Origin of the sequence: Microcoleus sp. bin48.metabat.b7b8b9.023 (assembly GCF_013299185.1) — a bacterium.
Lineage (GTDB): Bacteria > Cyanobacteriota > Cyanobacteriia > Cyanobacteriales > Microcoleaceae > Microcoleus.
The window spans coordinates 1-57,273 of the sequence record NZ_JAAFKG010000011.1 but is presented as its reverse complement, the minus strand read 5'-3'; the positions used below and the strand labels follow the sequence as shown (position 1 = coordinate 57,273).

At 45.3% G+C, this 57,273-nt stretch carries 52 protein-coding genes and 1 pseudogene; 25 read left to right on the top strand and 28 right to left on the bottom strand.

Annotated features, from left to right (window positions below):
• Window positions 1-312: 312 nt before the first annotated feature.
• From fraC to QZW82_RS09030, 6 genes are all read left to right on the top strand, one after another.
• Window positions 313-831, top strand: a complete 519-nt coding sequence (fraC, locus tag QZW82_RS09055) for a filament integrity protein FraC (protein ID WP_293147226.1) — start codon at window positions 313-315, stop codon at window positions 829-831.
• A gap of 5 nt (window positions 832-836) precedes the next feature.
• Window positions 837-1,835 carry a DUF5357 family protein gene (locus tag QZW82_RS09050; protein WP_293147223.1) on the top strand — a complete coding sequence of 333 codons (999 nt, stop codon included), beginning with the start codon at window positions 837-839 and terminating at the stop codon, window positions 1,833-1,835.
• A gap of 336 nt (window positions 1,836-2,171) precedes the next feature.
• Window positions 2,172-2,945, top strand: coding sequence for an ABC transporter permease (locus QZW82_RS09045; RefSeq protein ID WP_293147221.1), 774 nt, complete (start codon window positions 2,172-2,174; stop codon window positions 2,943-2,945).
• A gap of 159 nt (window positions 2,946-3,104) precedes the next feature.
• On the top strand, window positions 3,105-4,052 hold the full coding sequence (locus tag QZW82_RS09040; protein ID WP_363318895.1) for a Uma2 family endonuclease: 948 nt from the start codon (window positions 3,105-3,107) through the stop codon (window positions 4,050-4,052).
• 301 nt (window positions 4,053-4,353) lie between these two features.
• Window positions 4,354-5,181 (top strand): ATP-dependent sacrificial sulfur transferase LarE, encoded by an 828-nt coding sequence (larE, locus tag QZW82_RS09035; RefSeq protein ID WP_293147219.1) that lies wholly within the window; start codon window positions 4,354-4,356, stop codon window positions 5,179-5,181.
• Between the two features lie 290 nt (window positions 5,182-5,471).
• Complete coding sequence (locus QZW82_RS09030) at window positions 5,472-6,167, top strand: SGNH/GDSL hydrolase family protein (protein ID WP_293147217.1); 696 nt, start codon at window positions 5,472-5,474, stop codon at window positions 6,165-6,167.
• 327 nt (window positions 6,168-6,494) lie between these two features.
• Here QZW82_RS09030 and QZW82_RS09025 read toward each other — a convergent pair whose 3' ends face one another.
• Window positions 6,495-8,366, bottom strand: a complete 1,872-nt coding sequence (locus tag QZW82_RS09025; RefSeq protein ID WP_293147215.1) for a polysaccharide biosynthesis/export family protein — start codon at window positions 8,364-8,366, stop codon at window positions 6,495-6,497.
• Between the two features lie 300 nt (window positions 8,367-8,666).
• On the opposite strand from QZW82_RS09025, the gene QZW82_RS09020 reads away from it, so the two are divergent.
• The gene (locus QZW82_RS09020; protein ID WP_293147213.1) at window positions 8,667-9,356 is read left to right on the top strand and encodes a class I SAM-dependent methyltransferase; all 690 of its coding nucleotides are present in this window, start codon (window positions 8,667-8,669) and stop codon (window positions 9,354-9,356) included.
• Between the two features lie 358 nt (window positions 9,357-9,714).
• Here QZW82_RS09020 and QZW82_RS09015 read toward each other — a convergent pair whose 3' ends face one another.
• The 3 genes from QZW82_RS09015 to QZW82_RS09005 form a co-directional block, all read right to left on the bottom strand.
• Window positions 9,715-9,876 (bottom strand): hypothetical protein, encoded by a 162-nt coding sequence (locus QZW82_RS09015; RefSeq protein ID WP_293147211.1) that lies wholly within the window; start codon window positions 9,874-9,876, stop codon window positions 9,715-9,717.
• Entirely contained in the window at window positions 9,873-10,127 is a 255-nt protein-coding gene (locus tag QZW82_RS09010; protein ID WP_293147210.1) for a hypothetical protein, read from the bottom strand. The genes QZW82_RS09015 and QZW82_RS09010 overlap by 4 nt, the downstream gene beginning before the upstream one ends.
• Before the next feature lie 68 nt (window positions 10,128-10,195).
• A complete protein-coding gene (locus QZW82_RS09005) occupies window positions 10,196-10,501 on the bottom strand; it encodes a hypothetical protein (RefSeq protein ID WP_293147208.1) in 306 nt (101 codons plus the stop codon).
• Window positions 10,502-10,609: 108 nt separating this feature from the next.
• Here QZW82_RS09005 and QZW82_RS09000 point away from each other — a divergent pair, with 108 nt between their 5' ends.
• From QZW82_RS09000 to QZW82_RS08990, 3 genes are all read left to right on the top strand, one after another.
• Window positions 10,610-11,740: an endonuclease NucS domain-containing protein gene (locus QZW82_RS09000; RefSeq protein WP_293147206.1), complete on the top strand. Its 1,131-nt coding sequence runs from the start codon at window positions 10,610-10,612 to the stop codon at window positions 11,738-11,740.
• Window positions 11,741-11,912: 172 nt separating this feature from the next.
• The gene (locus QZW82_RS08995; protein WP_293147204.1) at window positions 11,913-12,551 is read left to right on the top strand and encodes a histidine phosphatase family protein; all 639 of its coding nucleotides are present in this window, start codon (window positions 11,913-11,915) and stop codon (window positions 12,549-12,551) included.
• A gap of 148 nt (window positions 12,552-12,699) precedes the next feature.
• A complete protein-coding gene (locus tag QZW82_RS08990) occupies window positions 12,700-13,467 on the top strand; it encodes a YebC/PmpR family DNA-binding transcriptional regulator (protein ID WP_293147368.1) in 768 nt (255 codons plus the stop codon).
• A gap of 212 nt (window positions 13,468-13,679) precedes the next feature.
• Here QZW82_RS08990 and QZW82_RS08985 read toward each other — a convergent pair whose 3' ends face one another.
• From QZW82_RS08985 to QZW82_RS08975, 3 genes are read right to left on the bottom strand one after another with little or no spacing between them, the layout of a single operon-like run.
• Window positions 13,680-13,901, bottom strand: a complete 222-nt coding sequence (locus tag QZW82_RS08985; protein ID WP_293147202.1) for a type II toxin-antitoxin system HicB family antitoxin — start codon at window positions 13,899-13,901, stop codon at window positions 13,680-13,682.
• 12 nt (window positions 13,902-13,913) lie between these two features.
• On the bottom strand, window positions 13,914-14,234 hold the full coding sequence (locus QZW82_RS08980; RefSeq protein WP_293147200.1) for a helix-turn-helix domain-containing protein: 321 nt from the start codon (window positions 14,232-14,234) through the stop codon (window positions 13,914-13,916).
• A 19-nt stretch (window positions 14,235-14,253) separates the two neighbouring features.
• Window positions 14,254-14,538 carry a type II toxin-antitoxin system HicB family antitoxin gene (locus QZW82_RS08975; RefSeq protein ID WP_293147198.1) on the bottom strand — a complete coding sequence of 95 codons (285 nt, stop codon included), beginning with the start codon at window positions 14,536-14,538 and terminating at the stop codon, window positions 14,254-14,256.
• 146 nt (window positions 14,539-14,684) lie between these two features.
• Between QZW82_RS08975 and QZW82_RS08970 the strand changes: the two genes are divergently transcribed.
• The gene (locus QZW82_RS08970; protein WP_293147196.1) at window positions 14,685-15,878 is read left to right on the top strand and encodes a DNA cytosine methyltransferase; all 1,194 of its coding nucleotides are present in this window, start codon (window positions 14,685-14,687) and stop codon (window positions 15,876-15,878) included.
• Here QZW82_RS08970 and QZW82_RS08965 read toward each other — a convergent pair.
• Window positions 15,835-16,572: a restriction endonuclease gene (locus tag QZW82_RS08965; RefSeq protein ID WP_293147194.1), complete on the bottom strand. Its 738-nt coding sequence runs from the start codon at window positions 16,570-16,572 to the stop codon at window positions 15,835-15,837. The two genes, QZW82_RS08970 and QZW82_RS08965, sit on opposite strands and share 44 nt — an antisense overlap.
• Entirely contained in the window at window positions 16,569-16,817 is a 249-nt protein-coding gene (locus QZW82_RS08960; RefSeq protein ID WP_293147192.1) for a helix-turn-helix transcriptional regulator, read from the bottom strand. The genes QZW82_RS08965 and QZW82_RS08960 overlap by 4 nt, the downstream gene beginning before the upstream one ends.
• A 222-nt stretch (window positions 16,818-17,039) precedes the next feature.
• Here QZW82_RS08960 and QZW82_RS08955 point away from each other — a divergent pair, with 222 nt between their 5' ends.
• Entirely contained in the window at window positions 17,040-17,288 is a 249-nt protein-coding gene (locus tag QZW82_RS08955; protein WP_293147190.1) for a DUF2281 domain-containing protein, read from the top strand.
• A gap of 5 nt (window positions 17,289-17,293) precedes the next feature.
• Here QZW82_RS08955 and QZW82_RS08950 read toward each other — a convergent pair whose 3' ends face one another.
• On the bottom strand, window positions 17,294-17,524 hold the full coding sequence (locus QZW82_RS08950; RefSeq protein ID WP_293147188.1) for a type II toxin-antitoxin system HicB family antitoxin: 231 nt from the start codon (window positions 17,522-17,524) through the stop codon (window positions 17,294-17,296).
• Complete coding sequence (locus tag QZW82_RS08945; protein ID WP_293147186.1) at window positions 17,521-17,727, bottom strand: type II toxin-antitoxin system HicA family toxin; 207 nt, start codon at window positions 17,725-17,727, stop codon at window positions 17,521-17,523. Before QZW82_RS08945 ends, QZW82_RS08950 begins: the two co-directional genes overlap by 4 nt.
• Window positions 17,728-17,956: 229 nt before the next feature.
• On the opposite strand from QZW82_RS08945, the gene purB reads away from it, so the two are divergent.
• Complete coding sequence (gene purB / locus QZW82_RS08940; protein WP_293147184.1) at window positions 17,957-19,252, top strand: adenylosuccinate lyase; 1,296 nt, start codon at window positions 17,957-17,959, stop codon at window positions 19,250-19,252.
• 19 nt (window positions 19,253-19,271) lie between these two features.
• On the opposite strand, the gene QZW82_RS08935 is transcribed toward purB, so the two are convergent.
• The 3 genes from QZW82_RS08935 to QZW82_RS08925 are packed head-to-tail and all read right to left on the bottom strand — an operon-like array spanning window position 19,272 to window position 19,857.
• Window positions 19,272-19,463, bottom strand: a complete 192-nt coding sequence (locus tag QZW82_RS08935; RefSeq protein WP_293147182.1) for a type II toxin-antitoxin system PemK/MazF family toxin — start codon at window positions 19,461-19,463, stop codon at window positions 19,272-19,274.
• A 23-nt stretch (window positions 19,464-19,486) separates the two neighbouring features.
• Complete coding sequence (locus tag QZW82_RS08930; RefSeq protein WP_293147180.1) at window positions 19,487-19,621, bottom strand: type II toxin-antitoxin system PemK/MazF family toxin; 135 nt, start codon at window positions 19,619-19,621, stop codon at window positions 19,487-19,489.
• A complete protein-coding gene (locus QZW82_RS08925; protein ID WP_293147178.1) occupies window positions 19,621-19,857 on the bottom strand; it encodes a hypothetical protein in 237 nt (78 codons plus the stop codon). The genes QZW82_RS08930 and QZW82_RS08925 overlap by 1 nt, the downstream gene beginning before the upstream one ends.
• Window positions 19,858-19,951: 94 nt before the next feature.
• Here QZW82_RS08925 and QZW82_RS08920 point away from each other — a divergent pair, with 94 nt between their 5' ends.
• Window positions 19,952-20,677 carry a M15 family metallopeptidase gene (locus QZW82_RS08920; RefSeq protein ID WP_293147176.1) on the top strand — a complete coding sequence of 242 codons (726 nt, stop codon included), beginning with the start codon at window positions 19,952-19,954 and terminating at the stop codon, window positions 20,675-20,677.
• 501 nt (window positions 20,678-21,178) lie between these two features.
• Here the strand turns inward: QZW82_RS08920 and QZW82_RS08915 are convergent.
• Window positions 21,179-22,024 (bottom strand): SH3 domain-containing protein, encoded by an 846-nt coding sequence (locus tag QZW82_RS08915; protein ID WP_293147174.1) that lies wholly within the window; start codon window positions 22,022-22,024, stop codon window positions 21,179-21,181.
• A gap of 327 nt (window positions 22,025-22,351) precedes the next feature.
• Here QZW82_RS08915 and QZW82_RS08910 point away from each other — a divergent pair, with 327 nt between their 5' ends.
• Entirely contained in the window at window positions 22,352-23,719 is a 1,368-nt protein-coding gene (locus QZW82_RS08910) for an NACHT domain-containing protein (RefSeq protein WP_293147172.1), read from the top strand.
• A 681-nt stretch (window positions 23,720-24,400) separates the two neighbouring features.
• On the opposite strand, the gene QZW82_RS08905 is transcribed toward QZW82_RS08910, so the two are convergent.
• Window positions 24,401-25,036, bottom strand: a complete 636-nt coding sequence (locus QZW82_RS08905; RefSeq protein ID WP_293147170.1) for a Uma2 family endonuclease — start codon at window positions 25,034-25,036, stop codon at window positions 24,401-24,403.
• A 378-nt stretch (window positions 25,037-25,414) separates the two neighbouring features.
• Between QZW82_RS08905 and QZW82_RS08900 the strand changes: the two genes are divergently transcribed.
• The 4 genes from QZW82_RS08900 to QZW82_RS08885 all read left to right on the top strand — a co-directional run bounded on the left by QZW82_RS08900 (window position 25,415) and on the right by QZW82_RS08885 (window position 29,752).
• Window positions 25,415-26,398: an alpha-ketoacid dehydrogenase subunit beta gene (locus QZW82_RS08900; RefSeq protein WP_293147168.1), complete on the top strand. Its 984-nt coding sequence runs from the start codon at window positions 25,415-25,417 to the stop codon at window positions 26,396-26,398.
• Window positions 26,399-26,698: 300 nt separating this feature from the next.
• On the top strand, window positions 26,699-28,102 hold the full coding sequence (gene secD / locus QZW82_RS08895; protein ID WP_293147166.1) for a protein translocase subunit SecD: 1,404 nt from the start codon (window positions 26,699-26,701) through the stop codon (window positions 28,100-28,102).
• 145 nt (window positions 28,103-28,247) lie between these two features.
• The gene (gene secF / locus QZW82_RS08890; protein WP_293147164.1) at window positions 28,248-29,216 is read left to right on the top strand and encodes a protein translocase subunit SecF; all 969 of its coding nucleotides are present in this window, start codon (window positions 28,248-28,250) and stop codon (window positions 29,214-29,216) included.
• A gap of 161 nt (window positions 29,217-29,377) precedes the next feature.
• Entirely contained in the window at window positions 29,378-29,752 is a 375-nt protein-coding gene (locus QZW82_RS08885) for a hypothetical protein (protein ID WP_293147162.1), read from the top strand.
• Between the two features lie 164 nt (window positions 29,753-29,916).
• On the opposite strand, the gene QZW82_RS08880 is transcribed toward QZW82_RS08885, so the two are convergent.
• Window positions 29,917-31,464 carry an ATP-binding protein gene (locus QZW82_RS08880; RefSeq protein WP_293147160.1) on the bottom strand — a complete coding sequence of 516 codons (1,548 nt, stop codon included), beginning with the start codon at window positions 31,462-31,464 and terminating at the stop codon, window positions 29,917-29,919.
• 404 nt (window positions 31,465-31,868) lie between these two features.
• Window positions 31,869-34,685, bottom strand: coding sequence for an AAA-like domain-containing protein (locus QZW82_RS08875; RefSeq protein WP_293147158.1), 2,817 nt, complete (start codon window positions 34,683-34,685; stop codon window positions 31,869-31,871).
• A 677-nt stretch (window positions 34,686-35,362) separates the two neighbouring features.
• On the opposite strand from QZW82_RS08875, the gene QZW82_RS08870 reads away from it, so the two are divergent.
• A complete protein-coding gene (locus tag QZW82_RS08870; protein WP_293147156.1) occupies window positions 35,363-35,761 on the top strand; it encodes a DUF4342 domain-containing protein in 399 nt (132 codons plus the stop codon).
• Between the two features lie 208 nt (window positions 35,762-35,969).
• Here the strand turns inward: QZW82_RS08870 and QZW82_RS08865 are convergent, their stop codons facing one another.
• Window positions 35,970-37,355, bottom strand: coding sequence for a hypothetical protein (locus tag QZW82_RS08865; RefSeq protein ID WP_293147154.1), 1,386 nt, complete (start codon window positions 37,353-37,355; stop codon window positions 35,970-35,972).
• Between the two features lie 335 nt (window positions 37,356-37,690).
• On the opposite strand from QZW82_RS08865, the gene QZW82_RS08860 reads away from it, so the two are divergent.
• The 3 genes from QZW82_RS08860 (at window position 37,691) to QZW82_RS08850 (ending at window position 40,720) form a co-directional block, all read left to right on the top strand.
• Window positions 37,691-37,927 (top strand): hypothetical protein, encoded by a 237-nt coding sequence (locus QZW82_RS08860; RefSeq protein WP_293147152.1) that lies wholly within the window; start codon window positions 37,691-37,693, stop codon window positions 37,925-37,927.
• A gap of 74 nt (window positions 37,928-38,001) precedes the next feature.
• Window positions 38,002-39,558, top strand: a complete 1,557-nt coding sequence (locus tag QZW82_RS08855) for a metallophosphoesterase (RefSeq protein ID WP_366664988.1) — start codon at window positions 38,002-38,004, stop codon at window positions 39,556-39,558.
• Window positions 39,559-39,751: 193 nt separating this feature from the next.
• Complete coding sequence (locus tag QZW82_RS08850; RefSeq protein ID WP_293147149.1) at window positions 39,752-40,720, top strand: YegS/Rv2252/BmrU family lipid kinase; 969 nt, start codon at window positions 39,752-39,754, stop codon at window positions 40,718-40,720.
• Window positions 40,721-40,926: 206 nt separating this feature from the next.
• On the opposite strand, the gene QZW82_RS08845 is transcribed toward QZW82_RS08850, so the two are convergent.
• Window positions 40,927-41,283: a hypothetical protein gene (locus QZW82_RS08845; RefSeq protein ID WP_293147148.1), complete on the bottom strand. Its 357-nt coding sequence runs from the start codon at window positions 41,281-41,283 to the stop codon at window positions 40,927-40,929.
• A 374-nt stretch (window positions 41,284-41,657) separates the two neighbouring features.
• On the opposite strand from QZW82_RS08845, the gene QZW82_RS08840 reads away from it, so the two are divergent.
• Entirely contained in the window at window positions 41,658-46,265 is a 4,608-nt protein-coding gene (locus QZW82_RS08840; RefSeq protein WP_293147145.1) for an NACHT domain-containing protein, read from the top strand.
• Window positions 46,266-46,397: 132 nt separating this feature from the next.
• On the opposite strand, the gene QZW82_RS08835 is transcribed toward QZW82_RS08840, so the two are convergent.
• From QZW82_RS08835 to QZW82_RS08820, 4 genes are all read right to left on the bottom strand, one after another.
• Window positions 46,398-46,595: a hypothetical protein gene (locus QZW82_RS08835; protein ID WP_293147143.1), complete on the bottom strand. Its 198-nt coding sequence runs from the start codon at window positions 46,593-46,595 to the stop codon at window positions 46,398-46,400.
• Window positions 46,596-46,854: 259 nt separating this feature from the next.
• Window positions 46,855-48,645: an ABC transporter ATP-binding protein gene (locus QZW82_RS08830; protein ID WP_293147141.1), complete on the bottom strand. Its 1,791-nt coding sequence runs from the start codon at window positions 48,643-48,645 to the stop codon at window positions 46,855-46,857.
• A gap of 344 nt (window positions 48,646-48,989) precedes the next feature.
• Window positions 48,990-49,457: an FxLYD domain-containing protein gene (locus QZW82_RS08825; RefSeq protein WP_293147139.1), complete on the bottom strand. Its 468-nt coding sequence runs from the start codon at window positions 49,455-49,457 to the stop codon at window positions 48,990-48,992.
• Between the two features lie 98 nt (window positions 49,458-49,555).
• Complete coding sequence (locus tag QZW82_RS08820; RefSeq protein ID WP_293147137.1) at window positions 49,556-51,253, bottom strand: NAD(P)/FAD-dependent oxidoreductase; 1,698 nt, start codon at window positions 51,251-51,253, stop codon at window positions 49,556-49,558.
• A 99-nt stretch (window positions 51,254-51,352) separates the two neighbouring features.
• Here QZW82_RS08820 and QZW82_RS08815 point away from each other — a divergent pair, with 99 nt between their 5' ends.
• Window positions 51,353-52,267, top strand: a complete 915-nt coding sequence (locus QZW82_RS08815) for a PPC domain-containing protein (RefSeq protein ID WP_293147135.1) — start codon at window positions 51,353-51,355, stop codon at window positions 52,265-52,267.
• Between the two features lie 509 nt (window positions 52,268-52,776).
• Here QZW82_RS08815 and QZW82_RS08810 read toward each other — a convergent pair.
• From QZW82_RS08810 to QZW82_RS08795, 4 genes and pseudogenes are all read right to left on the bottom strand, one after another.
• The gene (locus QZW82_RS08810; RefSeq protein ID WP_293147133.1) at window positions 52,777-53,388 is read right to left on the bottom strand and encodes a hypothetical protein; all 612 of its coding nucleotides are present in this window, start codon (window positions 53,386-53,388) and stop codon (window positions 52,777-52,779) included.
• Between the two features lie 52 nt (window positions 53,389-53,440).
• Window positions 53,441-54,616, bottom strand: coding sequence for a bifunctional diaminohydroxyphosphoribosylaminopyrimidine deaminase/5-amino-6-(5-phosphoribosylamino)uracil reductase RibD (gene ribD, locus QZW82_RS08805; RefSeq protein WP_293147131.1), 1,176 nt, complete (start codon window positions 54,614-54,616; stop codon window positions 53,441-53,443).
• An 82-nt stretch (window positions 54,617-54,698) separates the two neighbouring features.
• Complete coding sequence (locus QZW82_RS08800) at window positions 54,699-55,841, bottom strand: transposase (RefSeq protein ID WP_293147366.1); 1,143 nt, start codon at window positions 55,839-55,841, stop codon at window positions 54,699-54,701.
• Window positions 55,780-56,409: pseudogene (locus tag QZW82_RS08795) on the bottom strand (IS607 family transposase). Before QZW82_RS08795 ends, QZW82_RS08800 begins: the two are co-directional and overlap by 62 nt.
• Window positions 56,410-57,273: the final 864 nt, after the last annotated feature.

Sequence of the window (57,273 nt, the reverse complement as noted above, 5' to 3'; positions counted from 1 at the left end):
TCTCAGGCATAAATGCTGAGGGTGTCTTACTGCCTGGTATCTCACCGTTCTAGGATTGGTTCTACACGTAGTTGATACGCCTACTTCCCACAGATTAATTATATCTTATTGGTAGCCTTCAAACGGCTGCTGCGTTTCATACCCTGCGGGAAAGACGGGGGTTCTCACGCGAAGCGTTATAGGATACAACCTCAACCACCTGATGTTCAGAAGGGCGATCGAAGAGGATTAGGGGCTAAAACCTGCGTTCTAGATTATTCCGCTTCTGATGTACAATTAAAATCTAACACGGGCTGATATACCTGAATGCTTATGATTGCGAGTGTTTTCCCATTTCGGACTGTTTTGGTGCAAATTTTAATGATGTTTTTGGCGATCGCGATCGAATCGTGGTTTCTGCAAAAACTACTGAAACTCGGCCCCAAAACCAGCGTTGAATATACAGCTATCCTGAATCTCGCTTGCACTTGCGTGGGTTGGTTAGTTTTCTTCGGCATTGAAAGCGTTATTTCCAAAGAATGGCGAGAAGAACTTATCGGTTATATTTTATTAGGCGGAGGTCAGAATACTTACTCTGCAATAACTGCGATTGCCCTCTCGGTATTGGCAATCACTTTTCTCGCCAAATGGCAGGGACTAGAATTCATAGAGAACATGGTTTCTGGTAACAAAAAAGCTTCCAAACCTCAGTTTTTGGGGCCGCCAACTCTCAGCCGCCGTCCTCCCAAAAAAACTTTTCGAGTAACTACCCAGTTTGGGGCAGTTTTAATCGCCCACACTGTTAGCAATTTCGTTATTTTAACCGTATTGTTTTTGCAAAGCGTCAATTGAAATCTATGATGAAGCAATTTTTGGATGTGACTCAGCAACTCACGAAGCTGACGAACAACCTTTGGGAAACCAATAAAAAATTTCAAAAGGCGATAATTCCGCCTAAAGTTGTCCACTGGAAGACGCCTTTACTGCTCAGCATATTTTTAGCTTTGCTGACGGTGGCGGCAATCACAGACTGGCCGACAAGAACTCTGATGTTTGATATGAGCTGGTTATTTTTTACACTGTCAATGGGTTTGCTGACCAGCCAGCAACCTTTTACGATTAAAAAAGTAAGTCTGAGTCCGTGGGTGACCAGCATCTTAATTGGCTTGTGGTTGCTGATCCGATTGCCGTCAGATAGGAAGGAAATAGCATGGATATCCGGCCCAATTATAGCAGTAATAATTTTGGGTGTAATAGAGATTTGGAATAATGAGTCAAAACGGCAAGGTCTCAGAGCGTTAGTGCGGCCTCAGTTTTTGATGATTACCCTGATTCACCTGTTGATTTCCTGTTGGTTTGGATTTCATTTTTTAATTCAAGGTTGGATAGAACAATATCCGAGCGTTTTATCGCAGGATTTGAGGAAAAGCGATTATGTGGTGACATTTCAACCGCCAACTATTAATCGCTCCCGAGGAGTGGTCATCCTGAATGCAATGGATCGATACCTGCAAAATGAAGCTCGCACAAAACCCTGGGCGCAGGTAGAGCAAATGTTAATAGATATTGACAACGAGCGATTTTTTCTGAAGAATCAAGCGTTAAAAACAATTCGGTTAGTCCCAGAAGATGCTAGCTGGGAGGTCAAAACTTCGATCGTTCAAGGAGAGTCCCGCTATCAGTTACAGATGCAGGCAACTTGGCTGGGGCTGGTGTTTAGACCCGAAATATATTCGTTGACCAAATCTTGCGAGGTGGTCGATATAGGCAATAAGGCAACTGTAACCTGTGACTCTACCAAACCTTCTAAACCGGGATTGAAAAAAGATGGATCTTCGGGAGACAGTCAAGTTTGAGCTTGTCTCTGGCGGTTAGGAGAGTCGGAGATGGGGAGATGGGGAGATGGGGAAATGGGGAGATGGGGAGATGGGGAGATGGGGAGAGTTTTTAAATGGGAGTGCGAGCGGGGACGATCGCTATTGTATATTCGGTAAGCGGGGACGATCGCACTTCTAAAAAACGCTTTTTATTCTCCGCCAAGATGCTTCCGAGAGCCGGAGAGCCAGAAAAATCTTCCTTCTTCCTTCTTCTCTCTTCCTTCTTCCCTCTTCCCTCTTCCCTCTTCCCTCTTCCCTCTTCCCTCTTCGTTAAACTAAAAATATGGCTAAAGTTGACTGCGGGTTAATAACTAGATGAATTTGAGAAGAATCTTGACAGTCGCGACTAATGTATATTGGGAAGTAATTCGCGATCGCATCCTTTACTTAATTATTATTTTTGCTCTGTTGATGGGAGCCTCGGTGCGCTTGATACCGGAATTGGCAGCGACAACCGAAAAGAAAATTATCTTAGATATCGGCTTGGCTGCGATGAGCATCCTCGGTATAATTGTCACAGTATTTGTGGCTACCGGACTGGTCAACAAAGAAATTGAAAAGCGGACTGTTTACCTGTTAGTTGCCAAACCGATAAGTCGGGCTGAGTTAATTGTCGGCAAGCACTTAGGGATGTCGGCGGTACTATTCGTTCTTGTAGCAGCAATGACTGCTATCTATCTGGTTATTCTGAGTTTGAGTCGCATTCCTTACCCTTTGGGCAGCATTTTAATCGCTTCGCTGTTCGTATGGTTTGAGCTGTGCCTCATGGCTGGTGTCGGGATTTTATTTGGGGTTTTTAGCAGTTCGCTGCTGGCAACTTTACTGACATTTAGCGTTTATTTGATGGGACACTCGACGCGGGATTTAGTGGCTTTTGGCAAGTTAACTAAAAATCCTGGCATTGAACAATTGATGATGGGACTTTATCTTGTTTTGCCGGATTTAGCCAGATTCAATTTGAGAAATGATGCTGTTTACGGACAAGTACCTTACTTGGCGGGTTTGATTACGGATGCTGGTTATGGTTTGCTGTATGTGGTGCTGCTGCTGTCAATTGCGATCGCCATATTTTCCCGCCGGGAATTTTAAATAGTTCGTAGTGAGAACTTTAGTCTTCGGATTTTGCGGACTAAAGTCCTCACTACGAACCAATTTTATTATCTAATTAGCGCGCTAAGATAAAGACAAGGTTGTCGATCGCCAATCTCGACTAAAACTAAAACTTTTATTGGTAAAATGAGGTGACTTATGACTGCTGTAACTCACAAACCGATATCGCAACTAAAAATTACCTGGCCCCTGCTACCCGATGATTTTATTCTACCAGATGACCCCGTGGAAAATATAGAACATCCTTTAATATCTAACGGTTTGCGCCAGTCTGTAATTGATTCCCCTGAACTCACGCAAGACGCATTGATAGTTTCTAATTTTGCTTTATGTGCTGCTGTGGACGATCGCACTATTTGCAAAGCCCCAGACTGGATGTACGTCCAACCGGTACAACCTTGGCCTCACAGCTATCCCCGCCGCAGTTACACGCCTCATACCGAAGGAACAGTGCCTTTTGTAGTGATGGAATTTCTCTCAGCTACTTACGGCGATGAATACTCTGTCGAACACACAGAAGAAATCGGCAAGTGGTTCTTTTACGAACAAGTAATCAAAGTTCCTCGCTATGTCATTTTTCGGCCGCATACGGGCAGACTAGAAGTTTATGCGCTGGAATCCGATCGCTACAACAATCAAGATCCTGATGAAAATGGGCGTTATTTGATACCCGGATTAAATCTATTTTTGGGAGTTTGGGTGGGAACTCGGGAAGGTAGAACAGGAAATTGGCTGCGCTGGTGGAATGCAGACGGAGAGTTGCTTTTGTGGCCGGAAGAACGGGCGGAAGTAGAACGTCAGCGGGCCGAAGCCGAAAGTCAGCGGGCCGAAGCCGAAAGCCAGCGGGCAGAAGCCGAAAGCCAGCGGGCAGAAGCTGAAAGCCAGCGGGCAGAAGCTGAAAGTCAGCGGGCAGAAGCTGAAAGCCAGCGGGCAGAAGCTGAAAGCCAGCGGGCAGAAGCCGAAAGCCAGCGGGCAAATCGCGAACAGCAAGATAAAGAGTCCGCCCAAACGCTGCTGGAACAGGAAAGACAGCGCAATCAAGAACTTTTGGCGCGATTGGCAGCCCTCGGTATCGATCCAGAATAAGATTAGAAGGAAGAAGGAAGAAGGAAGAAGGAAGAAGGAAAGCCGAGCGAGATGTACTTTCTTCATCTTCCTTTATTTAGTCTGCTTTCTAACAATACTCCGGACAGTTTTTAGAACGAAACCACAAGCTTTACAGCGTATAGATCGTAGAAATTACGAATAAAATGCAACTGAGGCTCAGACGTGACATTGATTTAATTATCGCTGGCAACCCGAAACCCTAGAGGATACGTCATCCAGCACTAAAAAAAGTGTCCGAACCATTGTTCTAACTTATCTATTTGTAATAAAAGTTGAAATCATGTTAGTGAAAAAACTCGAAGAATTAAAAGACATTTTCGCGCTGATGGAACGAGCGCTGATTGCCTACTCTGGCGGCATTGACAGCACTTTGGTGGCAAAAATTGCTTTTGACGTGTTGGGCGATCGCGCTTTGGCTGTAACGGCTGTTTCTCCGTCTCTACTGACAGAAGATTTGGAAGATGCCCGGATTCAAGCCGCAGAAATTGGCATCGCCCACCAGGAAGTCGAAACTCAGGAAATGGCAAATCCTAATTACACTTCTAACCCGGTTAATCGCTGCTATTTCTGCAAAAGCGAACTGCACGATACTTTGAAACCGCTAGCACTTGCCAAGGGTTATCCTTATGTGGTGGATGGGGTGAATGGTGATGATTTAAAGGATTACCGCCCGGGGATTCAGGCTGCAAAGGAACGGGGCGCGCGATCGCCTTTAGCAGAAGTCGGCATGACTAAATTTGAAGTGCGGCAGTTAGCAAGAGAATTGGGTTTGCCTTGGTGGGACAAACCGGCACAGCCTTGTTTGAGTTCGCGCTTTCCCTACGGTGAAGAAATCACCGTTGCCAAGTTGCAAAGAGTGGGGCGCGCTGAACGGTATTTGCGGCAGTTGGGACTGAAAAATCTGCGCGTGCGATCGGATGGAGATACGGCACGAATTGAATTGCCGGCCCAGGAGATTCAAGAGTTTGTATTAAATGCGGATTTGCCTGCATTAGTAGCGGTATTTCAAGACTTTGGTTTTGTGTATGCGACTTTGGATTTGGAGGGATTTCGCAGCGGCAAATTAAATCAGGTTTTGCAACCTGAATTGTTGGGGGCTACAAGTTAATTGAGAGGTGGGGCTAGTTGATAAATATTCGGGATGTGGTTTACATATTCTTTTGAATGAAACCTGCGGCTAGAAATATTGACTGCAACCGACGCATCGCAATCTCACTGAATTTTTACATAATTAGACAAGATTGCAAAAATATTGTTGCGGTTTTGTTTGCATTAATTCTTGTTCGCTGTTCCCCGTTCCCTGTTCCCTATTCCCGACTTTTGCAAGAAGTCTAATACTGAGTTGTGGTTAAAGGAATAGCATAAACTCAAATAGCAGCAAAAGTAGCAGCAAGTTTTATGAAAGTGAAATTTAGATTTATCTCTGTCTTCTTGACTTTGTTGTTGTTCGCTTACATCCCGTTTCGGGTGTTTGCTAATCCACCTTCGGGAGATACAGTGAGTTCTGCCCTGTGGTGGCAAGTTTTGGTGTACAATCAGGTGCAGCAAATTAAAGACGGGCAATATCAAGGTTGCGTGTGGGGCGATTCTATTTCTTCGGCATTGGGCGATTCTTTGGGAGAAAAAAACTTTAATTTTGCGATCGGCTCAATGAGTTCTGTTTCGCTGCTAGAACAGCTTAAACTTGTAGTCCCCCAGGGGTTTACTTGCAAAAAATCGATTTTGGCGATCGGCACAAATGATGCTATGTACGGCATCAGGGATGAGGCATTCGTCAGCAATTTGAAACAGGCGATCGCAATTATGCGATCGATCGGCACCAAGCAGATTATTCTGATTCCTGCTTTTTACTCAACTCTTGCCGCCAGCTACAATCCTAAATTTGCCGGAACAATTGCCAGAGTTGACGAAATTAATGTTCTCATCAATCAAGTCGCCACCGACGAAAATATTCCTGTGGAATCTAGTGGCATACAAGCCTTATTTAAGGAAAAAGCTCTAAATGGAGATTTAACAATAGACGGCGTTCACCTCAATGCCAAAGGTTTAGATATATACAGAAAAGTTTTGCTAAATATTTTGAATGAAACTTGACAACTCACACTTTCTCTGACATAAGAGCCTCCTAAACTATTAATTTCAAGTCCGCTTATGCGGACTTGATTTATGTCATTTCAGTGAAGTAGGGTGCGTCATAAAAATAATATTTTTGGTACTTTCCTCACAATCTCATATCGTTTCCGGTTGCATCGGTATTATTTAAACAGTCAACAGTCAACAGTCAACAGTCAACAGTCAACATTATTCCGGTGCAACCGGAATTGATATCACAAGTGAGGCACCACGGAATCAATTGTGTGTCAGAATTAGATTTTTGTCACGATCGACAATTACTAAACTGACGCACCCTAGCGCTAAAGATCAAGGAGTAGTTGTTGGCATAATTTGCTGTGGTTGTAGTTGCTGTAGCTGCTGATTTTGCTGCTGTTGAAGTTGAAGTTGCCGATTTTGAAGATCTATCTGTCGCTGTCTGTCTTCGAGTTGCAAGCGTCTGTCTTCAGCTTGGCGCGCTCTGTCTTCAGCTTGCAGCCTTCTGTCTTCAGCTTGTCTCTGTCTGTCTAGCTCTCTGTCTGCACGTTGCTGTTGTCTGTCTTCACGTTGTTCCCGAAGCTGTCTGAGTTGATTTCGCCGATCGAAATCTCCTCCCAAAAATAAGTTCTGAAAAGCGTTGATAGTTGTTTGAAACCCAGTAAAAATTCCGCTAACAGTGTTGATTCCACCTGCAACTCCTGTTATCGGCTGCAAGAAAGTGGCAATATTGTCTGCTACCCTAGTATAGCCCGATCGCGCTACGAGAATCACATCGTTGTTTCGGAGAGTTGGGTTATTGTCAGGATTCAGCCCTTGAGCAAAATCGACATTAATAGTGCGGCGAGTAACAGTACCGTTGGGGTTCAAACGCAGCAGTTCCACCTTATCTTTTTTAGCCCGCAATTGATTGAAACTACCCGCAGTCAGCAAAGCTTGGTGGAGGGATGTACTAGGTTTAACCTGTAAAGCTCCGGGCCTGATCACTTCCCCTACAATATTGATGCTGATCGCATTTGGAGAGAAACTTGTACTTCCGAGTTGGGCAACTTCAGCTAAGTCTACAGTAGATGCCGTCGGAATAATGACGCTATCTCCTTCTTGCAGTAAAACATCTTGAGTTGCATCACCTTTTTGCAGCAAATCCCACAGATTTACCGTGATAGTTTGTTCAGTGCCACCTCTGACACGGCGGCGGATTTGGACGCGGCGAATGTCTGCTTCTGTGGTGATACCGCCAGCAATTTTGAGTGCTCTAGTGATTGTTGGTAATCCGACAACGGCTCCTCCTCCTTGTTGTTGTTCAATAGAGACAAAACTCAGATCTGTTTGTTGGTTAGTCGATCGCAAATCCGAAGCAGATACAGTATAAGGCCCCGGCCTGTTGACTTCTCCAACAATTACGACGCCAATTGGTTTAGTAATATCAGCGGAAAAACTAGCACTGGCTCTTTGACGGACTTCTTGGGTATTCAGAGCACTTGCTGTCGGTACAAAAATTGTATCTCCATCTCGGATCGTGACATCTTGGCTCAAATTTCCCGTATCTAAAAAATCCTGCAAATTAACAGTAATAAGTTGCTCTGCTCCGCCTCTGCGGGGACGGCGAATTTGGACGTTTCGCATATCTCCTGCGGATGTCACCCCTTTGGCAAGTTGCAGCATTTCCATCAAAGTTGGAAATTTTACGCCTCCTCCGGTTCCTTCTCTGCTGGCATTAATTTTGTAGGAACCGGGGCGAGTAACTTCACCGGCAACACCTATATTTAGGGGGCGAGTAACCATCAGAGTCACGGTGACAACGGGAACATTGATGAAGGGTTCGTATCTCTTGGTAATGACGGTAGCGGCTTGTTGCAGCGTCAACCCTTGAATTGAGACACTGCGAATGATTGGTAGATTGAGGGTTCCGTCAACTAAGACTTGATATTCTTTGCTGAATTCAGGGACGCCGAAGATATCTAAAGCAATGCGATCGCCCGGGCCTAAAGTATAAGCCGCTTCTTGTATCAGCGAACCCGAATTGCCGATCCGCGGGAAACTCGAACCCGGAGGCGGTGGTGGCGGTACTCTCGGCCTGTTTGGGCTCGGAGCGCGTGCAGGAGTTCTGACGGCAGGCAATTGAGCTATACTGGGCAGCGAACCGCTTAGCACCAGGAGTGCTGACAAACTCAGACTTGTAGCGGTTTGAACGTTATGTTTCATAGTTGTTTCCTGGTTGCAGTCTGCCAATGAACGATCGCAATTTAGCTAGTTAATTTTAGTTTATTTTCCGTTCTGTCCAGTGTAGCCTCGCTGCCCTGGAAAATCCAGAGGTGGAATCATAAAATTTGTGCGGCAATCGAGTACCTTCTTTATAAAGAAAGCGTAAAGCGAGCCAACTGTTCTCAAAATTATTTATACATAAGTCGGGATGCAAATCAACCCCCCGAAATAAAATATCTAGAACAAACGATCCTTATTTGATGTAAAATATTAATAATTGTATCTGCGGGACAAAGACAAGTGTCACTAAAATTGGAGAAGGTAATTCCCTGGGGACGCTGCTTGGATGAATATATAGGAATGTTTAGCCTGACATCAGGTGACCTCAAGCTAGCAATTCTTGATTGTGCGGGCGGGCCGGCGAGTTTCAATGCCGAAATGACTCGCCAAGGTAACAAGGTGATTTCTTGCGATCCGGTTTATCAGTTTACGGCGGTGGAAATTGGCGATCGCATCCAAGAAACATATCAAACTGTAATTGACGGTGTTAAAGCCAATGTAGACGGCTACCTCTGGAACAATTTTGAATCGCCGTACCAGCTAGGCGAAGTGCGGATGAAAGCAATGCAGGAATTTTTAGCAGATTTTCCCTCTGGCTTGGAGCAAGGCCGCTACCTGACTGCTGAGCTGCCTGTTTTGCCCTTCGATAACAATCAATTTGACTTAGCTTTGTGCAGCCATTTCTTATTTGCTTATTCTCACCTGCTTTCGGAAGAATTTCATCTAGAAGCAATTATGGAAATGTGTCGGGTTGCTAAAGAAGTGCGGGTGTTTCCGCTGTTGCAGAGTTTTAGCGGGGAGGAATCCGAGCATTTAAATCCGGTGATTGCCGAATTGAAAAACCGAAATTTTCGTGTGGAAATTCAAGAGGCTCCTTATGAGTTTCAAAAAGGTGGAAATAAGATGCTGCGAGTTAGGGGGCGAATGTAGCCAATTACCGGGCGAATGGAATTCGCGGCTATACAAACAATGTCCGCAGTTACCGGGCGAATGGAATTCGCGACTATACAAACAATGTCCGCCTCCGCGGACTGGAAGAAAGAAATAGTTGCTGGTGAATGGAATTCGCGATCGCTTATTCCCCAAAAATATAGATCAGCTAAGCATAAGATTATTCCTCATCTTCGGGTTCGCCAATCGCACGTTGGAGTGCATTGCGAATGTGGATAATCCTCACCGTTGGTATGGGTCGATCGTCAAGAATAGTGAAGAGTATGCGATACGTGACTTTACCACTTCCATATAGAAGCTGGCGAATCTCTTGGCTGAAAAATGCGTTTTCACGGGCTCAAACACAACGACGGGGCATTTCTGAGAGTGAGGAAATCGCTTTAATCAGGCCCTGATACCATGCTTGAGCGCGATCGGGAGTCGTGAATTGGGAAAAATTCAGAAACGCTGCATCAGCTTCAGATTGAGCTGTACTAGAAAAATCAATGCGATAAATCATGCTTCCAAAGAAAGTCCGTATTTCTGGTTTTGTCGATCGACAAAATCTTCCAGACTAGAAAATTGACCCCGATCGAAGTCATCAAGTCCGCGTTGAATCCCTTCCAATGCCTCGAAGAAATCGCTTTCATCAAAGCTAAGGCCAAAGGCGAGAACAGCTAGGATAACGCTGGTTATATCTTGTCCTGTACTTTCAGCCCGTTGGCGCAGCAGTGCTTCGATTTTTGGCGGTAAGGTGAGTGTAACGGTCATAAAAGTTATGATGAAGGGTTAACTTTAATTTGTAACTTTATTTTGGCATAGTTAGCCAAAACATCGCTTCATAAATTATCTGCCCATTGCTTAACGCGATCGCCCGAAATGCCTATCTTGCTTTTTTGGTAATCTTCCAAGACGGAGAGACTCATTGCGATGGTTTGTTCTTCGCCCAGAGGTTGAAACTCGTTTGCTGTGTCAATTTCTCCCCATTGATATCCCTCGCTTTCCTCAGTAATTTCTGTGATTAGGCGTTCAAAGTCGCTGAGATTACCGTTGGACTGATTCAGCCATGAAAGTACGATCGCCTTCACCGAATCGCTGGGCATGGCTTGAATTTGGGCGTGGAGTTGCTTTATAGATTGAGCCATTGGACAATAGAGAGTGACTGATTTAATTTTAGCGCATTGTCAAATAGTTGTGGACACTATAACGCACAGTTGCGGTAAAATTGGTTAAAGACTTTAAGAATTGTCAAAATGCTAAGCAGCGCCGCATTGAGAAAAACAGGGTTGGGGTGGGAATTTGCAAATGAAGAAGCGTTAGAGGATTTTGTCGAAGTTCACTTGCAAAGTTTGCTCGGTTTGACAGTCATCAAGCGGCAATTCACTGTCAACGAGCAAAGATGCGATATTATAGCGGTGGACGAGAATAAACGGTTAGTTGTGCTGGAGTTGAAAAACGGCGAAGATAGATATGTCGTTCAGCAGTTAACCCGTTATTACGATGCTTTGTTGGAACACAAACCTTTTGCCGATCGCGTGGATTACGCTCAACCCGTTCGCTTAATAGCAATTGCGCCCAAATTTCACAGGGATAATTTTACAGACAGGAAGTATCACGGGCTATTTTTTCAGTTTTTGCAATTTGCGATCGTTCTTTCTGAGGAAAACTTAAATTTACAACTGAAAGATGTAGATGCCGAACAGATTTCACAAGTAGAAATTACATATCGAGAACAATACAGCAACGAAACTCTATCTGAACCGCCAAGGTTGCTTTTAAAATTTATCAAGCAATGTAATGAAACTGAAAGCGAAGGAGTTTTGAGCGTTCGCAGACAAATTCTAGGCTGTGATAGACGGGTCAAGGAACTTACTGACTCTAGTAGTATTAAGTATGGTTTCGGCAAAAATAAATTGATTGCTGAATTTAGATTTGATGCCAGACGAAATAGCCCTGCAATGTTTTTATGGCTCCCACTTCCCAGAGGATACAACAATAATAAAATCCTAGCTAGAATGAGAATTTGGACGAATTGGGAAATAGTCACAGATACAGGTTATATTCGGAAGGGAATTGGCATAATGATTAATGAGGATGAGTACAAGCTGGGTCTGGTTTCTCCTTCAGCTAAGTTAATGCCTGATACCTCCTATAGGGCATTAGGCGCCAGGGATAGATTTGTGAATGATCCAGCATACAGAGACAATTATGTTATGAATAATTTGGCATCTTATGTGAGCAAGTATGGACGAAACTACCGTCACGGTTCGCCATTAGCGATGTCCATAACATACTATTTCAAGATAATTGGCAAAAGTGACGAATCCACTTCTTTAGAAAGAATAGTTAATTTAGCTTTAGAATCAAGATTGGTAAAACTATAAGGGAGAATTAACAAATACGATCGCACCTATCACCCTTTACCAAATCCACTATCCATCTGCGTCTATCTGCGTGCATCTGCGGTTAAAAAAATCCAATCAATAGCTTGGCAACAAATCAAATTACCAATATTTGATATAATATTACACCTAGAAGCCAAACTCAAACCAACTAATGTCACAAACAGTCTGGATCGCACGCCACGGAAACCGCATCGACTTCGTAAACCCCGACTGGTTTCTCACGGCAGAACACCGCTACGATCCCCATCTTTCCGAAGACGGTCACATTCAAGCCAAACAACTCGCCAATCGCCTCAAAGGTGAAGGAATTTCTCACATTTTCGCTTCCCCTTTTCTGCGAACTGTCCAAACAGCAAATCACGCGGCGGTCGCTCTCGATTTGTCAATTAAACTAGAGTGGGGACTGTGCGAGTGGCTGAATGTTGAATGGATGACCGAAATGCCGGAAACTGAATCTGTCGAAGATTTGTGCAGGCGTTTTCCCAGGATTGATGCTTCCTACAAAGGTGGTATTCCTAAGTATCCCGAAACTGGGGAAGCTTGTCTCAAAAGGGCGGGGGAAACTGCTAAACGCCTCGCCGCACAGTTTCCTGAGGATATGTTATTAGTAGGTCACCGTGCGTCGGTTTTGGGAAGTGCGATCGGGCTAGCGGGCGGTGCAGAAACCGAAATTAATGCTTCTTTGTGCTGTTTGGTGAAAGTGGTGCGGGATGGGGGCGAATGGTCGATCGCACTTAATGGCGATACTTCCCACCTCACGGACACTGAAACCGTTGTCCGCTTTAATTAAAGTTGAGATTCGTGCAAAAAATCGCATTTTATGCTATTTGTACGGATTGGGTGCTATGTGCACACCCTACGTTTATTTGGTTTGTGAAAATCCGAGTGCTATCATTGAATGTCGATCGCACATTTCAAATCAAAAATCCCTAATCGATATGGCAGGACACAGTAAATGGGCGAATATTAAACGCCAAAAAGCTAGAGTTGATGCCGTTAAAGGCAAGGTTTTTGCCAGAATATCTCGCGAAATTATTGTCGCCGCCCGCAGTGGAGTTCCCGATCCCGCTGGCAATTTTCAACTGCGGACGGCTATTGAAAAAGCTAAGGCGGCAGATATTCCTAATGAAAACATAGAAAGGGCGATCGCCAAAGGTGCCGGTTTAGCCGGGGGTAGTTCCGAATTAGAAGCCATTCGCTACGAAGGTTACGGCGTTGGCGGCGTAGCGATTCTGATTGAAGCGCTGACAGACAACCGCAACCGTACAGCGGCTGACTTGCGAGAAGCTTTTAGTAAAAATGGCGGCAACTTGGGCGAAACAGGTTGTGTGGGCTGGATGTTCGATCACAAAGGAGTTTGTACGGTACGCGGTCCCATTGATGAGGAAAAATTGTTTGAAGCTTCCCTAGAAGCAGAAGCCGAATCCTACGATTTGATATCAATTGATGAGGATACTGAAGGTGCAGAAGTTTTTACAAGTGTGCCTAATTTGGAAAAGCTTGCTGATGTTTTGAAACAAACAGGTTTTGCAGTTTTACAGTCAGAGACTCGCTGGATTCCGAGCAATACAGTGGAAATAGACACTCCTGAAAAAGCTCGATCGTTCCTGAAGTTAATGGACGCCTTGGAAGATTTGGACGACGTGCAAAGTGTGACGGCTAATTTTGAAATGACCGATGAATTGATGTCCTCAATTATGATTTAAAATCCCAAGGTTCGTAGTGAGGACTTTAGTCCGCATCAGGTTCGTAGTGAGGACTTTAGTCCGCATCAGGCTCATAGCAAAATTTGAAGCTTACTAGAACAATTACAGCTTTGTCAGAGTATGAAAGTGCGATCGCGAATTATCTGGGAGAAGCAGTGCAGTACCGGATGGGCGATCGGATGCAGTAAGGTAGGTGGATGGGCGATCGTTTATCAAGTAGTAAGTTGATATATTGGCGATCGATATTTTGGTTCGGGAATGGGTTTTCCCGCAGATTGTGCAGCTTCCAGCCATGCTGTTTTAGCAATCTGTACTTCCTGCAAAGCTGATTCTGGGGTTTCGCCAAAAGCGGAACAGTATTTTAAATCGGGAATATCGGCAATGTAGCCTTCATCTTCGTTACTGTAAAAAATATTGATGCGATCATTTTTCATGGTTCATCATCCTTAATTTTGAACTATATCGTGTATTCCTGCTTCGTAAAATCCTTCCTCTTGAAGAAATTGAGTTAATTCCTTAAGTCCTTGGCGGCGCATCACTTTTCGCTGTTCTTGATAAATGATTAAATCCTTCAATTGAATCCGCCGATGGGAACCTACTTTGATATAAGGAATTGATCCTTCATCTAGCAACTTGACTAGAAATTGTCGCGATACATTTAGGATATCGGCAGCTTGCTGCGTTGTCAGTTCGAGATTGTGCAGAATATCAAGCAAATACATGGAAAACAAAAGACAAGCATTAAGTAGAACAACAAGTTTAGCCATATTAAAAAGTGAATTAATCCTATTCCTCGTATAAACCAGCTTCCTCAGTCATCTCGATTAGCTTATCTAATAGTTTACGGCACTTTCTGTCGCGCTGTTCTTGATAAATCATTGTTGCTGGTAATGGTTTACCTTCAGCTTGACAACTCTCGATTAGTAACTCCAGTACCTCTCGCGCATTATAAATAGCTTCTTCATAAGAATCTCCGTGAGTTACCGGCTGCATTACATCCTCAAATTCCGGCAAAAACACCACAAAGCATCGATCGCCTTCTGACCATTGGATAACGATTGTATATTTCATGGTTCTGTCTCCTCTGCTTCGATTTGCCTACGCACCTCAATTGTTTCGCTGCCTAACTTATGTAAATATAGTTTAGCATCATTTCCGTCTTGACAAGCTATGATAAGAGCCTTGGCCAATTATAGAATGCAGTAAACAAATCTAAAATGGAAACAATACAACTGTCTTTGTTCTCAAACGAGTCAGAATTAACTCCTGCCAAAAAGCAGAAAAAAGCAAAATTAGGGCGTTACGAACGCATCCAACGCGAACTAGAAGCAAATGAATGCGACCCCTACAAGATATTCATTGATATTGAATCTCAGTTACTGCCACAATCCGACTATACATTTGTCGATCTGTTCTGCGGTGCAGGCGGCATGACCCAAGGTTTATTGCAAGCAGGTTTTCGACCAGTAGCAAGTGTTGAAATTAATCCCATCGCCTCGGCAACTCATACAAAAAACTTTCCTGATTGTCATCACTTGTGCGACGATATCAAAAACTTAAATCCCCAAAAATTGCTCGCTGAAATCGGTGCGCTAGAAGTTCATGTTGTTGTAGGTGGGCCGCCGTGTCAAGGCTTCTCAGTGGCAGGAAAACGCGACCCGAACGACCCTCGAAATCGCCTATTTAGAGAGTTTGTCCGCGTAGTCTCTGAAATACGTCCTTGGTATGTTGTCATGGAAAACGTACCAGGAATATTGACTATGCAAAAAGGAGCTGTTAAACAAGCAATTTGCGAAGCTTTTCAGGAAATTGGCTATCCGCATATGTCCGTTGCTGTTCTGGAATCAGCAACCTATGGAGTCCCACAAATCCGCCCGCGAGCTATTTTTATTGCAAATAGATTTGGGATGCAAAATCCCTATCCCAAGTCGCAATTGTTGCCAGAACAATACAAAGCAATCGAATCAGCAATTTACGATCTACCAGAGTATACTCCCATCCCAGAAATTAACCACGAATGGACTCGTCATTCTGCTGAGTACATGGAAAGACTTGCGAAAGTTCCACCAGGTGGTTCCTTGTATGAAAGCTATGCCGATGCTTTTAAGCGACAGTATCCGGGAAAGCCCAGTATGACTGTCAAAGAAAATCACGGCGGCACTCATATTCATCCTTATCTCAATCGCGTTATTTCAGCTCGTGAAATGGCTAGATTGCAAACTTTCCCGGATTCATTTATTTTTGAAGGTTCGATGAAAAAGGCAATGTGGCAAATTGGCAATGCTGTGCCGCCGCGATTAGCAGAGTGTATCGGTTTTGCACTTATTCCATACTTGACTAATATTGCACTTAAGAAGCCTAGCTTCGTTACTGTTCAATCTGCCGAACAGATTCAGCTAGTTTTTGATTGAGAGCATTTCGCCAAGTTTCAAAATCATACCAGCCACATCCTGTGCAGCCTTCCTCAGATTCAGCGCCTCGCTGATGTATGGAAGGCCAGTCTTCGCCCTTTTCATACCAAAACTTGATTCCAAAAGGTGTGCCTCTTTTCCCTGTTTTGATGCAGCGTTCGCAGCTTCGAGATTTGAGAAGATTGTGATTTCCTGAATCATCTTTTTTGAGCAACTGAAACTTTTTCTTTATTTCAGATTCGCTCATAGATACCAAGTGCGGTGGTTCATTATCTCCCCAGCGTTCCATCGGAAACCTATGGTCAATTACTAACTCATGAGCTGCTCGTTTTCTTTGTTCGATTACATCTGTATAAGAGTAAACTTCGAGAATTCTTTTTACCAGAGAAGCGGGTATGTTAGCAGCAGAATTTGCTGATTTGATCTCTCCTGTCCACAAATCGCCCAAGCGTGTTACTTGACAAGTTGGACAGTACCTCTTTTCTGTTTGAATAACAAGACCGGGGCGCTTCCTTGTTCCGCGCTGCAATCCTTGAATACCACCACCTCCGGCATATTGAGCTGATGCTATCTGTTTGCCTTCGCACTCTCGACAATGCCATTGTTGGTCTGATAAAAGATTTAAAACTCTCAATTGGGTTGAGTCTTGTTTTAATTGAGCTTTAATTGTCGTTGCTAAATCTTGATTGCTCACTCTATATTTTCCGCTTCTATTTCTAGATTGTCGAGAAGATTGGAAACTGTCAAACCTAAGCCACTAGCTAGACTCGCAATTGCCGTCATAGAGGGATTTCTGACTCCGCGCTCGACTCCAGATATATAGGTGCGGTCTAAATTAGCCCGCATTCCGAGTTCTTCTTGCGAAATTCCCAACGCTGTCCTGTGTTGCCTTACCAGATGACCTAAAGCACGCAAAATCTTCTGTTTCGATCGACTCATCTGCCAATTGTCATTCTCTGCGGACGATCGGTCTACGGACTATGTGTCACATATTTGGAAACTTCGTGAAGCCTAGCTATCCCGAAGGGAATCGCCCCCAATTCTCCATCCCGACTCCAGACCAGCACCACACAGATGTACGATGGTGCGATCGCACAGTTAAACTGAAACAGTATACGTTCCGATTAAAATGAGACTATCGCCAACATTGAGGGGAAAAAGATGACTTCTCAAACGATCGAACTTTTGGAAGATTTGCTAGGCAAGTTACAACACTTACTCCCGGAAAATCAGCAGCTTTTGTTAACTTTTGCAGAGTTTTTGCTGGAACGACAGATGCGATCGAGCCCTGAAAACACTTCAGTTGAAGCTGCACCTCCTCCTCCGCAACAACGAGTTTTAGGTCTGCATCAAGGGATGGGCTGGATGAGTGAGGATTTTAACGAGCCACTTTCTGATGCGTTGTATTAATAACTTTACGCTATCTGCAATCGTTGTCCCAAAGTCTGAGGTTCTGGTAGAGGTTTGCCATCTTCTTGATAGAGTTCAATCAATGTTTCTAACAATTCTTGTCCGTGTTTTGCCGCTTCCTCGTAACTGTGTCCGTGAGTACAAGGCTGCATGACATCGGTAAACTCAGGTAAACTGACAACAAAAAGTTGATCTTCTTCTGACCACTGGATGATGATACTGTAATGGCTATTCATTCTTCTATCTCCTTCAGCTTCTGTAAATCAGAAATTACTCTTTTTTCGTGATAATTTGGCGCATCATCACCATCATTACCTGATAGTGTAATTTTTTCAGGTAATAATGGGTGTTCCCATACAGTGTGACTGCCTTTTCCCTGTCTGTAAGTAAATCCTGCTTTTAGTAATAGACTTTTCAATTCTCTGACTTTTTTAGGCATGAGTGATGCCAGCTATTGAGGTTTAGAATATTGTAGCCGATCGCCCAAACGACAAAAATACAAAAACCTAGTTTCTGCACTGCAACCAAAGAAACCGGGTTTTTACCGAATCTTCGGGCTACAACAAAGTATTATCGTAAAAAACCCGGTTTCTAGGCCCCAAAGTCCGATCGCTCTTGCACCCCTCACAGATGTACAATGGTGAGATCGCATTCCCCAACTCCCAACCGTGATTGACCGCTACACTCTGCCCGAAATGGGCAACATCTGGACTGAAACCGCCAAACTCAAAAGCTGGCTACAAGTAGAAATCGCTGTCTGCGAAGCTCAAGCCGAACTCGGCTACATCCCCGCCGCCGCAGTCGAAGAAATTAAAGCTAAGGCTAATTTTGACCCCAAACGAGTCCTCGAAATTGAAGCCGAAGTCCGCCATGACATGATTGCTTTCTTGACAAATGTCAATGAATATGTAGGTGATGCCGGCCGCTACATTCACCTCGGCTTAACCAGTTCCGATGTGCTCGATACCGCTTTGGCGCTACAATTAGTCGCCAGCGTTAACATCTTGTTGGAACGTGTCGAAGATTTGAGCCAAGCTATTCGCTATCAGGCCCAACAACACCGCAATACTGTGATGGTTGGCCGATCGCACGGAATACACGCCGAACCCATCACCTTTGGCTTTAAACTGGCAGGATGGCTGGCTGAAGTGTTTCGCAGCCGAGAAAGATTGGTGAATTTGCGATCGTCGATCGCAGTTGGCAAAATCTCCGGCGCAGTCGGAACCTATGCTAATATCGATCCGCGAATAGAAGCGATCGCCTGTCAGAACCTCGGACTCGAACCCGATTGTGCATCGACTCAAGTCATTTCGCGCGATCGACACGCCGAATACGTCCAAACCTTAGCACTGTTAGCTGCATCGATCGAGCGTTTTGCAGTGGAAATTCGCAACCTGCAACGCACCGATGTTCTCGAAGTCGAAGAGTTCTTTTCCAAAGGGCAAAAAGGCTCATCCGCCATGCCGCACAAACGCAACCCGATTCGATCGGAAAGACTCACAGGAATGGCAAGAATTGTTCGCGCCAACGCCGTCGCAGCCTTAGAAAATGTAGCGCTTTGGCACGAAAGAGATATTTCTCACAGTTCCGTAGAACGGATGATTTTGCCCGACAGTTCCACTGTTACCCACTTCATGTTAGTCGAAACCACAGACTTAGTAAAACACCTGCTAGTCTATCCCGAAAACATGAAGCGAAACATGAATCTTTACGGCGGAGTTATCTTCAGCCAGCGGGTGATGCTAGCCTTAGTAGAAAAAGGTACGAGTCGCGAAGATGCTTATAAAATTGTGCAATCTTGCGCTCACCAAGCTTGGAATAAAACGGGTGGCAATTTCTACGATTTAATTTCCAAAGATGTCAGCGTTACTGCTCGCATGACAACCAAAGAAATTGATGATTGTTTCGATCCGCAGTACCAATTAAGGCATTTAGATTTAATCTATCAGCGCTTGGGAATTTAAAAATATTTTTAAATTCCAACTAAAGATACAATATCGATCGTAATCCTTCATCTATTTCTTCCTGTAAATCCTGTGGTATTGTGCCAATGCACTCAATTAAAAACGTTTTGTCCACAGTAAAAAGCTGAGAAATATTAGCCACAGAATCCTTGGGTAAACCTGTGGCTTTACTCGGTAACGAGACATTACCTGGTGCTTCCGCTAACCGCATATTAGAAGTAATGATGACGACGATTACAGTGCTAATACGACGCTAATACGACTTTGAGTAAAAGTATCATCCTGAACTATTAACACTGGACGACGATATCCAGGTTCAGAAGCAACTGGATCGGATAAATTTGCCCACCAAATTTCTCCACGATACATTACCAATCCTCATGAGGTAAGGACATAAATTGCATCTTCGCCAAGACAGGATCTAGTTCGGATGACTCTTCAGAATAGACTTGATTTAGTTTGCTCAAAATTCGATCGCGGTTGTGTCGCCGCACATAAGCCTGTAATGCTTTGGTATAAAGCTCATTGCGTGATAATCCTAACTGATTAGCCAACGCCTCGGCTTCTTCAAACACTAAATCTGGAAGTGAAATTGCAGTTTTCATAGCTCCCCTTGCTGTCACGGTTACTAGATAATATTGGTTATAGCACAGAACAACGACCTCAATCTACTTTTTAACACTCACAATCAGAACAGCTATGAAATTTAATCGTTTTGGAAAATACCCGATCGCATTTATGTTAGTGTTGCTCTGTGCGATCGGTCTGCACCATCCCATATTTGTCCGCGCAACGGAGTCGCCACAAGTGCAAATTACCCAACCAGAACCAACCTCAGTAGCACCTGAAAGCGTTTTCATGAGTCAACTTCCCAGTTGGGCGCGGCTGGTTGACATCCGTACCGTTAATCGCAACATTCGCCTCGATATCCGCTACGCCACTACTAACAATTTCTTGAAACGAAAGCTTTATACAGTAGCAAAATGCGCTTTGAGAAGTTCTGTTGCTGAAAAATTGGGGAAAGTTCAAACTGATTTAGAAAAAATCGGCTTGGGTTTGAAAGTTTACGATTGCTACAGGCCTTTCTCTGTGACTAAGCAAATGTGGGAGTTTTTGCCAGATCCGAACTATGTTGCTAATCCCGCTAGGGGTTCGCGGCACAATCGCGGGGCGGCTGTGGATTTGACTTTGGTCGATCGCACTGGCAAAGAATTAGAGATGCCAACGCCCTATGACGATTTTACCAAAAAAGCTCACAGAGATTACAACGGTGGCAGCGCCCAATCTCGGAAAAATCGTCAAACGCTTGAAGATGCGATGAAAAAACAGGGATTTATCGGCATCACCACAGAATGGTGGCACTTTGATTCGGAAGATTGGCAGAAATTTGCGATTTTAGATATATCGCTTACTGAAATTCCTTAATTAGCTAAGCGCAAACAGGTTCGTAGTGAGGACTTTAGTCCGCAAAAAACAGGTTCGTAGTGAGGACTTTAGTCCTCAAAAAACCAGGTTCGTAGTGAGGACTTTAGTCCGGAAAAATTGTTAAATCAGGACTGAAGTCCTTACTACGAACCTGAAGAAGGACTGAAGTCCTTACTACGAACCTGAAGAAGGGCTGAAGTCCTTACTACGAACCTGAGGAAGGACTGAAGTCCTTACTACGAACCTGAAGAAGGACTGAAGTCCTTACTACGAACCTGAGGAAGGACTGAAGTCCTTACTACGAACCTGAGGAAGGACTGAAGTCCTTACTACGAACCTGAGGAAGGACTGAAGTCCTTACTACGAACCTGAGGAAGGACTGAAGTCCTTACTACGAACCTGAAGAAGGACTGAAGTCCTTACTACGAACCTGAAGAAGGACTGAAGTCCTTACTACTAACCTGAAGAAGGACTGAAGTCCTTACTACGAACCTGAGTATGTCAACGGACTCGCACATAAAATTCGTATTCATAGCCACGGAAATTTGAGTTTAGTTCAAATGTGTAATTTCCAGTAACAGGAATTTTGCCCGTCCACTCAGTTTTATTACCTCCTGTATTCGGATCTTCTGCTAAAAGTTTGCCGCTAGGAGTGATAATTTGCGGGAAAACATCTTTCCGATTCTTAACCGTCATTGTTTGATTTTTAGCAGCCCGAATCTTGTAAGAGTGAGTTCCACCGCCAATGATTCGACCTTTAACAATTGCCTCATCTCCCCCAAACAAAAAATTAATCTGCTGGTTGACATTAGAACAACTGCTTTCCGTGCGATTTTTGGCAATCCAACCGGGCGGTTCGGTAATTCGCAGCCAACCATTTTGTTCTTCTGCAATGGAAACAAAGGTATTATTTTTCAGTTTTCCTACTATTTTGCTGTCGTTTACTTGCGGGTGCGATCGCACATTCAGCGGTGGATTCGGATCGCTAACTACAGCCATACTGATTTTACAGCCGGAATTGGGCGGTGTGACAACTACTGGCGCACCTTTTTGCTGCGAGACTCCAGCGATTAGCGGTAGTTGAAATGCGCCACTTTTGGCTGGTTGAGGTTGAGATTTCGAGGCTTCCCCAGGCTGGGTTTCTACTTCCAGAGGTTCTGCTGGTTCAGACTCGGGGTTGTTCGCCGGAAAAAGTGAAATATCGTTGCTGACTGCTGCTGGGGATTCTGCAAGGGGTGCATTGGATTGTTGAATCCTACCTGACTGTATGGTTGCAGCAGCTACTCCCACGGCTGTGGCTAGCCCTGCTAAGGTGACTGTGATGATTTGAGTAGAAGTAAATGGCATAAAAACCCCCTCTGTATTTATACTGATATTTTTTGTTGCGGAATTGACGCGATCGCCAATTAAGTTATAGAGAAAATACGTAATTAGGCGAATTTGTCAAGATTTTGCTGGAAAAATCGGGCCGACAGCGATTTGATTTATAGTGAAAATACTTAATCTGGGCTCATGTTTCCGGATGAGTGCCTAAAATTTAACATTGATGATTGTCACAATAATTTTAGTCCGTCTATACTTGACACCTGTGGTGATGCTACTGTTGCTCTGAGCCAGTTGTGCTCAAATCTAGCAACGTAAGCATCCAGCGCGAGGTGCCGTTTATTAGTTCTCATGTCAACATTTATTCCTTTCCAATTACAACCACCTCGCGATCGACTGCTTTCGGAGGTGAAGCAGGAAGCCGAAGCGGGCCGATCGCAATCCTTGCATACTGCTGTGCTGGCTAACCTCAGCCAAGACTCGCAGCCTGTCGGTGTCAGTCGCTGTTGGGATGTGGAAGTGAAAGCGGGAAATCGTCCAAGTTTTCGGCTTCCAGCCAAAGCTAGCATTTCTCAAGTGTTCGATCGCACCAGCGGCAAATTAGTCATTTTGGGAGCGACGGGTTCCGGCAAAACCACGACGCTGCTAGAATTGGCTCTGGTGTTAGTTTCGCGCGCCGAACAAGATCCTAATTTACCAATACCGGTGCTGTTTGAACTCGGATCGTGGAAAGCAGAATCGGGGGCGATCGCAGATTGGTTAATTGTTCAGCTTCATTACAAATACGGCATCTCAACCACTGACGGCAAAAAATGGCTGGCCGAACAAAAATTGCTACCTCTTTTCGACGGTTTGGACGAACTAGAAATTCACCGCCAAGATAGCTGCATTCAAGCAATCAATCAGTTTCTTGAAAGCGAATTTCAACCCAAACATTTAGTAGCGTGCAGCAGTTTTGAAGCTTACAAAAACTGCCCGACTAGATTTAAACTGCAAGCAGCAGTTTTGCTGAAACCTCTGACCGAAACTCAAATTCAAAATTATCTACTCGAAGCCAGAAGCCGCGAACTTTGGTACAGCATAGAGAAGGAGCCGGAGTTGTTAAAATTAGCAAAATCTCCGTTATTATTGAGCATGATGGCTTTGGCTTATGATGATATTTTAATCGAATCTTGGAAGCGAATAACTTCCACAGAAGAACAGCGCAAATATCTGTTAACTGCCTACATCCGCCACCAAATGACTGGGGAAGTCAAGCAGTATCCCAGAGGAAAGGAACTGCGGCCCGAACAAATTCGCCGCTGGCTGGGATGGTTGGCGAGAAAGATGGAACAGCAAGGAATTCAAGAATTTTACCTCGATCGCATCTCGTCTAGTTGGCTGCAAACAGCCGAAGAACAGCGCAAGTATCAGTTTGGAATTAAACTGTTGGGCGGGCTGATTTGGGTAATTTTGGGAGTAATCGCCACCCTAGTCTCCGGATCGGTTTTGGGGTTGATGGCGGGTGCTGCGGCTGCGGTAATTAGTGCTTTGTTGCCACCAATTCCAGCGATTGATAGTTTGATATTGCGCCTCGTATTGTGGTCTAGCGGTCATATTCCGTGGGATTACCAGCGTTTTCTGGATGCTGCGGGCGATCGACTGTTGCTGCAAAAAACGGGCGATCGACGTTATCGATTTATTCACGATTTATTGCAAAAGCATTTTGCTGAAATATAAATGCAGAGCTTGACAAAAAATAATATTTGTGATATTACCCGGCGGTTGAAACCGCGGCTACACAGACAAAACCCGCCTCCGCGGGTTGAAGAGTACCTAGTAAAAATGCGTTACTTTCTTGATTCCGCGGAGGCGGAATTGGTTTGTGTAGACGCGGTTTCAACCGCCGTCCTTTCTTGATTCCGCGGAGGCGGAATTGGTTTGTGTAGACGCGGTTTCAACCGCCGTCCTTTCTTGATTCCGCGGAGGCGGAATTGGTTTGTGTAGACGCGGTTTCAACCGCCGTCCTTTCTTAATTCCGCGGAGGCGGAATTGGTTTGTGTAGACGCGGTTTCAACCGCCGTCCTTTCTTAATTCCGCGGAGGCGGAATTGGTTTGTGTAGACGCGGTTTCAACCGCCGTCCTTTCTTGATTCCGCCTCCGCGGAATTCGTTTGTGTAGACGCGGTTTCAACCGCCGTCCTTTCTTGATTCCGCCTCCGCGGAATTCGTTTGTGTAGACGCGGTTTCAACCGCCGTCCTTTCTTAATTCCGCCTCCGCGGAATTCGTTTGTGTAGACGCGGTTTCAACCGCCGTCCTTTCTTGATTCCGCGGAGGCGGAATTGGTTTGTGTAGACGCGGTTTCAACCGCCGTCCTTTCTTGATTCCGCGGAGGCGGAATTCGTTTGTGTAGACGCGGTTTCAACCGCCGTCCTTTCTTGATTCCGCGGAGGCGGAATTCGTTTGTGTAGACGCGGTTTCAACCGCCGTCTTTGGTGGTATTTTTGCCATGAGAAATAGTTGTTCCGCACTAAATTCTAATCCATCAAAAAGTGGATCTTTTAATAGAGTATCTCCCATATAAGTCTGCGGTGCTGCATCCGGATAAAAAACTGTAATGCTTCTGGCCTTACTATCTACCACCCAAACTCGCAAAACCTTAGCATCTAAATAATTTCTCGCTTTCGCAGCTAACTGACCGAAAGTTTGTTCGGGTGAAATAATTTCTATGACTAATTCCGGGACGACAGGACAGGCTTCATCTTGATTCCAGTCTGGAGACAAACGTTCGTAAGAAACATATAAAAGGTCTGGGACTGGAACCCAATCTCGCCCCATTTTGGTTAATTTAACTGCCCATTCTACACCAATTTCTCCCCGTTCTTCACCCCACTGTTCGAGGATTTTTATCAGGCTTCTGGTGAGGCGAGAATGAAATTTTTTCGGTGACATCTTCGGTACTGCTTGATTGTCAACAAGTTCGTAGGTAATATCTCCTTCTCCTTCGGGGAGACTGAGAAACTCTTCCAGAGTTAGTTCTGTTTTGGCCTGAAACATAATATTCCTCTGCTGTTAAACGGCATATAATGCGACCAAATCTTAGTATTCGTAGGGTGCGGATCCATTTTTAATCTCTAAATTATATCGACTTTTCGAGTGGCCACGCACCTTACACATAGGTTTGTTTCCACGAGTCTTGCGATCGCAGGTGCGTCGCTACTAGATTGTCGCTTTTTCTTGAGGATTGTCGATCGCGACGCACCCTACAGCTAAGCTTGGATTACTTAAATATTGATTGACATAATACAAATGTTATGATATGTATTGGCAAAATCTCCAGTCTTAACTGTCAAATGTACGATCGCATCCTCATCGACACCCCCAAAAGGTTAAGATTTTAATTCTGACCCTCCTGCAATCATTGCTTCACCTCCTATGGCAGAAACCCTATTGTTCAACGCCCTCCGCGAGGCGTTAGACGAAGAAATGGCCCGCGACTCCTCTGTATTCGTACTCGGCGAAGACGTAGGTCAATACGGTGGTTCCTATAAAGTCACCAAAGACCTCTACGACAAATATGGCGAGCTCCGAGTCCTGGATACCCCGATCGCCGAAAATAGCTTTACAGGCATGGCAGTCGGCGCAGCAATGACGGGATTGCGCCCGATCATCGAAGGCATGAACATGGGCTTTTTGCTCCTCGCCTTCAACCAAATCTCCAACAACGCCGGAATGCTGCGCTACACCTCCGGCGGCAACTTCAAAATGCCGATGGTAATTCGCGGCCCCGGTGGCGTGGGCCGACAACTCGGCGCCGAACACTCCCAGCGGTTAGAAGCATATTTCCAAGCAGTACCGGGTTTGAAAATAGTCGCCTGTTCGACTCCCTACAACGCCAAAGGACTCTTAAAATCAGCCATTCGCGACGATAACCCGGTGCTGTTTTTCGAGCACGTTTTGCTTTACAACCTTAAGGAAAATTTGCCAGACACAGAATATTTAGTGCCGTTAGATAAAGCGGAAATTGTGCGATCGGGCAAAGATGTCACTATCTTGACATATTCGCGGATGCGCCACCACGTCCTGCAAGCCTTGCCGGCACTCATGAAAGAAGGTTTAGATCCCGAAATAATCGACCTAATTTCTCTCAAACCCCTCGACATGGAAACCATCGGCGAATCTATTCGCAAAACTCACAAAGTAATTATTGTAGAGGAGTGCATGAAAACCGGAGGCATAGGTGCCGAACTAATTGCTTCGATTAGCGATCGATTTTTTGACGAACTCGACGCACCCGTTTTGCGCCTGTCTTCACAAGATATTCCCACGCCTTACAACGGTAATTTGGAAAGACTGACAATTGTCCAGCCCAATCAAATAGTCGAAGCCGTCCAAAAAATGGTAGGTTTGCGAGTATAAATAGTCAGTTGACAGTTGACAGTTGACAGTTGACAGTTGACAGTTAATTGTTGTCATTGGTTGAGAAGTAGGGGCGCAGTATGCACCGATTTATTTTTTTACCATCAAAGGTAAACTCTGAAGTGATAATTAAGAAGTTAATGGATGCACTCACGGTCTCAGAAACCTGCTTTATTGCGATATTTCTCGTTACTTAACTCAAAAATCGTAGAAAGTCTGTTTCTTTCCAACTCACTAATGACAACTGACAACTGACAACTGACAATTGACAACTCACTAAAGACTAATAAATAATTAAGTATGCAAAAACAACGTTCATTATTAGCCCTAATTTTTGTTTTAATCGTAGCCGCTATTACTGTGATAGCAACAATTCCGACGCGGCTGGGATTAGACTTGCAAGGAGGGTCACAACTCACAATTCAGGTAAAAACTACCAAAGATATCCCGAAAATTGACCCAGGAATGTTAGAAGCAGTGCGGCGGATTGTCGAAAACCGCGTCAACGGTTTGGGCGTTTCCGAAGCATTAGTGCAAACAGTAGGAGAAGACCAAATTCTCGTACAATTACCTGGAGTCAATGACCCGCAGCAAGCAGAACGAGTTTTGGGCGGCACTGCAAAGCTAGAATTTCGGGAACAACTGCCGGGAACAGAAGCGCAATTAGGTATTGAAAGGCAGTTGCAGCAGGAATTGCTGGCAAAGCAAACAGCATTGAGAACTAGCAAAAACAGCAAAAATGAGGCCGCAATTCAAGAAAATCAGGCTGCTTTGAAAAGAAGCAATGAAGCGATCGCCAAACTCTACAAAAGCAGCGAACTCGGTGGCGCCAACCTCAAAGATGCTCAAGCTCAACCCACTGGTGGTAACGACTGGAATGTCGCACTCAATTTCGACACCAAAGGAGGCGAACTCTTTGCCGAACTCACTAAAAACTTAGCCGGCACGGGACGGACTCTCGGCATTTTTCTAGACGACAGAATGATCAGTTCTCCTGTTGTAGGCGTTGAATTTGCCCAGACAGGAATTACTGGTGGCAACGCTGTAATTCAAGGTCGATTTACAGCACAAGAAGCTAACGATTTAGGAGTGCAATTGCGGGGTGGTGCTTTACCAGTGCCTGTCGAAATTGTAGAGAACCGCACAATCGGTGCAAGCTTGGGACGAGACAGCATTCAAAGCAGTATTAATGCAGGTATCGGCGGCTTGGTTTTAGTCTTGATTTTCATGGTGGCGTACTACCGACTGCCTGGGGTTATTGCAGATATTGCTCTGTTAATTTATGCTCTGTTAACTTGGGCCGCTTTCGTGCTGTTGGGAGTAACTTTAACGCTGCCGGGAATTGCTGGTTTTGTGCTCAGCATCGGGATGGCTGTGGATGCTAACGTGCTGATTTTTGAGCGCACGCGGGAAGAGTTGCGATCTGGGAAGACGCTTTATCGATCGGTAGAATCAGGTTTTTACCGCGCTTTTTCGAGCATTTTAGACGGTAACGTAACTACACTGATTGCTTGTGCTGCTTTGTTCTGGTTGGGGGCTGGTTTAGTCAAAGGGTTTGCTGTAACGCTGGCCTTGGGCGTCGCAGTGAGTATGTTTACTGCTCTTACTTGCAGCCGCACTCTAATGTTGGTAGTGTTGGGCTTTCCCAAATTACGCAAACCCGAGTGGTTTTGTCCCGGTTTGTCGAAAACTGCTAATAGTTAATAGCTAATCGTTAGTTATTTGTTATTTGTTATTTGTTATTTGTTAACTGCGACCAATAACCAATAACCAATAACCAGTAACCAGTAACCAGTAACCTCTTCCCTCTTCCCTCTTTCCTCTTCCCTCTTCCCTCTTCCTTCAAATTATGCAATTCAGTGTTATCAAACAGCGATCGATCTGGTGGAGTATTTCCGCCGCTATAATCCTTGCAGGTATAGTGTCGATGGCGATTTCTTGGACTCGTCCCGACATCCGCGCACCGCTGCGCCCCAGTTTAGACTTTATCGGCGGCACTCGGCTGCAATTTGAACTCGACTGCACGAAACCGGAAAATTGTAAACCCATAGATATTGCCACTGTCCGCCAAGTCCTCGACACCCAAGGTTTGGCCGGCAGCAGCATTCAAGTTATCGGCCAAGAACAGCGCGGTTTGTCCCTGCGGACTAAAACTTTGGATGTCGAACAGCGGACTAAGTTGCAAACAGCTTTGAGCGAGAAAATAGGCGCTTTTGCTCCTCAATCTATTCAAATTGATACGGTTGGCCCTACTCTCGGCAAACAGTTATTTACTTCCGGTTTGCTAGCTTTGTTCCTTTCCTTTGCTGGTATTACTATTTATCTGACGTTTCGATTTCAGTTAGATTATGCCTTTTTTGCTTTCGTTGCTTTGTTTCACGATGTCTTAATTACCCTGGGCATTTTCTCAATGTTGGGTTTGGCTATAGGAGTGGAAGTTGACAGTTTATTTGTGGTTGCACTCTTGACAATTATCGGTTTTTCTGTTAACGATACAGTGGTAATTTACGATCGCGTGCGAGAAGTAATCAAGCTAAATCCCGGACAGTCGATCGATCAAATTGTCGATGATGCCGTCATGCAGACCCTGGGAAGGTCAATTAACACGACCATGACGACGCTGCTGACCTTGTTTTCCATCTTTTTGTTTGGTGGCGAAACTCTCAAATACTTTGCTTTAGCCTTGATTGTCGGCTTTATTGCTGGTGCGTATTCCAGTATTTTCATTGCCAGCACCCTGCTAGCTTGGTGGCGCAGTCGTACAGGCAAATCCATCGCCGTCCCCGCAGAAGGAATTAACCCATCAGAAAAAGTTTAACGATTGTTGGTGATCGGTCATTAGCGATCGAGCTGTTGACTGCTGATTGAGAATTAATCACAACTGAGAAGTGACTACCGACTGCCGAAAACTAATAACTGATAACTGACCACCGACTATCAACAACTGTCAACTGTCAACTGTCAACTGTCAACTGTCAAATGACCAATGACCCAAATTTTCAAATAGAAGTCCAAAGGCTTCACAAACTAACAGTTTACGGCCGCTGGTTAACTGTGATATTGCTGTGGATTAGCGTCGGTTCTTTGAGTATTTGGGGTTTGCGCCGCGAAATCGCTTTGTGGTTAGAGCACTTCACCTGGGCGGCGGTGCGCTACGGTTTATATTTTCACCGCTGGTCAGCTCTCGGTTTGGTTTTGTGCTTGGGGATGACTTTAGTAGTGCTCAGGCAAAGTCGCAATGTGCGAGGATTGCAAGAGCGCGAAAAACAGGGTTTGGAACAACAAGTGCGCCGCATTCGCCAACAGGGGCCGAGTCATGTTTTGTGGAAGTGGGTTTGCAAAGGTAGTCAGTAGTCAGTTGTCAATTGTTAGTTGTTATTAGTCATTAGTCATTGGTCATTAGTCATTGGTCATTAGTCATTGGTCATTAGTCATTGGTCATTAGTCATTGGTCATTAGTCAGTAGTTAACTGTCAACTGTCAACTGTCAACTGTCAACTGTCAACTGTCAACTGTCATCAAGCAAAGCGAGGTAATATATGTGCTGGGGAAAACTGTTGAAGTGGAATCTCGATCGCAAATTCAGTTCCTTTTTCCGGTTCGGAAAAGCACTTCAACTCGCCACCGTGCTGGTTGACAACAATTTCATAGCTAATTGACAATCCCAACCCCGTTCCTTTGCCCACAGGCTTGGTGGTAAAGAAAGGGTCAAACAACCGCTTCCGAACATCTTCTGTCATCCCCGGGCCGTTGTCAGAAATCTTAATGATTACCTTTTTGCCCTCGATTAACTCCGTCCGAATCAGAATCGCAGGCATCAGATGGCTAGAATGAGAAATTGAAGATTGAGTGTTTGCACGGGAATTATTTCGATCGCATGCTTGCAAATTGTTCGGGGTTTTGCCATCGACAATTTCATGTTTTTTGCACTCAACAAGAGCGTAAATCGCATTAACCAAAATATTCATAAATACCTGATTTAGCTGTCCGGGATAGCACTGCACCAGCGGCAAGTCGCTGTATTCTTTGTGAATTGCGATCGCCTCCTGCCCTGGTTTCCCTTTAAGCTGGCTTTGCAAAAGCATAATTGTGTTGTTGATACCGTCGTGAATGTTGACCTGCTTCATTTGGGCTTCGTCTAACCTGCAAAAATTCCGCAGCGACAAAACGATATCCCGCACTCTTTCTGCACCTTGCTGCATGGAATCAAAAACTTTAGGTAAGTCTTCCAGCAAATAATCGAGTTCGATGTTTTCTGATTCCGCTTCAATTTCTGGGATAGATTCGGGACAGTGCTGCCGGTACAGAGAAAGCATCCGCATTAAACCTTCGGTATACTCTTTAGCATGGTGCAAATTGCTGTAGATAAAGCCGATGGGATTGTTGATTTCGTGAGCAACTCCTGCTACTAACTGCCCCAAAGAAGACATTTTCTCTGTTTGAATTAGTTGAGTTTGAGTGCGCTGAAGTTCCAGGAGGGCAAGTTCGAGCTGTTGGGCTTGATGTCTCAGTTGTGCTTGGGATTCCCGCATCGCCACGGTTGCTAACTCGTGAATTTGCAACTGAGAAAGCAGTAGTTGGTGAACGTCTAAAAGTTGATAGTTGTCCGGCTCTACCTGTACTACAATGGGTTCGTGGATTAGTTCGGGCGATCGCTCTAGAGACTGCCGCACTGCCTTCATAATAGAGGTTTTGCGATCGAGAACCAAGATATCAGTTTTAGTAAAGCGGTACAGGATGAACAAAGGCTGTTGAGAAAATAACTCCAAGCTGTAGGGGCGACTCATGTGTTCAAAAAAACGCCGGCGCGAAATCATCCCTGCAAACTTTCCTTTCTCAGTAATGATGATGCCGGGAAGTAAAGGATTAGATTGAAAAATTTTAGTAACTTCGCCACCCTGACACTCTGACTCCAGGAGAAAGTTGTACAGGGTTAATTCCTCTAGAGTCGATCGCAAACCGAGCGGCGATTTCAGGGGACTCACCCCATCAGTTTCATACACTGCTCCCTCCTTTGGTAATTGGCAGTTGCTGTTGGCTGCTGGAGTATTGCGTACTATTTGCACTGCTTTCTCTACTCTTTTGATAGCTTGGCAATCAACTCTATTCGACTCGCTCCAATCGAGTTAATTCAGCATGATTTTTTTCTTAAATCGTGCTGTTTTCACCCGAAACAATATAGCCGGTTAGATTAATTTAACAGTAGATACCTTTGCAACCTGACTACTTAGTAAGTTTAATCTGTCCCAAATTCTCCTAACCAGAATCTAGCACTTATCACTAGCTTGAATGTTTCATAACATGAATTTGGTTCAGATTGATAGACATCCGCGATCTGGGCGAGGACATTTGCTATTACCCCTTACCTAAAATTATATGACAATCCAGAAAAGAGTAGTGACCAATCTGGAGCCGATCGCCAGCCGTGACAATTCAACCGCAACCTGTTTCTGCTAATTGGCACAAAATGTCAATTATCAGTTTTTTCGCACAAATGCCGATCGCTCTCAACACCCGGATTGTATTGCAGGTAGTCTCCGAGCCAGCGACAGCCGACGGCGAGCAATGTGTCAAGTTCGGCACCTTCTACTTTAGCAGGATCGAGACTCCAAAGCTTCACCGACCCATCTTTCCCGGCAGATGCTAAAGTTTGGCGATCGGCACTAAAACTCACACTCCACACATCCGCTTGATGTGCCCTAAAAGTTTGCAGCAAAGTCCCGTCGCGGCGCCAAAGTCTCACCTTGCCGTCAGTGCCGCCCCCTGCAAGCAACTTGCTGTCTGCACTCCAACTGACATTACCCAAAGCTGCTGTAGAATCGAGAGTTTGGAGCAACTTGCCGTCAGTATTCCAAACTTTTACCTTCCAATCGTGACTAGCTGAAGCAATCATCTTACCGTCTGGCGAGAAATTGCAGCCCCACACTTCATCTTTGTGTCCCAAAAGAGTTTTCTCAAGTCGAAACAGTGTTTTTCCAGTGCGTTTCCAAAGTTTGACAGTTCGATCCTGACTGGTGGAAGCCAACATATTACCGTCGGGACTGAACCTAACTGATGTAACGGGTCTAGTATGTCCTTTTAAAGTATGCAGCAAAACCCCGCCTGTACTCCAAATTTTAATAGTTTTATCAGAACTTGCAGTAGCAATTAGTTGAGAATCATGGCTAAAACTTGCACTCCAAACTAAATCTTGATGTCCTTTTAAAACTTGCTGCAAAGTCCCGTCGCGGCGCCAAATCCTGACTGTTTTGTCAAAACTTGTAGAAGCAACTAACTGACTGTCAGGACTAAAAACTACCTCAGTAATTGACTCCGTGTGTCCAGGAAAACTCAAAATTAACTTACCGTTAGGCTGAAAGAAATTCACCAACAATTCGTCAGTCGCACTCACAATCAACTTGCCATCCGGGCTGAAATTAGCCGTGTGTCCGTTAGGCAAACGATTGCGTTCTCTAACTGCATTTACCGTTCGGTGCAGTATATTTAGTGTCTGTGCTTTCAGCGTTGGGGAAACTTCTATCTCTCGCATTTTTTTGCCAGCGCTGACTGCTGCGATTAAAGCTCCTAGCTGATCGTAGCTTAGGGAAATATCGGCGGTAGAATTGAGTGCTTCTATGTGGGTAATTATTGCTTGTTTTTTTTGATTTTCAGCTTTCTGGGCTACTCGCTGCACCTGCACGAGGACACTACCAGAGATAGCAGAAATTACAGCGAGTGCAAACAAACTAAATTGGACTGTTCGCTTGGCTTTTTGCTGAGCTTTAGTCAAAACTAAATTTGCCTCGGTTAATATTTGCGAAGTTGCTTTTTCTAGTTCCAAAGCTCTTTGAACTTCCAGATTTTCTTGTTCTTGGCTAGCCGAGAGGAATTGATAATCGCGATCGCTCAAACTTTTGTCAGCCGCCCAGATTAATGCTTCTGCGAGAGCTCTGCCTTGCAGCAAGCGGGAAGCGTCTGTGTGGTTGGAGGCTTCCCAAGCGCAGATAGACTCGGAGTAAGGCAGGAGCTTTGCTAATTCTTGTTGTATCCATTCTTGATTAAAAATAGACGCATAAATTTGGTTGTAAACTCTCAGCTTGCCTCCATCTTGGACGATTAAACCTGACAGTAAAAGTTCCATTTTTTCGGAACTGTACTTAGCTAGATCGTATTGATATATCGACTCTTCTGCTGTATTTTCTGCGCCGTTTGGCAGAGTCATACCTGCTAAAATTTGTTGGTAAAGTCCCAGCAAACGGCCGGTGCGCTGGGGATTTCTCAGGAGGCGATCGCGAATTGTCTTGAGATGTTCGGGTTCGTCTTGAAATTCCCAGTTTTCTACGGTGCTAGACTGCACTAATTCGGCAATGAATAATTGACAGTTGCTTGGGCTAGGGCAATCGCGGCTGGTTTCTGCTGCTAACTTCTGGGCAGTTAATTGACAAAGTTTTTGAGTAAGGAATGGCTGTCCTCCAGTCCAAGCTAAGATTTCTTTGAGAATTTCGTGGGAATTATCGATTTTTTCTGGCCATCCTCTGACTAAAGGTGTGGTTTCGGCAATATCGAATCCTTTGAGTTCAATGGCGCGGCCGATATTAAACGGAGTTCTGGTTTTGTCAGAGATCAAATCTTGAGGAGTAGCAACTCCAAATAAGGCAAAAGTCAGGCGGTTGTATTCTGGATTTTCGGCGCGTTTGTTGTAGCAGCCGCGCACCCATGCAAAAAAGTCGTCGCTGGAGAAGTTCAGGGAGAGAATGCTGTCAATTTCGTCGATAAAAATTACGATATTGCGATCGCTCGCAGGAAGCAATACTTGTTCTATAAATTCATTTAATCTGACGGGTGGTGGCAAGTCTTCTCGATCGCGCCACCAAGTCTTGACATTCATTTTAATTTTAAAGCTATTGGCGAGAGTGGCTGTAAAACCCGCATACCACTGGACGGGAGTTATTTGAGCCGTGCCAATTCCTGTGATGTCAACCATTCCGCAGGCAATATTTTCTGCTTGCAAGCGGCGCGCTGTTTGCACTCGCAGACTCGATTTTCCCATTTGTCGGGAGGTGAGCACGTAGCAAAAATCACCTGCTTTTAACGAGTCGTAAAGTTCGCTATCTGCTGCTCTGGTGACGTAGGTAAGAGCATTCGCCTGCAAACTGCCACCAACTTGATATGCAAATTCTGTCGCTGCCAAATCGGACACGGGAAATAAAGGGGAAGCAGAAGGAAGAAATTCTATTTTAGCCGACTTTGCGCCAAGCTCAACTTCAATTTGAGATAATTGGTTTGGTTTCGATAATATTTCGATCATAATTACTTCTGCTTCCCCTTTATTTTAAGCAATTCTCATTAGAAACTCTAAGATGTTCATGGGAGGCACCTCGGGAGGCCGGGTTTTGTGGGGCGAGGGCAATGATTTGAATAAAAATGATAGTGGAGAAAAGTAAGGGAGGGTTTCCATGTGCAGTTGGCCGAACGAGATGTGTTAAATCTATACACGGCGGGGCGATCGCACTTTCAGTACAATGTCAGTATTTCAACCTCTACATCCGCTGAGTCTGAATATCTAAGGTGTGAAAGTAGCTCTAATCCTGTGGCTGTCTCGATCTGAGGTTTTTCACGGGTGTGGCGGTGGGAGGCTCTGAGGTAGACAGTTAGCGTATTGGCACAAGGGGAGAGAGTTTCAGTCTTAGACGCATGGGGGGCGAGAAACCGGGTTTCTACGATTTTTTCGTTGAGTTACCAGAAATCTTCGCAGAAACCCGGTTTCTGAGGTTATACATGGGGGGCGAGAAACCCGGTTTCTGGGATTTTTTTCGTTGAGTTACCAGAAATCTTCGCAGAAACCCGGTTTCTGAGGCGATCGACGTACCTTTACCGTAAATGCCTTAATATCACCCAAAAGTATGATTGATGAACAAAAAGTTGCGTGTTATATTTCTAAATAATTCTATAGAAAAATACTTTTACCGAAAAGGAGAACAAAAAATGGACACACCTACAGATCGCATACAAGAACCAGTCGGGGGAAGAGAACTCGAATCAATACCTGTATCGGGAAAAGTTTCTGCCGAAAAAGTTACTGAAGTTAAATTTGACGCTACTCCTCTAGAAACCCCTGCTTATACTAATGACAAAGTTAGCGTCGAGGAGTTGAAGATTAACGGCGACGATTTGGTTGCTAAAGTTAAAGAGCTGATTCACGAAGGGAGTATCCGTCGCCTGATTATCAAAAATGAAGAGGGACGGATATTAGTAGAAGTTCCTCTGACGGTGGGAGTAGTCGGCGGAGTCATCAGCGCGACTTTGTTTCCAGTGATTGCAGCAGTAGGAGCGATCGGTGCATTAGTCGCTCACATGACGATTATAATTGAAAGAAAAGAATAACAATAACTCAGTCGCGATTACTGCTAATGTCCGGTTAATTTCGCGCGCTCAAGCTTGTTTTTTGTGAGGACTTTAGTCCTCTTTTTGTGAATCAGGACTTACGCAAAAAGTGTTTTTACGGTCGAATTATAGCGGTAATGTTCACGAGGTGCAGAGCGCACCTTACCAAAATTATGTTGTGCGTAAGTCCTGATTTTGCCAACATATTCTAAGAAACTTTTTGGTGAGCTAACTTAACTGTTCCTAAAGCTGTCTTCCTGCTGTCAAAGAGTTTCATAACCCCGGAGGAGATGGTATCGATGACATCGGGAGAGCAGTAAGACAGAAACTCTTCCGATGAAATGTGACCTGCAAAAAACTCTTGAGCTTTCTTCAAAAAGTTTTCGGTTTCAGCAAAGCCGATAGATTTGATAATAAACGTAGCCACGGGGGAGTTTTTAATATCATAGGGAGATTCTTGATTGCGTCCTATTGCTAACAAATCTAAAACCTCTTTTTCTAACTGACTTTCTAAGGGGTAAGCGATTTGTCTGTTGGGCAAGTAATCTTCCAAAACCGATGTTTTAAATCCTGGTGCGCGCAATTCTCCCATCATTGTCGAAAGCGGAATGTCGCGCCCCAAACGGTAGGAAAGAGCTTCTAAAATTGCGATGGTAATTAGTTTGATACCCAGATAAAGTTTGGCGACTGCGATATTTTTTCTAGTTTGGGCAATCATGTGAGCGTAGGTTTCATTGTCCGGTTCTTGCATAAATTGCTGAAAAACCAGTTCGGGTTTGAGGAAGTTTAAAAATCCTTCCATCTTTTGTAGAGATTTGCGATATCCGCCCACGGTATAGGAATTGACATTGCTCAATTCGTGGTTGGTTTCTGGCATCAAGTTCCAGGTATTGTCTAAGAAATTAGAGGAATTTGGAGAGGCAAAATTTTCTACATCCCGATTGGCTAACCTGACCGAACGCTTGACAATTTCTGCTGTTTCGGCATCAGTCCATCCGAAATTCAAATCGCGATTTACACTTACCAAGCGCTGGTGCAAAAGTTCGATCGCACTCAAACCGCTGGCCGAAATCGGACGAAAAGGAATCGTAGCTTCGATGCAAGCGGCAATTTCGGCGATCGTACTTGCTGGCAAAAAAGGCTCCAAAGATTTGGCAGCAATCACGGCACTCAAGAATTCGTTCTGGCCGGCAAACGGAGAGAGAATCTTGCCTGGAACAAACCCAAAGACAGAGGCCACCAGGTGATACATGGCATCGTCGGGCAGTTCGGTTCGATCTCTAATCACTAACTGCGATCGCACCTCTTGGACAAAAGGACAAAGGGCGCTGCTGATATTGAAACTTACGCCCTGATCGACTTGCACGTACACGAGGTCGTGAAACAGCGCAGACAGCACCTCGATCGGATCGACTGACCCCCCGACCTCAAAAATGTGTTCCGACGTGTGAAAGTAGCGCCAAGGCCCCCTCATCGTTTGAATGATGAGCTCTGCTATCTGCTCCAGCTTCGGAATGTCTACTCGACCTCCCAATTGCTCGATCGACGCTACCAAAGCATCCAGACACCGTTTTTGTTCTCCGAAAAGCTCCATTTAGGCACCTCCACTACATTCCCTGATTGTCTTGGGCTTGATTGAATGGTATCAAAACGCGCTGCGATCGTGCCATCGCTCCTGACTCAAAACTGGTTTTTGTCAGAAGTCAGATCGGGGGGTAAAAGCCAGAGGGGAAGAGAGGGAGAGAGGGAGAGAGCGCCAGAAGAGAATTAAAAATTCAAAATTTGCCGCGATTCTGGGAAGTAGGAGGTTCTGTATCATCAATAACATTAGATTTAAGCGGATACCATTTGAGATTTTAGATTTTGGATTGAAAAATTGCAGGATTGAAAAATTGAAAAATTGAAAAAATGAAGGATTGGGAATGACTTATGACTATCGGGGTTTGGATCGTCGGCAAACCAAAAGCAGTTGCATTTTTTTTAAACAATAGTGAGTTTACAACCGCCAGAGCGCTAAATCTCAAAAAAACGCGGTTTTTCTCAATCTGGGTCGATCGACTTCTAGGGAAGCAGAAACCTGGTTGTAGCCCGCACGCGCCAGCCCGGAGCGATGTTCAGCTTTTAGACAGAGGTAAACACCCGTGCGATCGCTGCAAGATTAACTAGGAACTGAGCAATTTGGGAGACTAGGTGGCGTGAAATTCGTGTCCGACCCGCGAATAACAGTCAAAATCCGCAAAATGAACGAGCGGGTGCGGTGGGAAGAAAAGTCGATCGCTGATCGGGGAATTGACCAAACTAAGATGGTTTTGGACGATGGAGTTCCAGACTCTCCAGAGTTTTCATTTTTAGTCGCAGGCGACAGCGGCACGGGCAACCACCGCGGCCACAACCCGCAGCGGCAGGTTGCCGAGTTGATGCTCTCGGAACGACAAAGTTGCCGTTTTGCTCTGCATACGGGCGATGTAGTTTATCTCGTGGGTTCCAGCGAATATTACTTGCAAAACTTTATTCGCCCCTACCGAGAGTTTATCGTCGGTGGCGAGCACCCATCTCGGATTGCTTACGATCGCATGGTGTTCAACTTTCCGTTTTTGCCCGTACCGGGAAACCACGACTACTACGACTTGCCCATATTCTACGGAATTCTCTCGGCGACAGCTTTGCCGCTGCGGAGGCTGTTGGGTTCCAAGTTGGATCTTGATGTCGGCTGGCACGGTTCGGAGATCGGAAATGCCTACGCCAAAGCTTTTCTCGACTACCTGAAAGCTCACAAATTGCCGGGAGAGCTCGATCGGCACCTAGACGCCCACTACACCGCCAGCACCAGCACAGGCCGCTGCATCCGCTACCAACCCGGACGCTTTACCCGCTTACCCAACCGCTATTACACGTTTCGCAGCGGGGGTATCGACTTCTTCGCCCTCGACTCCAATACCTTCAACGAACCCTTACCGATCCCGAAAACCAAACAGGGCGACATTCACCGCCAAAATTTGGAACTCGATCGGCAAAAGTTGGAACAAGAAAAATTGGAAATGCTCGAAATGTCCGATCGGCTCAACCCGGAAATTCCCGAAGCAGCCGAACAGCTAGACGACTTGCGCGCCAAATTAGAGCAAGTTGACGAAATGCTGATGGATATCGACAAACAACTGTCGCCCGACAGAACAGCATCCACAGATGTTGAACAACTCGAATGGCTCAAAAGGCGATTGATTGAGTCTTGGGGCGATTCTCAGGTGCGGGGGCGGGTAATTTACCTGCACCATCCCCCCTACGTAACCGAGGCGACAAAGTGGAATCAAGCTCAAACTTTGGCAGTGCGGTTGCGATTGCGGGAGGTTCTCGATGCGGTGGCCGATGCAGTTGGGAAAGCAGCGCGGGGGCGTCCCCTAGTAGATTTGGTACTCACAGGCCACGCCCACTGTTTGGAATACCTGCGCACTGGGGATACCGGACACGGCGACTCTGGGATTAATTGGATTGTCTGCGGGGGAAGCGGCCACAGCCTGCGGCGTCAGCGTGTCGAAGGGCCGATATTGCAGGAAGCATCGAGCCCGGAAGCTTATGGGTTGGCGCGCGAGGCTGGTGCTGAAACAGCCAGCCGGCGGGTAGCGGAATCTTTGCTATTTATCGGGCGCAGCGGTGAAGGTTCCCACAAACGCCGTCCTTATTCGTGTTTGCGGATTGATGTTCTTGACGGGACTCCCCCCAAGTTCAGAGTTCGGCCTTTGGTTGTCGAACGATTTGAAGGGAAATGGCAGGAAATCGCGATCGAACCTTTTGTGATTTAACTGTCGTTTCTAGGTTTGATCGTTCGGACTTCAGTCCTCAGAAAAAGAAGGACTAAAGTCCGAACGATCGAACCTATTTGGTTTTAGGTTTGTAGTGGGGACTTTAGTCCTCAGGAAAATAAGGACTGAAGTCCGAACGATCGAACCTGTTTCAGTCTACCAGATATCATATACCCCTTACCCATTACCAACTATGAAACGTTCAGCCTGCCTAATCTTTAATCCCGTCGCCGGCAACAGCGACCCCGACCAAGACTTAGCTAGAATTAAGGAACTTTTAGAGCCGTTTATTGACTTAGACATTCGACTGACAACGCCAGAATTAGATGCAGATCAACTCGCCCGCGAAGCAGTTGCTAGAGGAGTTGAAGAAATTATTGCTTCCGGGGGCGACGGCACATTATCAGCGGTAGCCGGGGCGATAGTGGGCACAAATATTCCTTTAGGAATTATATCGCGGGGAACTGCGAATGCTTTTGCTAATGCTTTAGACCTTCCCAATACAATTGACACAGCCTGCGAAACTATTTTGGGAGGGTTGACGCGGGTGGTGGATGCGGGGATGTGTAACGGTAAAATGCCGATGGTTTTGTTAGCTGGAGTGGGTTTTGAGGCGGAAACTGTCGAATTAGCCGATCGCGAAATGAAGAATCGCTGGGGAATGCTGGCCTACATTCTCTCGGGAATCAAACAGTTAAACAATTTAGAAAGATTTGAAGCCGAAATCGAAACCGAAGATAAAATCATCACCGTTACTGCGGTGGCCGTGACAGTGGCGAATGCAGCGCCGCCTACTTCCATTTTAGCTCAAGGCCCCGCCGGGATTATTTTTGATGACGGCTTGCTGGACGTGACGCTGGTGGCGCCTCAAAATAAAGCTGGGGCGATCGCAGCTTCTTACCACCTGTTGCAAACAGCTTTGAGCGGCAATCCTACCGATCGCGACGACATCGGTTATTTGCGCGCAAAAAAAGTAAAAATCAGTGCCGATCCGCCTCAAAAAGTGGTTGTAGATGGAGAAATTGTCGGCATGACTCCGCTTTCAATTGAGTGTATTCCCGGAGGTTTAACTATTTTCATACCGCCAGTTGAAGAAGATGTACCCGTGGAAAAACTGACAGGTTTAGCTGACATTGAAGTGACAATGAAACCCTTAAGTTAAACCTTTAGGTACGTAGTTGCGCTTTAGCGCTAGGTACGTTGTTGCGCTTCAGCGCTCTTTCTTATATATATGAAAGAGCGCTGAAGCGCAACTACATACCTTAAGACCGCACAGGCGGTCTTTTGTTTTAGCGCTCTTTTCTTTGATATGAAAGAGCGCTGAAGCGCAACTACGTACCTTAAGACCGCGCGGGCGGTCTTTTCTTTTTATGCCTCTAAGATTTGGCGAATCCGGCGCTCCAAACGTTCGAGATCGAGGCCGCCTTCATCGCGACTGATGCGGCGCACGGTGACGTTAACATTGTTCAAATCTGCCAGCAAATCTTGGAGGATTTCTTGTTGCTGGCGGGCTTGAGTTATTTCGCGCGGTTCCTGCACCAAATCGCGAACAATTGTATCTTCGGCGCGCGAAGCAACGATCGGGTCTGCTTCGCCGTCTACGTGCACGAAAGTGCGCCGTCCCGGGCCCCGTTCTTCTTCAATTGGGATTACTGCTGTTACTCGATCGGAGCGTACATATTTGCCAAATCCCAGGTGGACTAAGACAGAAGATTGTATTTTCATAGATAGGAAAATTTATTTGTTAGTTATCTATATTTTAACTTTTAAATCGATGAAACGACAACTAATATCAAAGCTTTTTGTACTACAATATATGTCGGCTGTTCCTCTGTTTTGGAGTTGTCAAATCGAGAAAAAAATGCTAAGTTAGTTAACTGGATATAACTTGCCAACGGTTGGTCAGAAACCGGGTTTTTCACGAAAAGACGCGTTGCAGCCCACAGATTCGGTAAAAACCCGGTTTCTTTGGTTGAAGCGCGTAAATCCTGTTAACATAAAAATAGAGCAATGTGCGATCGCCCGCAGCGCATTTCAGGGACACAGCCTACCGATTCTAGATTTGAGCGTTAATCCCACGGAAAAACAGGAAAGCCTAAATGATCCCAATTAGTCTCGACTCCGTTATCAGTCTCTTGACAGCCATTCCCTTCGGCACCATCAAAGACAAGTTTCAGCGCAACGAAACAGTCATCAAATTATTAAAAAGATTTAACCTCGACCCGGATTCTCCGCCCGCAGATTTTAGCGGAGTTTACGTTTATACTTTAGTAGAATACGGCGCTGGCAAACCCAAACAAATTCTAGAACTATTTCGCCAAAAAGAGATTAAATCAGCTTTTCGCAAAGCCTTCGAGTCCGATAGCCCAGCCATTTTAATTCAAGCAGGCGATGAGTTTCTCAACGAAAGTGCTTTGGGCAAAGAACTTCGAGATTTAGGGATTGACCCCAGGCGGGAATTCATGGCATTTGCTGCCGTGTTTATGGAAGTAGCCAAGCGGACGCGGACACTGGGTGATGTGATGACGGGAAATGCGATCGCCTCTTTGCAAAAACGCCTATCTCTGGTAATGGATCGCATCGAACGCCTGCCCACGCTGGAAGGAATTCGCACCGAGTTTGCGCGGTTGGAAGCCGAAGATGTTCCCGCACTTCCGGCAGCAGCATCAACGAATATTCAAAAGTCTCAAGCTTTCATTTTATCACAACAAGTTCGCGGTTGGTTTGAAACCTTAAATTATCAATTTGAAACCTATCAAATCTCGGAAGATAATTATTTTGAATGGATTATCGATGTTCCGGTGAGACGCAAAAAGTACGATCGCATTTTAGTGCGCGGCATAGCCGGAGAAGCCGGAATTAAGGACATCTTGGCCCTGCGCGAGTCGGTGGAAAGACAGCGCACCGATGAAGGCTGGTTAGTCACCGCCCGCCGCATCAGTCGCGCCGCGCGGGATGAGATAAAAAAAGATGAAAATCGCGATTTAGCTTGCTATACCTTCGATGAATTGCTGGATCAAGATGCCGATTTTACTGCTTATCTGGATTGGTTAGAAACTGAAATTACCAGCCGAGGAATTGATACCAAATATGTGCCGCTAGCTTGTACGAAAGAAGAAATCGACCCCGATACTCAGCGCAAGATAGGTGTGAGTCATTATGATGGGCGAGATGGCTGGATCGAAGGTTATATTGACCTGTGGTTGAATGACCCAGTAAAAGAACATATTTCAGTTTTAGGAGAATTTGGAACCGGGAAAACTTGGTTTGCCATGCACTATGCTTGGATGGCGCTACAACGCTACAAACAAGCTCAAAAGCGCGGCTTGGAACGTCCGAGGTTGCCGTTAGTAATTCCGCTGCGAGATTATGCAAAAGCGGTTAGTGTCGAGTCGCTATTCTCCGAGTTTTTCTTTCGGAAACACGAGATACCTTTGGCGGGTTATTCGGCCTTTGAACAACTGAATCGGATGGGTAAGTTTCTGTTGATTTTCGATGGTTTTGATGAAATGGCCGCAAAGTGCGATCGGCAAGAAACCATCAACAACTTCTGGGAACTAGCAAAAGCAGTGGTTCCCGGCGCAAAAGTCATCCTGACTTGCCGTACCGAACACTTTCCCGAAGGCAAGGAAGGACGGGCATTGTTCAATGCAGAACTGCAAGCATCAACAACTATTTTAACAGGCGAAATTCCCCAATTTGAAGTAGTAGAATTAGAGAAATTTAACGACGAGCAAATTCGGCAAGCGCTGTCATTTCAAACAGAAACGGCTACTGTCGAAAAAGTGATGAAAAACCCGCAGCTATTGGATTTAGCGCGTCGCCCGGTGATGACCGAGTTAATTTTGGAAGCATTGCCCGATATTGAAGCTGGTAAACCAGTGGATATGTCGCGAATCTATCTGTATGCGGTGCGGCGGAAAATAGAGAGAGATATCAAAGCCGATCGCACCTTTACTTCTTTAGCAGATAAGCTTTACTTTTTGTGCGAGTTATCGTGGGAAATGCTGTCTACCGACCAAATGAGCCTCAATTATCGCGGTTTTCCCGATCGCATTCGAGGCCTGTTTGGTTCCATAGTCCAAGAGGAAAAAGACTTAGACCACTGGCATTATGACATGATGGGTCAAACCATGCTGATCCGCAATGCCGATGGCGATTATACTCCAGCGCACCGTTCGTTATTAGAGTTTTTTGTTGCTTATAAATTTGCAGCGGAATTGGGAGTTTTGGCAGCAGATTTTACCGAATTAGTCGCGCCGGAACAGTCTTGTGTAAATCCTGATGTTGAGGCTCAATTATACACTTGGTCTAATTATTGTCGGCTTCAGGCGGAAAAGAGAAATCAGAATCAACTTATCGCAGCTTTGCAGGGATTTGCTGCTGAAGATTTAGGGCAACTCCGTCAGAGTTTTGGACAAGCGCGGCTGACAAAAGCAGTGATGGATTTGTTGTTACCGATGTTGGATACAATTTCTCCCCCCTTATTAAGGGGGGCCGGGGGGGATCTTGACGTGGCTAGTAACGAGAGATCCCCCGAATTCCTATTAGAAAGAGAGGATAGTGACGATATTAGCCAGGAGAGATCCCCCCAACCCCCCTTAAGAAGGGGGGCTTTAGAGAAGTCGCCCCTACTTGAAATTCTGGAAGCAACGCGGGGAAAAACTGAAAGTGAAGTAGGTTATGTGGGGGGAAATGCGGCGACGCTGTTGCTGAAAATCGATAAGACTGCGTTAGAAACAAAAGACCTTTCTCGTGCAGTTATTTTAGGTGCTGATTTTACAAATGCTAGTCTGCGCCGCGTCAATTTTGCTGAAGCAAATTTAGCTAATTCTGATTTTACTAAAATCTTCAGCAGTATTCGGTCAGTAATGTTTAGTCCTGATGGCAAACTGTTAGCTACAGGTGATACTGATGGCATAGTTCGCTTGTGGGAAGCTAGCAGTTGCAGAGAAATATTGACCTGTAAAGGACATAGCAACGTAGTGGAGTCAGTTGCCTTCAGTTCTGATGGCAAGATACTTGCTAGCGGAAGTTATGACAAAACAATTAAGTTATGGGATGTCAAAACTGGTGAATGTTTAAAAGTTTTGCAGGGACATACCGAATCAGTAATGTCTGTCAGATTCAATCCTGATGGAAATATACTCGCCAGTGGGAGTTTTGATGGCACGGTAAGGTTATGGGATATTCGTACTAGCGAATGCTGCAAGATTTTGCAAGACCATACTAAAGTGGGATTTTCAGTGGCTTTCCATCCTGGTGGTGAGATACTTGCTACTGGGAGTGGTGACCAAACAATAAGGGTATGGAATATCAACAGTGGTGAATGTCTAAAGATATTTGAGGGACATACTAAAAATGTGTTTTCAGTTGTTTTCAATTCTACTGGTGAAATACTTGCTACTGGGAGTGGCGACAAAACAGTGAAGCTGTGGAATATCGGTAGCGGTGAATGTCTCAAAACTTTGGAGGGACATTTCGATCAAATACGGTCGATCGCCTTTAGCCCAAATGGCGAAATACTTGCAAGTGGAAGTTACGATCGCACTGCAAAGCTGTGGGATATCCGCACTGGTGAATGCTTGAATACTTTGCAAGGACATAGCAATCAAGTAGGGTCAGTCGCCTTCCATCCTGGGGGTGACATACTTGCTAGCAGTAGTTACGACCAAACGCTGAATCTGTGGGATATCAACAGCGGTGAATGCTTGAATACACTGCAAGGGTATAGCAATCAAGTAATGTCGATCGCCTTCAGTCCCAACGGTGAAATGCTGGCCAGCGGCGATGACGAGAAAAAAGTCAGGCTGTGGGATGTCAACACTGGTGAGTGCCTCCAAATCTTGCAGGGGCATCTCGATCGGGTACACTTAGTTGCCTTCCATCCAAACGGTGAAATACTTGCCAGCGGTAGTTATGACGAAACATTGAGGCTGTGGAATATTCGCAGTGGTGAATGCCTTCATACTTTGCCAGAATTTGGCAATGAAGTACGGTCGATCACATTCAGTCCAAATGGTGAAATACTTGCGAGTGCAGGTTATAAACAAACGGTGAGGCTGTGGGATATCGTTACTGGCGAATGCCTCAAAACCTTGCAAGGGCATAACAATTTTGTATACTCGGTTGCTTTCAGTTTTTTGGGCGAGATATTTGCCAGTGCAGGTTTTGACGGAACGGTGAGACTGTGGGATATCCATAGTGGTGAATGCCTCCAAATTTTGCAGGCGCATACGGGTTGGGCACGCGGAATCGCCTTTAGCCACAACGGTGAAATACTTGCCAGTGGAAGTGTCGATCGCACAATCCGATTGTGGGATGTCCGCAGCGGTGAATGCCTCCAAATTTTGCAGGGACATACTGATTGGATACGTTCAGTTGCCTTTAGTTATTCTGGTGAAATAGTTGCTAGTGGAAGTGTAGATGGAACGGTAAGATTATGGGATATTCGTACAGGTGAATGTCGAAAAATCTTGCAAGGTCATACCAGTAGAATTAACTCAGTTGCCTTCAGTTCAGATGGAAAAATTATTGCTGCTTGCAGTCGGGATGGCACAATTATGATTTGGGATGTTGCGACGGGTGAGTGCCTCAAAATACTGAAAAGTGACAGACCTTATGAGGAGATGAATATCACGGGAGTTACGGGTTTAACGGAAGTTGAAAAAGCCACACTCAAAGCTTTAGGGGCTGTGGAAAATTAATTATAGGATTTACCGATAAATTCATCTGAACTGCCACTAGCGCAAGTTTGTCCATCGGGACTCCAAGCCAGTGCTAATTGTATCGCGATCGCTTTAAATAGGAAGAAGGGCAAGGGTTGAGATTTGAAAAATTTATTCGTCTGAGTCTGCTTGGTATTGTGCGATCGCCGTTTGGATTTCCTCGTCTGAGTCAAAATCTGAGTCGAAGTCTGGGACGATCGCGGTTTGTGTCCGACTGGTCAAAAATTCTAGGAAGGCTAGGATTTGTTCTAAAAGCGGTTCAGGAGTCCGCTCGATCGCTTCTAGAAGGCGCTGTTTAATTTGTGACATCAGATGACCTCTAAATCTAGCTCCTTCCATCTTATATCAACTCGCACCTCAACTTTTAAATCGACTCCTCATAGTGCTATTTCTCATAGGGCTTACGCACGAGTGGTCAGAAACCGGGTTTTTTCGAGAAGACTTCGTTACCCACGGGAGAAACTGCCAAAAACCCGGTTTCTTTGGTCGTAGTGCGTAAGTTAATCGGCGGTTGAAACCGCTTCTACACAAACAAAGTCCGCCTTCGCGGACTAAAGAATAATCTATCCTATTGACTAAATTGTTGAGCGTAATAACGAGCATATCGATCGCCCTTTTCGAGCAATTCCTCGTGCGTCCCCGATTCCATCACTCTACCTTTTTCCAAGACCAAAATTCTGTCAGCCTTCCGCACAGTCGCCAAACGGTGCGCGATAATAAACACAGTGCGATCGCGCATCAATCTTTCCAAGGCCTCCTGCACCAAAGCTTCCGACTCCGAATCTAGCGCTGAAGTAGCTTCATCGAGGATGAGAATTCGGGGAGCGAGCAGAACTGCACGGGCGATCGCAATTCTTTGTTTTTGACCGCCAGATAAGTTTACTCCCCTTTCTCCCACCCAAGTTTGATAACCGTCGGGAAACTCACTAATAAACTGATGGGCGTTGGCAATTTCCGCCGCTTTTTGCACATCTTTTAGTTCATAATAAGACTGACCAAAAGCAATATTTTGAGCAATTGTACCCGAAAATAAAATAGTTTCTTGCGGCACAATTCCGATTTGTCGGCGCAGTGTATTTAATGTCACATCTTGAATATCAATCCCGTCAATAAAAATTTGTCCAGCTTGCGGATCGTAAAATCTGGGCAACAAATTTACTAACGTAGTTTTTCCCGCACCGGATGCGCCGACAAGGGCTATCATTTCTCCAGGAAGTACCAGCAAACTCATACTTTGCAAAATCGGAACCCCCCCTTGCCCCCCCTTATCAAGGGGGGGTTGAAGCTGTTTTCCCTCCTTATCAAGTAGAGGTTGAGAAGGGTAGGCAAAATTAATGTTGCGGTATTCGACTTTGCCGGTAACATGGGGAAGTTCGATCGCACCCGGCTTCTCGACTACCGTAGATTCAATGGCTAAAAGCTCAAAAATGCGATCGCTAGAAGCCTCTCCCTGCTTGAAATCGCCGTAATTTGCAGTGGTAATTGCGATCGGATCGATTAACAGCGCTACTCCTGCGATATAACTGATAAATTGCGTACCAGTGAGATTTCCTTGAGCAATTTGCCAACCTCCCAAGAAAAACAGCAAAATCACGCTCATCGCTTCCAGAAAGCCAACTACGACGAACTGAAGTGCTTTTACTCGTTCCGACAAATACTTCGCGCGGCGGTTTTGTTCCGCTTCTTCTGCAAAGCGGGCAATTTCGTAATCTTCTGCTACAAACGCTTTGATTAAACGAATGCCGCTAAATACTTCTGTCAGCAAAGCTGATAAATCAGAAATGCGATTTTGACTTTGGCGCGAATAACTCAGCAGTCTTTCGCCAAACCAGCCAATTAAGATTGCCATCAGCGGTGCAATAATTAATGCACCCAAGGTTAATTGCCAGTTGAGATAAATCATATATCCCATGACTGCAATTAGCTGCAAAACACAAGGAATAAACTGATGAAAAAATTTATTTACAACTTCACCAATCCGATCGATATCTTCTGTGAGGCGGTAGGATAAGTCTCCGGTTTTGGCGGTTTCAAAGTAGCCGATATCGAGTTTTTGGAGGTGGGAGTAGACTTTTTTGCGGATTTCTAAAGCAATAGTCAAGGCTGCTTTTGCCATCAGCGTATCTTGACCGTACTGGGCTGTACCGCGAACTAAAAATATAACTGCGCTGAGTGCCGCAATTTGCGCGAATCCTTGTAAATCTCCTTTGCCTATAAATTTGGCTGTTTCGCCAACCAGCCACGCGATTATCGGCCAAAATATGGTAAAGACTACGGTACAAGCTAATGCTTTACCGATGGTTTGTTTTTGGGGACGGAGGTAGGGTAAGATTTGCCAGTATGTCGATCGAGTTTTCAAGATATTTTGCCCTCGCAAGTTCTGTTTTTAGAGATTGGGATTTACGCATTTCCATCCCCATAGGGTATTTTCAAACCCGGAGATCCCCCCTAACCCCCCTTAATAAGGGGGGGACAAGATTATTCTCTTTCGTCCCCCGAATTGACGGGGATTTAGGCAGGGTGGTTTTATTGTCGTCAGACAAATTAGGTACGTAGTTGCGCTTGAGCGCTCTTTATAAGATTAGGAAAAAGCGCAAAGATTGCAAGTACGTACCTTGATCCAAGCGCGAGCCGACCTTTGAGCGATAATTAGAGATATCTGAGCCAAAATATGATAGCAGCGATCGGCTAAACACTCGACAATCATTCCTGAGCATCTGCATGAGTCGCCTGCACCTTAGTCCCCGCGACAACTGCGCCCCGAAAGGCTGCTGACTCTCCGGGTGCAAGAGTAGCTGGTAGAGTGTCGATAAATCCGTTATCAATTAAATTACCTGACTCGTCCAAAACTTCATAATTGACTTTCACATTCTTGATTGTTTTGCAGCCTTGATTGAACACTTTACCGCTAAAAATTTTGCCATCATAATTTGCCTGGGCAATTGATACTTTTGCCGCCATGTTTGCACCAGCAACGCAAGTTTGAGCGGTTTTAGGAGTTGGCAGTTTTTCGCAAAGTTTCCCTAAGTCTACGGTTTTGCCGTCGGGGGTTTTCATGTAGCAAAATGGTTCGTCAATTTGTGAAATTTGAATTTTGGTATTTGTAGAATCTGCCAGCAAAGGGTTAGCTGAGATTTGCGAGATTAGCAAGATTGATAAGGTTAGTATCAACGGAACTCTCATAATTAATTAAGGTATGTAGTTGGGCTTTAGCCCTCTTTATAATATTAGGAAAGAGCGCTTAAGCGCAACTACGTACCTAAACTGGATTATCTAATCCTCGGCTTCCTATTGCGAAGATTCCGCGCTCCGGGAACTTTCCGACTGGGACGGCGCTGGTTCAAACTGCTAGCACTTCGAGCATTCACAGCATCAGCAGAAGCGATTAAACCCAAGTCTTGCAAAATTTCCACAGCCGCCCTTTGTCCAGTTTCGCAACCGCCTTCCATGTAACCTTGATTTTCCAGCGAAGTGTGTTCGCCAGCAAAATATAAATTGCCAAATCGTTCGCCTTCTACGCCATACATTTGCGTCCACTGTCCGACTAAATAACAGGAATAAGAACCTTTAAAAAAACGTTCTCCCGACCAAAAAGCTCGGACAGCTTTGCCGGTTCTCAAGTTTCTAACTCCGGGGAAAACTCTATCAAATTGTCCCAAAAATCTTTGTGCTTGCTCTTCGGGAGTTCCCGCACCGATCGCCAAACCCTGCTTTCCTCCTGTAAACTCAGTAACTAAAGCATTAGCAGTAGGAGCAAAAGGCGTAGCTTCCCAGGTGTTTTGGAATCCTAAATCGGTAAACACAGAAGCAGTCGATTGATAAGTATCTCGCCAAATTCGGCTGCGGTAGCCGGTAATTAACTTAGAATTAGTACCGTAGCCCAACTGCTCGATCGCCCTGCGCTTCGGTTGGGGCAAAGGTACGTTAATTTTAACGTCTCGCAGAGTGCTGAAGGGCAAAGCTAATAAAACTCGTTCGTAAGTGCGATCGAAGGCGCTTTGTCCCGATCGCAAATTAACCCGATAGCGGCCATCCGGTAACAGAGTAATCGCTTCCAAAATTGTCCCCGTCTCGATCGAACCAGACAACCTATCCGCTAAACGGTTGACAATTTGACTGTTGCCGCCATCAATTTGATAGCGCTCGTCGCTGTTACCGTACAATTGAAAACTGTCAGCTTCAGTACCTATCAAAAACAGCAGATTCAACGCCGACTGTTCCTCAGGATCTCTGCCGAATTCAGTGGCGTAAGCAACGCGCAGCAACTGCCGGACAATCGTGCTAGTATTACCTTGCTCTAGATATTCAGCGATCGAAAGATTGTCCAATCTTTCCGCAGCTTCCGTAAAATCTTGATAGCTAAATTCATCTCCAACTGACTTTAAATCAGCATTGATTTTACTGGCTAGCGGCGCAAAATCTGCGATTATTTGCGCTACAGAAAATCGGCGCCCTTGAAAGAAAAAAGTATCCTTTACAAAGGCCCGCTGTACGTTAACTAAGTCGATCGCCCGCAAACCCAATTCCGACGCCAGGGAAATCAAAGTAGTATGGCCGGTATCAATAAATTCTCCCCCCACATCCGCGAAAATCTGCGTTCCAGCCACCTTAGGCACCGTGCGAATCCTCCCCCCCACGCGGTTAGTTGCCTCAATGATATCGGCACGCACGCCCCCCTGGCGCAGCCGATAGGCAGCCGTCAAACCAGCAATTCCGGCACCTACAACCAAAATGGGCGATCGTCCGCGCTGCTGAGCAAAAGCTCCCTCGCGGGTAAAAGTCGCAGCAGCGACAGCCCCCGCAGCAGCTAAACCCCCATGCAGCAACCCGCGCCGAGATATGGGAAAATTGGGAGTGCGATCGGCCAGCATCCCCAGTAACTCATCAGCCGGAATGCCCGTTTCCCTCGATTTTTGGGCAATAATCGCAGCGCGCCGTAGCATTGTCATCAGTGCAGATTTAGCCATAATTGAGACGCCCTCACAAAAAAAATGATGTAAACTGGATTCTCGATCGAATTTGATTGTGCACTTTCCAGATTAAAGTACAAAGAGATTTTTTTAATAATGCTAACCCTGAGAACACTGTTCGACAGCAAATTTTATCTTGAAAACAACCCAGATGTCGCCGTAGCAGTCGCCAGAGGCACAGTATCGACTCCCTTCGATCACTACGAAAAAATTGGCCAATTTGAAAATCGCGATCCTAATGCCCTGTTTGACGCCAGCTATTATTTAGATACCAATTCAGATGTCACAGTGTCAGCCGAAAAAAACAAATTTTCCGGCGCCCAGCACTTTATTAAATTCGGTCAATTTGAACGGCGGAACCCCAACCCTTTCTTCGATATTGGTTTTTATCTGACAAGCAACCCGGATGTGCAGACAGCAGTCCAAACCAATCAATTTAGCGCTTTTGAACACTACTTAAAAGTCGGTCAATTTGAAAACCGCAAAGCCAGCATTTTCTTCGATCCCAGGTTTTATCTAGAAAGATATCCGGCGATCGCAGGAGCAGTCAGCAGCGGTGCAGTCAAAAGTGCGATCGACCATTACATTCAATTCGGTCAACAAGAAGGATTGTTGAGCACTCTCCCCGCTCCCGCCGACGATTTGAGCGCAGCCGAAAATTTGGGAATTCTCACAGACAGTCTAATTGCGAGCGATTTTGTCGGCGCTACCCAAGCAGCAAACATTTACAGTTTCATCCTGAATACTCCGAGCCTTTTTAGTGCAACAGTAGATGGTTTGAGTGCAGATGTGGATGTAGAATTAATTCAGGATCTCAACGGTAACGGCGTCGTTGGATTAGATGATATTATTGCTTCATCTAACAATTTAGGTATAACTTCCGAACAAGTTATCAGTAATGGTGCATTGCCTGCGGGGACTTATTTTGTCCGCGTTTCTCAATTTCAAGGCGATACAGATTACAACTTAAGATTGCTATCCGCTCCGTCAGTAATACCGCCCCAAACTTAAAATCAAATTAACGTATTAGGTACGTAGTTGCGCTTTAGCGCTCTTTATAATATTAGGAAAGAGCGCATTGCTGAATTCAGGTATGAATAGGAATGTAGAGACGTAGCATTGTTACGTCTTTACAGAGGTTTCAGTATCATAGCAAATAATTTTCCTACATCAAATCAGCAACGCCGGAAAGAGCGCTGAAGCGCAACTACGTACCTTAGCCGGGTGCATCTCATTTTTGAAAATATACTCGTAGGGGCGAAGTATTTCGGCAGTAAATATCTGATTCTCACTGATAAATTATGTGCCGAAATGCTTCGCCCTTGTCAAAACCAGATGCACCCTATAGCAATCCTAAATCCATCAAGCGAACACACACTCTTTTCTTATCTTCCTACCCTTCGGGAACGGCTTCGCCGAACGCGAACTTCGCGCCTTCGCGGTTCGTCAAACAAACCTGGTTCACAAATGATTTAGACTTGCTATAAAACAAGCTTCCCAATTACCCATTCCCCAAAGTTTCAATTATTAGTTGTTGGGCCGCCGGGAGAAGGCATGGATTGAATCGGTGTCGGAGGCCAATTAGAGCGACTTCTAGTCAGAGTAGCCGACACCAAAGCATAGCCCAAAACAGCAGGAAGGACGATCGCACTCAAAAACACGATCGCCACCGCCCAAGTCATCGCATTCGACATCGGGCCGTAATGACTGCGGTAAGGGTCAAACGTTGGTAAATTCGACCTCGGGGCATCCCTCAGCGCGATCGGACGTTTGAACCGCACCCGCCTGTCATCGAGCTTTTCGAGCAAAACCCAACCAACTTCCGCCTCTTCCCGACACAGCTTGTGAAAAATCGCCGGATTGCGAAATAAATCGCTGCTAGCCCGGACAATCTTGTACTCCCAAACTGTCAAATCATCAGGATTGCGATCGGATTTTGGATTGCCATTTGCGATCGCATTTTCAGGCGCAGTCAAATTATCTTCTTGAGATTCGTACCGAGTCAAAACTTCCTCCTCCTCATCACATTTTTGCCCCGCAGCCAATTGCTCGCGGCTCACCAAGACACCCAGAATCGCGGCCTCCAAACCGAGACTGCCAACCATCAAACTCCAAACCAGAATTTCAGTCATAAAAGGAGTTATAAAGTTAAAAATCAAAACTAAAAAGACTCGCTTTTAACTTTCAATCTTTAATTTTAAAATAGCCTTCCACCACACAATCTGCACCCACCGCGTGCCAAGAAACCCGCTCCAAAGTCAAAGCATCAGTCATTGCTGAAAAGCCCAAATCTCCCACAGGAGTTGGAGCACCTTGGCCGCCGACAATTTTAGGAGCAATAAAAGCCATAATTTTCTGCACTGCACCTTCAGCAATTGCCGAAGCCGCCAAAGTGCCACCGCACTCCCACAGTACAGACATAAAAGATCGATCGTACAAATAAGTCATTACATTAGTCGGTGTCAGCGTTGACAACTCCACAACTTCCACCCCTTTGGCGATCAAAAATTCCTGAAATTCCGGCTTAACCCCAGGCTCAGTCAGTACCAAAGTAGCCGCTACGGAGGTTTCCCACAACCAAGCCGACTTCGGCAAATCCAGAGAGCGGCTCATTACCACCCGCAAGGGATTGTTTCTGTCAGGCTGGTGGCTTGTTAGTTTCGGATTATCTAGACGCACCGTATTTCCCCCAACAATCACCGCATCGCAGCCGGCACGCACCCGATGTACCTCGCTCCGAGCTTCCTCGCCTGTCACCCAAGCGCTGTGACCGGTAGTAGTAGCAATTTTACCGTCTAAAGTCATCGCATATTTCAAAATTCCGAAAGGCTGGCGGTACAAAATCCGGTGTACGAAAGCCTCGTTGAGTTTCTGACAAGCTTCTCCTTCCACTCCCGCCACCACTTCAATGCCAGCATCCCGCAATCGCGCCAGCCCAGTGCCAGCTACCAATGGATTTGGATCGACCATCCCAGCCACTACTTTTGCCACCTTAGCCTTAACTAAAGCTTCGGAACAGGGAGGAGTCCGGCCGTAGTGGTTGCAAGGTTCCAGGTTCACGTAAACAGTCGCTCCGGCGGCAAGTTCCCCCGCTTCCCGGAGTGCAAACACTTCGGCGTGAGGTTGGCCGGCACCGGGATGGAACCCTTCGCCGACAATCTTACCGTCTCGGACAACTACGGAACCGACGAGGGGGTTGGGTGCGGTTTTGCCGAGGGCGCGGCGGGCCAATTCTATGCAGCGGCGCATCATGGCTCGATCGAACTCTTGAATTGTGCTATTGTCCAGTTGTTTTGTACCTTGCTGCTGTCGATTAGCTAAGTTGGCGATCGGTTTAGCGTCCGCCTCAAAAGTTTCCATGAGATTTTGGTATAGTATCTATCCCTGAGTGTACTGAACTTTAATCCTAATTAAAAATGCTAATTAAAGCTGCCAGATACATTTAACCCGGTAAATCTAGGACTAAGCCCAAACTTACTGTGTATGGCAAGATAGAGAAAGCTGCAAGCTCTCCCGTCAAGGAGGTATCTCTCAAAGCTTTCAATAAAATATTGAAAGCGCCATTTACATCTCTGTCCAGAGTGTGTCCGCATTCTGGACATTTAAACTTTTTAGACCCACCTAATTTTGTGTGAATGTGTCCACATTTTGAACAAGTCTTGGATGTGTATTCTTCGGTCACGTCTACTACAATACAACCAGATTTGGATGCTTGATGCTTCAACATTTGTTTGAACCTATAATGGCTCAAAGTGACCAGGGCTCTAGCTGTTTTTGTCGCTAATTTTCGTTTCCCCTTTTTTACCATCTGCTGCGTTTCAAAAGTCGGCAAAAAAATAATTTTATACTTGGTCACCAAGTATTTAGCAGCCTTCTTGTGTAACTCGTTGACTAAGTTTTTAATCTGAATCCGAATCTGGGTCGCTGACTTTCTCAAGCAATACCTCAATCGTTTGAATTGTCCTCCTTTGTGCAGCCCTATTCTTGACATCAATTTGTCTAAATGTCTTGCTAGTCGGTAGATACGACCAATATCATTTTTTCCTATCTCCAAGATATCACTGCCGTCAAATCCAGTCAAAAACGTTCTAACGCCAGGGTCTAAGGCGATAGCTAAACTGCTTTCGTTTTGCAGAGACTTTGCGGTATCAACTGCATAGCATATAAACCATTGCCCATTGATTAGTGACAGCGTTGGCTCATGTTCCATTACATCTGCAATTGGTTCGGATACTTTAAATGATAATCCTTTGGTTGCTTGCGGGTAAAAAGTTCCAGACTTCCAGTTACTGACTTGAAACCTGATAGTCTGGGAACGGTCAAATCGGCTTCTAAATTTGGCGATACCCTTTGACTTTTTAGCAGCTTTTTGTGCCTCAAAAGCTTGGAATACTGCCATTTGTCGTGGGTTGTAAGGTTGCTCGGACACCCAGATTGGAGCTGAGTCCATAATCTTTTTTCTGAGGTCATACTTGCCAATCTTTTCTGTTTTCAGGATAGCAATTGCTTGATTGTAACACCATCTACTTGCTGCAATCCAAGTCCTCCATTTCGCTGCTAACTCCGTTTCTGGGTAAACTCGAATCTTCTTTGATAGTAGATTTGTATTTACGCCGGGAGTAGATTCGGCAACTAAAGACGTGGATGATGGCAAGGATATGTTCAACCATTTCTCGTTCACAAGACAGCTCGTTTCTACTGAGAACCATGAGTTGGCAATTGTTTGGCTCGCAGAGCCATTTGATGAGGTCGCTACCCAACCTTGCGAGTCTGTCTTGGTGTCCAACCACAATTGTTGAGATATTTCCTGACATGACTTGTCCCAAAAGGGCAAGCAGTGCTTTTCTTTTGAAGTTGAGGCCCGCGACGATGTCTTTGAAGACGACCGCTTGCGGGTAGATATTTTGGAGGTAGCTGACTTGTCGTTCGAGGTGTTCTCGTTATTTGTAGCTACTGACTCTTGCGTAGATGGCGATAACTCGGTTGTGTCCTGTTCCGAGAACGCTGTCAATGTCCTAGTGTCGTTGGTTGGAGGGGGTTCTGATTGCTGATATTTTGTCGGCAAGCTCCCTGTTTCTAAGAGTTTTCTCTCAGACTTGCAGGATTTCGCAAGCTTTTCGCGGCGTGACATATTTGATCGTCGCTGGTAATATTTTTTACTCTTGATATATACTGCCTGATTTTGACGCTATTTTCCAGGACTTTATGGGAAATTGTTTACTTTGTGACAACAGCTTCAGTCGCGAGTTGCGGGAAACTGGTTATTTGCACAACCAGCAGCGATGTGGAAATTTACATAAAACATACCTTTCCAGCCATTCTGACTCTACTTTCTAGACTTTTTCTATTTACCTAACGTATTTGCCTCGTTTCAGGCGCTGAGCTAGCTTACTTGTGGGTCATAGCTTTCTAGATAGATTCTAGCTGATGGTGCGTCACGAAAAACCGCCCCGAGGGAGGGCGGTGTGTGGGTGGCTATTTTGGGGGCTACAGCTTGTCAAAAATCACCTTTAGGGCTGATATCAATTTACTTGCTGAGTTAGCCCTGAACCCTGCTTCCTTAGCTTCCACCTTTACTTTAAGTTCCGATAGGTGACTTATGTTGTCATCCTCTGTTACAGCCCACATTCTGCAGATGTGGGTCGGATTTTTTTATCAGTTATAAAAACTGGGAAGCCAAACTATTTTGGGCTGAAATTATGCAGTGTTAGCGTCACAGAAGCTTGTTAAATTCAGCTAAATTAAGTAAGTTAAAAGAATTGACTTTTCCTCACATATTCACATTGCTTATTATCGCGATTAATTATTTTTTTTAAGCATGGCAACTGATGCCAAGAGCAAATTATCTTGACTAATTAATGAAAATTATTCACAAATATCTACATCTCGATCTCAATCGTTATTCACTTGAAAACATTAAATAGTATTGACAGCAATACTCTCCTAAATGCCGCAAGATATCTTGGCGGTCTTGGGTTAAATTACTGACCTGCTTCGCTCCATTTATCGTCACTAAA

Coding starts and splice junctions, on each gene's coding strand:
- QZW82_RS08865 (WP_293147154.1), bottom strand. CDS start 37,355: ATGGAGCTTTTCGGAGAACAAAAACGGTGTCTGGATGCTTTGGTAGCG.
- QZW82_RS08970 (WP_293147196.1), top strand. CDS start 14,685: ATGGAAACAATACAACTGTCTTTGTTCTCAAACGAGTCAGAATTAACT.
- QZW82_RS08870 (WP_293147156.1), top strand. CDS start 35,363: ATGGACACACCTACAGATCGCATACAAGAACCAGTCGGGGGAAGAGAA.
- QZW82_RS08875 (WP_293147158.1), bottom strand. CDS start 34,685: ATGATCGAAATATTATCGAAACCAAACCAATTATCTCAAATTGAAGTT.
- QZW82_RS08960 (WP_293147192.1), bottom strand. CDS start 16,817: ATGAGTCGATCGAAACAGAAGATTTTGCGTGCTTTAGGTCATCTGGTA.
- QZW82_RS08845 (WP_293147148.1), bottom strand. CDS start 41,283: ATGAAAATACAATCTTCTGTCTTAGTCCACCTGGGATTTGGCAAATAT.
- QZW82_RS08985 (WP_293147202.1), bottom strand. CDS start 13,901: ATGAAAAATGATCGCATCAATATTTTTTACAGTAACGAAGATGAAGGC.
- QZW82_RS09045 (WP_293147221.1), top strand. CDS start 2,172: ATGAATTTGAGAAGAATCTTGACAGTCGCGACTAATGTATATTGGGAA.
- QZW82_RS08980 (WP_293147200.1), bottom strand. CDS start 14,234: ATGGCTAAACTTGTTGTTCTACTTAATGCTTGTCTTTTGTTTTCCATG.
- QZW82_RS08855 (WP_366664988.1), top strand. CDS start 38,002: ATGAACGAGCGGGTGCGGTGGGAAGAAAAGTCGATCGCTGATCGGGGA.
- QZW82_RS08905 (WP_293147170.1), bottom strand. CDS start 25,036: ATGTTTCAGGCCAAAACAGAACTAACTCTGGAAGAGTTTCTCAGTCTC.
- QZW82_RS08815 (WP_293147135.1), top strand. CDS start 51,353: ATGCTAACCCTGAGAACACTGTTCGACAGCAAATTTTATCTTGAAAAC.
- QZW82_RS08810 (WP_293147133.1), bottom strand. CDS start 53,388: ATGACTGAAATTCTGGTTTGGAGTTTGATGGTTGGCAGTCTCGGTTTG.
- QZW82_RS08990 (WP_293147368.1), top strand. CDS start 12,700: ATGGCAGGACACAGTAAATGGGCGAATATTAAACGCCAAAAAGCTAGA.
- QZW82_RS08835 (WP_293147143.1), bottom strand. CDS start 46,595: ATGTCACAAATTAAACAGCGCCTTCTAGAAGCGATCGAGCGGACTCCT.
- QZW82_RS08900 (WP_293147168.1), top strand. CDS start 25,415: ATGGCAGAAACCCTATTGTTCAACGCCCTCCGCGAGGCGTTAGACGAA.
- QZW82_RS08945 (WP_293147186.1), bottom strand. CDS start 17,727: ATGCCTAAAAAAGTCAGAGAATTGAAAAGTCTATTACTAAAAGCAGGA.
- fraC (WP_293147226.1), top strand. CDS start 313: ATGATTGCGAGTGTTTTCCCATTTCGGACTGTTTTGGTGCAAATTTTA.
- QZW82_RS08930 (WP_293147180.1), bottom strand. CDS start 19,621: ATGTATCGTGGAGAAATTTGGTGGGCAAATTTATCCGATCCAGTTGCT.
- QZW82_RS08850 (WP_293147149.1), top strand. CDS start 39,752: ATGAAACGTTCAGCCTGCCTAATCTTTAATCCCGTCGCCGGCAACAGC.
- QZW82_RS09050 (WP_293147223.1), top strand. CDS start 837: ATGATGAAGCAATTTTTGGATGTGACTCAGCAACTCACGAAGCTGACG.
- QZW82_RS09010 (WP_293147210.1), bottom strand. CDS start 10,127: ATGACCGTTACACTCACCTTACCGCCAAAAATCGAAGCACTGCTGCGC.
- QZW82_RS09030 (WP_293147217.1), top strand. CDS start 5,472: ATGAAAGTGAAATTTAGATTTATCTCTGTCTTCTTGACTTTGTTGTTG.
- QZW82_RS09040 (WP_363318895.1), top strand. CDS start 3,105: ATGACTGCTGTAACTCACAAACCGATATCGCAACTAAAAATTACCTGG.
- larE (WP_293147219.1), top strand. CDS start 4,354: ATGTTAGTGAAAAAACTCGAAGAATTAAAAGACATTTTCGCGCTGATG.
- QZW82_RS08955 (WP_293147190.1), top strand. CDS start 17,040: ATGACTTCTCAAACGATCGAACTTTTGGAAGATTTGCTAGGCAAGTTA.
- ribD (WP_293147131.1), bottom strand. CDS start 54,616: ATGGAAACTTTTGAGGCGGACGCTAAACCGATCGCCAACTTAGCTAAT.
- QZW82_RS08910 (WP_293147172.1), top strand. CDS start 22,352: ATGTCAACATTTATTCCTTTCCAATTACAACCACCTCGCGATCGACTG.
- QZW82_RS08995 (WP_293147204.1), top strand. CDS start 11,913: ATGTCACAAACAGTCTGGATCGCACGCCACGGAAACCGCATCGACTTC.
- QZW82_RS08920 (WP_293147176.1), top strand. CDS start 19,952: ATGAAATTTAATCGTTTTGGAAAATACCCGATCGCATTTATGTTAGTG.
- QZW82_RS09005 (WP_293147208.1), bottom strand. CDS start 10,501: ATGGCTCAATCTATAAAGCAACTCCACGCCCAAATTCAAGCCATGCCC.
- QZW82_RS08950 (WP_293147188.1), bottom strand. CDS start 17,524: ATGAATAGCCATTACAGTATCATCATCCAGTGGTCAGAAGAAGATCAA.
- QZW82_RS08915 (WP_293147174.1), bottom strand. CDS start 22,024: ATGCCATTTACTTCTACTCAAATCATCACAGTCACCTTAGCAGGGCTA.
- QZW82_RS08840 (WP_293147145.1), top strand. CDS start 41,658: ATGATCCCAATTAGTCTCGACTCCGTTATCAGTCTCTTGACAGCCATT.
- QZW82_RS08925 (WP_293147178.1), bottom strand. CDS start 19,857: ATGAAAACTGCAATTTCACTTCCAGATTTAGTGTTTGAAGAAGCCGAG.
- QZW82_RS08935 (WP_293147182.1), bottom strand. CDS start 19,463: ATGCGGTTAGCGGAAGCACCAGGTAATGTCTCGTTACCGAGTAAAGCC.
- QZW82_RS08860 (WP_293147152.1), top strand. CDS start 37,691: ATGACTATCGGGGTTTGGATCGTCGGCAAACCAAAAGCAGTTGCATTT.
- secD (WP_293147166.1), top strand. CDS start 26,699: ATGCAAAAACAACGTTCATTATTAGCCCTAATTTTTGTTTTAATCGTA.
- QZW82_RS09015 (WP_293147211.1), bottom strand. CDS start 9,876: ATGATTTATCGCATTGATTTTTCTAGTACAGCTCAATCTGAAGCTGAT.
- QZW82_RS09000 (WP_293147206.1), top strand. CDS start 10,610: ATGCTAAGCAGCGCCGCATTGAGAAAAACAGGGTTGGGGTGGGAATTT.
- QZW82_RS09025 (WP_293147215.1), bottom strand. CDS start 8,366: ATGAAACATAACGTTCAAACCGCTACAAGTCTGAGTTTGTCAGCACTC.
- QZW82_RS08820 (WP_293147137.1), bottom strand. CDS start 51,253: ATGGCTAAATCTGCACTGATGACAATGCTACGGCGCGCTGCGATTATT.
- secF (WP_293147164.1), top strand. CDS start 28,248: ATGCAATTCAGTGTTATCAAACAGCGATCGATCTGGTGGAGTATTTCC.
- QZW82_RS08975 (WP_293147198.1), bottom strand. CDS start 14,538: ATGAAATATACAATCGTTATCCAATGGTCAGAAGGCGATCGATGCTTT.
- QZW82_RS08885 (WP_293147162.1), top strand. CDS start 29,378: ATGACCAATGACCCAAATTTTCAAATAGAAGTCCAAAGGCTTCACAAA.